40 protein-coding genes are annotated in these 54,542 nt (G+C 40.7%); 26 read left to right on the plus strand and 14 right to left on the minus strand.

Features of this window, described 5'->3' with window-relative positions:
• Positions 1-129: 129 nt before the first annotated feature.
• Positions 130-2,289: an exonuclease domain-containing protein gene (locus Q4567_RS20480; RefSeq protein ID WP_303502146.1), complete on the minus strand. Its 2,160-nt coding sequence runs from the start codon at positions 2,287-2,289 to the stop codon at positions 130-132.
• 143 nt (positions 2,290-2,432) lie between these two features.
• Here Q4567_RS20480 and Q4567_RS20485 point away from each other — a divergent pair, with 143 nt between their 5' ends.
• Positions 2,433-2,624, plus strand: coding sequence for a CPXCG motif-containing cysteine-rich protein (locus Q4567_RS20485; RefSeq protein ID WP_216046345.1), 192 nt, complete (start codon positions 2,433-2,435; stop codon positions 2,622-2,624).
• A 335-nt stretch (positions 2,625-2,959) separates the two neighbouring features.
• Entirely contained in the window at positions 2,960-5,203 is a 2,244-nt protein-coding gene (locus tag Q4567_RS20490) for a YgiQ family radical SAM protein (protein WP_303502084.1), read from the plus strand.
• Between the two features lie 222 nt (positions 5,204-5,425).
• Here Q4567_RS20490 and Q4567_RS20495 read toward each other — a convergent pair whose 3' ends face one another.
• The 3 genes from Q4567_RS20495 to Q4567_RS20505 form a co-directional block, all read right to left on the minus strand.
• On the minus strand, positions 5,426-6,967 hold the full coding sequence (locus Q4567_RS20495) for a cryptochrome/photolyase family protein (RefSeq protein WP_303502086.1): 1,542 nt from the start codon (positions 6,965-6,967) through the stop codon (positions 5,426-5,428).
• A 22-nt stretch (positions 6,968-6,989) separates the two neighbouring features.
• Positions 6,990-8,420 carry a deoxyribodipyrimidine photo-lyase gene (locus Q4567_RS20500; RefSeq protein ID WP_303502088.1) on the minus strand — a complete coding sequence of 477 codons (1,431 nt, stop codon included), beginning with the start codon at positions 8,418-8,420 and terminating at the stop codon, positions 6,990-6,992.
• Positions 8,421-8,620: 200 nt separating this feature from the next.
• A complete protein-coding gene (locus Q4567_RS20505; RefSeq protein WP_303502090.1) occupies positions 8,621-10,000 on the minus strand; it encodes an OmpA family protein in 1,380 nt (459 codons plus the stop codon).
• Positions 10,001-10,272: 272 nt separating this feature from the next.
• Here Q4567_RS20505 and Q4567_RS20510 point away from each other — a divergent pair, with 272 nt between their 5' ends.
• From Q4567_RS20510 to Q4567_RS20545, 8 genes are all read left to right on the plus strand, one after another.
• Positions 10,273-11,391 carry a succinylglutamate desuccinylase/aspartoacylase family protein gene (locus Q4567_RS20510; RefSeq protein WP_216046350.1) on the plus strand — a complete coding sequence of 373 codons (1,119 nt, stop codon included), beginning with the start codon at positions 10,273-10,275 and terminating at the stop codon, positions 11,389-11,391.
• Positions 11,392-11,498: 107 nt separating this feature from the next.
• Entirely contained in the window at positions 11,499-12,104 is a 606-nt protein-coding gene (locus Q4567_RS20515; RefSeq protein WP_216046351.1) for a hypothetical protein, read from the plus strand.
• Positions 12,105-12,122: 18 nt separating this feature from the next.
• Complete coding sequence (locus Q4567_RS20520; protein WP_216046352.1) at positions 12,123-12,803, plus strand: RDD family protein; 681 nt, start codon at positions 12,123-12,125, stop codon at positions 12,801-12,803.
• The gene (locus Q4567_RS20525) at positions 12,800-13,786 is read left to right on the plus strand and encodes a stage II sporulation protein M (protein WP_303502092.1); all 987 of its coding nucleotides are present in this window, start codon (positions 12,800-12,802) and stop codon (positions 13,784-13,786) included. The genes Q4567_RS20520 and Q4567_RS20525 overlap by 4 nt, the downstream gene beginning before the upstream one ends.
• Positions 13,783-15,345 carry a hypothetical protein gene (locus tag Q4567_RS20530; RefSeq protein ID WP_216046354.1) on the plus strand — a complete coding sequence of 521 codons (1,563 nt, stop codon included), beginning with the start codon at positions 13,783-13,785 and terminating at the stop codon, positions 15,343-15,345. Before Q4567_RS20525 ends, Q4567_RS20530 begins: the two co-directional genes overlap by 4 nt.
• Before the next feature lie 10 nt (positions 15,346-15,355).
• Positions 15,356-16,531 carry a DUF4350 domain-containing protein gene (locus Q4567_RS20535; RefSeq protein WP_303502093.1) on the plus strand — a complete coding sequence of 392 codons (1,176 nt, stop codon included), beginning with the start codon at positions 15,356-15,358 and terminating at the stop codon, positions 16,529-16,531.
• Positions 16,528-17,574, plus strand: coding sequence for a MoxR family ATPase (locus Q4567_RS20540; RefSeq protein WP_303502095.1), 1,047 nt, complete (start codon positions 16,528-16,530; stop codon positions 17,572-17,574). The genes Q4567_RS20535 and Q4567_RS20540 overlap by 4 nt, the downstream gene beginning before the upstream one ends.
• Positions 17,571-18,908, plus strand: a complete 1,338-nt coding sequence (locus Q4567_RS20545) for a DUF58 domain-containing protein (RefSeq protein WP_303502097.1) — start codon at positions 17,571-17,573, stop codon at positions 18,906-18,908. The genes Q4567_RS20540 and Q4567_RS20545 overlap by 4 nt, the downstream gene beginning before the upstream one ends.
• A 24-nt stretch (positions 18,909-18,932) precedes the next feature.
• Here Q4567_RS20545 and hemN read toward each other — a convergent pair whose 3' ends face one another.
• Entirely contained in the window at positions 18,933-20,300 is a 1,368-nt protein-coding gene (hemN, locus tag Q4567_RS20550) for an oxygen-independent coproporphyrinogen III oxidase (protein WP_216046358.1), read from the minus strand.
• Between the two features lie 174 nt (positions 20,301-20,474).
• Positions 20,475-21,890: a TonB-dependent receptor gene (locus tag Q4567_RS20555; RefSeq protein ID WP_216046359.1), complete on the minus strand. Its 1,416-nt coding sequence runs from the start codon at positions 21,888-21,890 to the stop codon at positions 20,475-20,477.
• Positions 21,891-22,081: 191 nt separating this feature from the next.
• On the opposite strand from Q4567_RS20555, the gene Q4567_RS20560 reads away from it, so the two are divergent.
• Both Q4567_RS20560 and Q4567_RS20565 read left to right on the plus strand, forming a co-directional pair.
• Positions 22,082-22,930, plus strand: a complete 849-nt coding sequence (locus tag Q4567_RS20560; protein WP_216046360.1) for an ABC transporter substrate-binding protein — start codon at positions 22,082-22,084, stop codon at positions 22,928-22,930.
• 122 nt (positions 22,931-23,052) lie between these two features.
• Positions 23,053-23,499, plus strand: a complete 447-nt coding sequence (locus Q4567_RS20565) for a DUF2721 domain-containing protein (RefSeq protein WP_216046361.1) — start codon at positions 23,053-23,055, stop codon at positions 23,497-23,499.
• Positions 23,500-23,556: 57 nt separating this feature from the next.
• Here Q4567_RS20565 and Q4567_RS20570 read toward each other — a convergent pair whose 3' ends face one another.
• Positions 23,557-24,672 (minus strand): c-type cytochrome, encoded by a 1,116-nt coding sequence (locus tag Q4567_RS20570; RefSeq protein ID WP_303502100.1) that lies wholly within the window; start codon positions 24,670-24,672, stop codon positions 23,557-23,559.
• Positions 24,673-25,005: 333 nt separating this feature from the next.
• Between Q4567_RS20570 and Q4567_RS20575 the strand changes: the two genes are divergently transcribed.
• Positions 25,006-25,794 carry a hypothetical protein gene (locus Q4567_RS20575; protein WP_216046363.1) on the plus strand — a complete coding sequence of 263 codons (789 nt, stop codon included), beginning with the start codon at positions 25,006-25,008 and terminating at the stop codon, positions 25,792-25,794.
• Between the two features lie 77 nt (positions 25,795-25,871).
• Here Q4567_RS20575 and Q4567_RS20580 read toward each other — a convergent pair whose 3' ends face one another.
• Entirely contained in the window at positions 25,872-27,263 is a 1,392-nt protein-coding gene (locus Q4567_RS20580; RefSeq protein ID WP_303502102.1) for a Xaa-Pro peptidase family protein, read from the minus strand.
• A 56-nt stretch (positions 27,264-27,319) separates the two neighbouring features.
• Positions 27,320-29,821 (minus strand): TonB-dependent receptor, encoded by a 2,502-nt coding sequence (locus Q4567_RS20585; RefSeq protein ID WP_303502104.1) that lies wholly within the window; start codon positions 29,819-29,821, stop codon positions 27,320-27,322.
• Positions 29,822-30,617: 796 nt separating this feature from the next.
• On the opposite strand from Q4567_RS20585, the gene Q4567_RS20590 reads away from it, so the two are divergent.
• From Q4567_RS20590 to Q4567_RS20630, 9 genes are all read left to right on the plus strand, one after another.
• Positions 30,618-31,517: a LytTR family DNA-binding domain-containing protein gene (locus Q4567_RS20590; RefSeq protein WP_303502106.1), complete on the plus strand. Its 900-nt coding sequence runs from the start codon at positions 30,618-30,620 to the stop codon at positions 31,515-31,517.
• Positions 31,518-31,574: 57 nt separating this feature from the next.
• Complete coding sequence (locus tag Q4567_RS20595) at positions 31,575-31,964, plus strand: VOC family protein (RefSeq protein ID WP_216046367.1); 390 nt, start codon at positions 31,575-31,577, stop codon at positions 31,962-31,964.
• A 186-nt stretch (positions 31,965-32,150) separates the two neighbouring features.
• Positions 32,151-34,025, plus strand: coding sequence for a sigma 54-interacting transcriptional regulator (locus Q4567_RS20600; RefSeq protein WP_252728674.1), 1,875 nt, complete (start codon positions 32,151-32,153; stop codon positions 34,023-34,025).
• Complete coding sequence (locus Q4567_RS20605) at positions 34,018-36,594, plus strand: TonB-dependent receptor (RefSeq protein WP_216046368.1); 2,577 nt, start codon at positions 34,018-34,020, stop codon at positions 36,592-36,594. The genes Q4567_RS20600 and Q4567_RS20605 overlap by 8 nt, the downstream gene beginning before the upstream one ends.
• Before the next feature lie 84 nt (positions 36,595-36,678).
• Positions 36,679-37,893, plus strand: coding sequence for a CaiB/BaiF CoA-transferase family protein (locus Q4567_RS20610; protein WP_216046369.1), 1,215 nt, complete (start codon positions 36,679-36,681; stop codon positions 37,891-37,893).
• Positions 37,886-38,785: a hydroxymethylglutaryl-CoA lyase gene (locus Q4567_RS20615; protein WP_216046370.1), complete on the plus strand. Its 900-nt coding sequence runs from the start codon at positions 37,886-37,888 to the stop codon at positions 38,783-38,785. Before Q4567_RS20610 ends, Q4567_RS20615 begins: the two co-directional genes overlap by 8 nt.
• Before the next feature lie 61 nt (positions 38,786-38,846).
• A complete protein-coding gene (locus Q4567_RS20620; RefSeq protein WP_216046371.1) occupies positions 38,847-40,919 on the plus strand; it encodes a hydantoinase/oxoprolinase family protein in 2,073 nt (690 codons plus the stop codon).
• Between the two features lie 12 nt (positions 40,920-40,931).
• Positions 40,932-42,782 carry a hydantoinase B/oxoprolinase family protein gene (locus Q4567_RS20625; RefSeq protein WP_216046372.1) on the plus strand — a complete coding sequence of 617 codons (1,851 nt, stop codon included), beginning with the start codon at positions 40,932-40,934 and terminating at the stop codon, positions 42,780-42,782.
• Between the two features lie 280 nt (positions 42,783-43,062).
• Positions 43,063-43,443: a glutathione S-transferase N-terminal domain-containing protein gene (locus Q4567_RS20630; RefSeq protein WP_303502111.1), complete on the plus strand. Its 381-nt coding sequence runs from the start codon at positions 43,063-43,065 to the stop codon at positions 43,441-43,443.
• A 39-nt stretch (positions 43,444-43,482) separates the two neighbouring features.
• Here Q4567_RS20630 and Q4567_RS20635 read toward each other — a convergent pair whose 3' ends face one another.
• Positions 43,483-44,589, minus strand: a complete 1,107-nt coding sequence (locus Q4567_RS20635; RefSeq protein WP_303502115.1) for a DUF2891 domain-containing protein — start codon at positions 44,587-44,589, stop codon at positions 43,483-43,485.
• A 275-nt stretch (positions 44,590-44,864) separates the two neighbouring features.
• Here Q4567_RS20635 and Q4567_RS20640 point away from each other — a divergent pair, with 275 nt between their 5' ends.
• The 3 genes from Q4567_RS20640 (at position 44,865) to Q4567_RS20650 (ending at position 47,527) form a co-directional block, all read left to right on the plus strand.
• The gene (locus Q4567_RS20640; protein WP_303502118.1) at positions 44,865-45,788 is read left to right on the plus strand and encodes a hypothetical protein; all 924 of its coding nucleotides are present in this window, start codon (positions 44,865-44,867) and stop codon (positions 45,786-45,788) included.
• Between the two features lie 195 nt (positions 45,789-45,983).
• Positions 45,984-46,622: an NAD(P)H-dependent oxidoreductase gene (locus Q4567_RS20645; protein ID WP_216046376.1), complete on the plus strand. Its 639-nt coding sequence runs from the start codon at positions 45,984-45,986 to the stop codon at positions 46,620-46,622.
• 299 nt (positions 46,623-46,921) lie between these two features.
• Positions 46,922-47,527, plus strand: coding sequence for a cytochrome b (locus Q4567_RS20650; protein ID WP_303502138.1), 606 nt, complete (start codon positions 46,922-46,924; stop codon positions 47,525-47,527).
• A 447-nt stretch (positions 47,528-47,974) separates the two neighbouring features.
• Here the strand turns inward: Q4567_RS20650 and Q4567_RS20655 are convergent, their stop codons facing one another.
• Positions 47,975-48,484, minus strand: a complete 510-nt coding sequence (locus Q4567_RS20655) for a prepilin-type N-terminal cleavage/methylation domain-containing protein (protein WP_216046378.1) — start codon at positions 48,482-48,484, stop codon at positions 47,975-47,977.
• Between the two features lie 195 nt (positions 48,485-48,679).
• Here Q4567_RS20655 and Q4567_RS20660 point away from each other — a divergent pair, with 195 nt between their 5' ends.
• Positions 48,680-49,579, plus strand: a complete 900-nt coding sequence (locus tag Q4567_RS20660) for a TIGR01777 family oxidoreductase (RefSeq protein WP_216046379.1) — start codon at positions 48,680-48,682, stop codon at positions 49,577-49,579.
• Positions 49,580-49,697: 118 nt separating this feature from the next.
• Here the strand turns inward: Q4567_RS20660 and Q4567_RS20665 are convergent, their stop codons facing one another.
• Genes Q4567_RS20665 through Q4567_RS20675 form a run of 3 tightly spaced genes read right to left on the minus strand, consistent with a single transcriptional unit; the run spans position 49,698 to position 54,165 of the window.
• Complete coding sequence (locus Q4567_RS20665; protein ID WP_303502141.1) at positions 49,698-50,783, minus strand: hypothetical protein; 1,086 nt, start codon at positions 50,781-50,783, stop codon at positions 49,698-49,700.
• Positions 50,780-52,468 carry a zinc ribbon domain-containing protein gene (locus Q4567_RS20670; protein ID WP_303502143.1) on the minus strand — a complete coding sequence of 563 codons (1,689 nt, stop codon included), beginning with the start codon at positions 52,466-52,468 and terminating at the stop codon, positions 50,780-50,782. Before Q4567_RS20670 ends, Q4567_RS20665 begins: the two co-directional genes overlap by 4 nt.
• A complete protein-coding gene (locus Q4567_RS20675) occupies positions 52,465-54,165 on the minus strand; it encodes a hypothetical protein (protein WP_303502145.1) in 1,701 nt (566 codons plus the stop codon). The genes Q4567_RS20670 and Q4567_RS20675 overlap by 4 nt, the downstream gene beginning before the upstream one ends.
• Positions 54,166-54,542: the final 377 nt, after the last annotated feature.

The following is a 54,542-nucleotide window of genomic DNA, read 5'->3' on the forward strand; positions in this document are numbered from 1 at the left end:
GAACATGCTCAAAGCATCCATCGAAGCCCTAGTGGAGGATGCAAAATGTTGATGCCGCTGTGGGGATCCCTCAGGCTAAAGCCCATGCTACAAGGGGAGAGGGGAACATATATCTTGTAGGCGGGTGCTTTAGCCCCGCAAACGACTCCCATTGGCTTTTTCATGACGCACTTCGTTGATAATAAATAACAACTCTGCGGCTGCTTGAGCATCTGATAAGGCTCTGTGATGTCGAGTCATATCAATACCAAAATGCCGGGTTAAGTTGGCTAATGAATAAGACGGAAGGCCTGGAATCGCTTTGCGCATTTCTCGTACCGTACATAACTTGGGCATGCGAAAACTTTGTTCAAGACGCTCAAATTCGGCGCGGATAAAGCCATAATCAAAATTGACATTGTGAGCGACAAAAACACAATCAGATAAGTAACTTCGTAAGTTTTCAGCGATTTCCACAAATAAGGGAGCATCACTCACCATTTCATCATCAATACCCGTTAATTGTGTGATTTTTTGCGGAATGTGCCGTTGAGGATTGATTAGCGTTTGCCACGTATCGATCACTTTCCCGTTTACAACCTTGGCGATACCTATTTCGGTTATACGATGTTGATTTGCACGACCGCCCGTGGTTTCGATATCGACGACTGCATAGGGTTGTAAGGGATCTAAAAACCATTCAACTTGAGTGACTGCGACCTTAAAGCCTGATTTTCTTAGTAGCTTTATGGTTAACAATTGGTTTTTACGCAATTGGTCTCCAGGGGCTTTTATTTCTTCAAATCTCAGTCCGGTGTTATCGACTACCATGATATCCGGATAACCGTCAGCGTAGTTTTTAAAGTCCTTTGCCATCATTCTCAAATGCTCTTTGAGACCTTCAATGTCAACATGATCAAAAAATACCGCTAAAACTTCGAGTAAGGATTTGTGCCAACGAAAAATTCCATTGGGGCGACCGTACTTTTCAAGCATAACTTTAGATACTTGTTTGAATGTGATTTGCGCACTGGTCATTCGGTATAGGCGAGTTTCAATATCTTGTTCGTACAGATTATAAAAGTTGTTTTGATTGATAGCCTGGGGTTTGTAATCGAATTCAGTGACTAACGCATTGCTATCCATTTCAAAAAGTTCATGCCAAAAAACTAAACCGAACAATGCTCGCCACAATCGGTTTTCAGTGCGAAAGGCCTGTTTTTTTTGTTTCTGATAAAACAATTTTACGCCATGTTCCACCGAATCCATGTACATTTCATCAATAAGTACTGTTGTTGATTGTTCTCGTAACATGTCGGTGAGCGTACTGGTGCGTTTTTGCTGAAATTTACGGGCCAAAAAGTCTTCGGCAAACGATAATAGTACTTCAGAATCTGGTTCCTCAATAATCATTTCTAAACGGTTTTTCACCCACTCTTTTTCACCTAACTTGTACTTTTCACGGATCACTTTTTCTTGTGCTAAAGGCTCCGAAGATGCGGCTAATAATTTTATGCCAAGAGACTGGTCGTGGGGGAGTATGGCTTTGCCTAATCTTAATAGAAAACGGTCACAATGTTCATTGGCTAAGGTACCTTGTGGAGTTGGAAATGATGGGAACTGTTGGGCAAGTGCAATTTGTTGCTCTGGTAATAAAGACATGACTTCACGCCGTTGATGAGCATAAAAAAACGCACTCTTAGCTTCGTCAATGAAATCGAATCGCGCATTGTCAGTACTGACCCCTCGTTGAGTTGGCATAATCCCCAGATCGCGCATTGAAAACTTGGATAAGTTACTGTTCAGATCACCAAAAAATAAGAATAAAAAATAGTTTATGTGCTGATCTTGCCCTCGGTGCAACACAACAGTGGGATCTAGAAAGGCGCAGAAGTCTTCAAATTGACAAAACTCATTCACTAATTGTAAATAATCAGCTTTACTTTGGGAGCTTTTAAAACTGACATTCGCATTACGCAGCACTTGGGCCAATTCTGGTTTGGTTAGATTATGAGTTAATTCAGCAAGATGCTCTTTTTTTACTTCAGTGTAAAAGCCTTCTGTTATAAGCCTCTCTAGATGCAATTGGTGATCGTTAATCTCATCATAAAACAATGAGTTACGTCTGATTATTGGAGATTTTCTATTTAATCCACGGACATACAAACATTGTGCATCTTCACAAAGAGTATGAAATTTACCGATAAAAGCACTATCTTCAATAGAGAGTAAATGTGCACAGGGTCCGGAAACAAACGCGAGAAATTCATGAAAATGAGTTAAATAGTATTTACTGGGGAGTTCTTTCATCAATAGATTAAAAATTTTGCTGGGACACAAAGCCAGTGTATTTTAAAAACTACTGTATATCCAGTCAGTATTGGTTTGTTTTTCAAACTTTTTCGACGCCTTTTACGTAAACAAATTAATCTTTTACAACTCAAGGAGTAGCCATGAGCCTCACAGTAGCAAGTAAATTTGAGTGTCCATATTGTATGACTTACAACGATCTGGAGATAGATGAAGCCAACGACATCAATCAGCAGCAAATAGTAGATTGCCAAATATGTTGCCAACCCATTGAATTACAAGTAATTGATAATGGTTTCGGCATTGAGGTGATTGCAAAGCGGGATGACGAGTAAAGAGCAAGCGGGATGACGAGTAAAGAGCAAGCGGGATGACGAGTAGAGAGCAAGCGGGATGACGAGTAGAGAGCAAGCGGAATGGCGAGTAAAGAGTAAACCCGAAGCGCAGGAGGCAAGAAAAAGAAGTCAGGATAATCAACGAGTAGCCTGAACAGCAGAGAACTTCCATGTCGAGCAATCTGCTGCCAACACACAAATGTACAAAGAGTGAGCAGATTACTTGACACTTAGCTGTAGAAGGATGCGTCCTTTATCGCGATATTATTCTTGTCCAAAGGCTTTTTCTGGTATACTCCGCGAAATTTTGAACCCTTAACTTCTTGGTACAATACATGACTGTTATGCGACAGCCTGTTCAGCGAATGAAAGCTGAAAGAGGGCTATTTTCCTATCCTAAATATTGGGCTGAATGTTTTGGCCCCGCTCCATTTTTGCCAATGTCTCGAAAGGAAATGGATCAGTTAGGCTGGGATAGCTGTGACATTATTATTGTGACCGGAGATGCTTACGTAGATCATCCTAGTTTTGGAATGGCTGTAATCGGTCGTGTACTCGAAGCTCAGGGCTTTAGAGTTGGAATTATTTCGCAACCAGACTGGACCAGCAAAAAAGATTTTATGCAGTTAGGTGAACCCAATTTATTTTTTGGGGTAACCGCTGGCAATATGGATTCTATGATCAACCGCTATACAGCGGATCGAAAATTACGCCACGATGACGCTTATACCCCCAATAATGAAGGTGGAAAGCGCCCTGACCGAGCCGTTACCGTTTATACTCAACGCTGTAAAGAAGCCTACAAAAAACCAGTCATCATTGGTGGTATTGAAGCCAGTTTAAGACGAATTGCCCACTACGATTATTGGTCAGACAAAGTAAAACGCTCTGTTTTATTTGACTCAAAAGCAGATATGTTGATGTTTGGTAACGCAGAACGTCCGTTACTGGAAATCGCCCATCGATTCGCCGCAGGTGAGACTATTGCTGACATGCAAGATGTCCGTGGTACTGCAGTAATTCGCAAAGAGCCATTACCTGAATGGCAAGGTGTGGATTCTACACACGTTGATGTAATTGGAAAAATTGATCCTATTCCCAGCCCCTATGAATACATTGAAGATAAGTGTGCGGTAGCTGAAGATGAACAAAACAAAGTTATCGATGACGCGCAAAAAGCGAAACCGGTCGTAGTTCAGCCATTTACTTCTAAATCTCAGCGCAGAAAGCCTTGGGAGAAGACGTACGTCATGCTACCTCCCTATGATGTGGTACGTGCAGAGAAAACACATTACGCCCATACATCACGGATCTTGCATCAAGAAACCAATCCAGGTTGTGCTCGTGCACTGGCCCAGCGCCACGGTGATCGCATTATTTGGATTAACCCGCCTGCTTTTCCATTGGAAACTGAAGAGATGGATGCGGTGTTTGATTTACCCTATGCTCGCGTACCTCATCCTAGTTATGGGAAAGCTAAAATTCCTGCTTACGATATGATTAAAACGTCGGTGAATATCATGCGGGGTTGTTTTGGTGGTTGCACTTTCTGTTCGATTACAGAGCATGAAGGCCGGGTTATTCAAAGTCGCTCAGAAGAGTCAATTATCCGTGAAATTGAACAAATTCGCGACAAAGTTCCCGGTTTTACCGGCGTGATCTCTGATCTAGGCGGTCCGACTGCGAATATGTATAAATTGCGATGTAAGAGCGCAAAGGCGGAACAAACATGTCGCCGTCTTTCATGCGTCTGGCCGGATATTTGTGGACATTTGGACACCGATCAAACACCTACCGTTGAGCTTTACAAAAAAGCTCGTAAAGTGGAAGGTGTTAAGAAGGTATTGATTGCTTCAGGGGTGCGATATGACTTGGCCATTGAAGATCCTAATTATGTTCGTGAATTAGTCACCCATCATGTGGGCGGCTACTTAAAAATAGCTCCAGAACATACTGAAAAAGCGCCATTGGATAAGATGATGAAGCCTGGTATGGGTACTTATGAGCGTTTTAAAGAAATGTTCGATAAATACACCAAAGAAGCAGGTAAAATTCAGTATCTTATTCCATATTTCATTTCTGCCCATCCTGGCACAGAAGATATGGATATGGTGAGTTTGGCCATGTGGTTAAAAGAGCACAATTTTAAATTGGATCAGGTGCAAAATTTCTATCCATCACCGATGGCCAACGCCACTACCATGTATCACACGGGTAAAAATCCGATTCATAAAGTCAATCACAAAAGTGAGCAAGTTACAGTGCCCAAAGGTGAGATACACCGCCGTTTGCATCGTGCTTTTTTGCGTTATCACGATCCAGCAAACTGGCCAGTGATCCGCAAAGCATTGAAAGAAATGGGTAAAGCGCATTTGATTGGCAACGGACCCAAGCATCTAGTGCCTCTAGAAAGCAAAGAGGAACTAAGTGGTAAGGCGCACAATGCATATGCAAAACGGTCTCGAAACAAGGCATATGCCAAAGGCAAAGGAAATGCTAAGGCTCAGCAAGGATTGACACGATTCAGTGATAACCAGCCCCACAACAAGGCGGCGGGCAAGTCCAACAAAAAACGTTAATTTAGTCCCCAACGCGGTGCTAAAGCACCCGCCTACAGGGTGTAGCACGGGATTTATCCCGTGGCTGTTTGATACATCGAGGCTAACGCGGGGCTAACTCATCCACCTACAAGATGTAGCACGGGATTTATCCCGTGGCTGTTTGATACATCGAAACTAACGCGGTGTTAACGCATCGCCAACAAGGTGTAGCACGGGATTTTTCCCGAGGCTAAGCCACAACTACACACGTTCATTGTTATCTAATGCCTTAAAAAATATATCGCTGTCTTGGCGAATATGTCTTATTTTGTCATCTTTCATCTTATTTAGCGTGGCGTATGGCATGCCTAACCTTGGGTTTGTGGCGAGCTTTTCTCGATTGCGATCTAAAAAGTCCCAATAAAGATAATTGAATGGACAGGCCTGGGCACCAGTTTTCAGTTTGACGTTGTAATGGCAATGTTGGCAGTAATTCGACATTTTATTGATATAACTTCCGCTTGCAGCATAGGGTTTACTCGCGAGTAGTCCACCATCAGCATATAAAATCATGCCGCTAACATTGGGCATTTCCACCCATTCATAGGCATCGGCATACACAATCAAATACCACTCATTGACATCATCAGGGTGCACCCCAGCCAATAACAAAAAGTTACCCAATACCATTAAACGTTGAATATGATGGGCATAGGCGTTGTCTCGTGTTTCGCTGATGCATTGCTGCAAACAATTCATATCGGTTTCTGCATTCCAGAAAAAATCTGGTAATTTTCGCTGTGCATGCAACGCATTTTGCTTTTTGTAATCGGGCATTTTTAGCCAATAAATACCTCTGACATATTCTCGCCAGCCAATAACCTGACGAATAAAACCTTCGACGGAATTAAGCGGGGCTTCGCCATTACGATATGCATTCTCAGCAAGCTCAACGACCTCTTTGGGCAGCAGTAATCCACAGTTCAAATAAAAGCTGATATGGGAATGAAAAAGCCAAGGTTTACCTTGCACCATGGCATCTTGATATTGGCCAAAGTTTAGTAACCTTTGGCTGACAAAATCTTTCAACACCACTAAGGCTTGCTGACGTGTGGTGGCAAAGTGAAAATTGTCCAAATTGCCAAAATGCTCAGCAAATTCAGACTCAACCAGTTTCAATACATCTTGAGTGATGTGATCGGGGTCAAACTGAGTGTGCGCAGGAACCTCGACATCTTTATCCATAGCATTGCGGTTAGCGCTGTCATAATTCCATTTACCCCCGCTGGGTTGATCAGCTTCCATCAAGGTCATACTTGACTGACGGATTTGTCGATAAAAAAACTCCATTCGCAGTTGTTTTTTATCTTTTGCCCAATCAGCAAAATCATCTATATGACTTAAAAAGCGGTCATCGTCCAAGATCTCCACGGGAATACCTAGCTTTTGTTGCCAACTTTGAAAATCTTTAAGTACACGGTACTCGCCGGGAAATGTCAGCGCGACTTTATCTATCTCTAGGTTTTGACAGGTCCGCTCCACTTCCTTAAAAAGGCTGCCTTGGTTATCAACATCTTCATATTTTATATAACGGACTTGATACCCTGAGTCCGTTAATTCTTTGGCAAAGTGACGCATGGCAGAAAATAAAAATGCGATTTTCTTTTTGTGATGTTTTACATAGCTGGCTTCTGTTTTTACTTCCGCCATCAAAATTAAATCACTGTTTTTGTCACAATCTCGCAGGCTTGCTACCGACATACTTAGCTGATCGGCGAGAATTAATCTTAAGGTGTTTGCCATGGCTTTCATTTCATCCTGTCATTTAGGCGTTTTTAACCGCTTCATAGGCATCTAAAGCTTGTTGGCGCGACTCTTTTAAATCCACCAATGGGTGAGGGTATTCATCACCAAGACGGATTCCTGCTGTTGCTAAGACTTCTTTAGGTGCGTCCCATGGTTTATGGATGTACTTGTTGGGAAGGTGTTTTAACTCAGGGCAGTAATGACGTACGTATTCACCTTCACTATCAAATTTTTCACCTTGCGTAACAGGATTGAAAATCCTAAAAAAGGGCGATGCATCGGCACCTGAGCCAGCTATCCATTGCCAGCTCGCACTATTGGCGGCCAAATCCGCATCCAATAAACAATCCCAAAACCAGCTCTCGCCATGATGCCAATGGGTCCGTAAATTTTTCACTAGGTAGGAGCCAACGATCATGCGCACACGGTTGTGCATGTAACCGGTCTGCCACAGTTCACGCATACCCGCATCAACAATGGGCACGCCTGTCTGACCTTGTTGCCACGCTTGCAAGTCATTATTGCGACCACGCCACTGATATTGATTGAATTTGGCATTGTAATTTTCACTGGGTAAGGTCGGAAAGTGATATAACAAGTAATAACTAAATTCACGCCAGCCAATTTCACTTAAAAAACAATCCATGTGCGGGTCTTCCATGCTGCCGTTAAATTTATGTAAGGTGGCATACCATATTTGGTTTGGAGATATCTCTCCAAAATGTAAATGCGGTGAAAGATGAGATGTGCCATTAAGGCTGGGTACGTCACGGGCTTGTTTGTAATCATTTATTGGCTCATTTAAAAACTCACTCAGTGAAACACCGGCTCCCTCTTCGCCAGGCTGCCACTGTTGTTGCATCTGTTTGTACCAGCTAATTTCCGGCAACAACTCAAGGCTATCTATTCCTTGATCCAGCTTATTTTGATAAATAAAATTAGCTTGTTTTGGGGCTGCCTCAACGGAACGAGGAGAAGGCGCTTTTAAACATCCTTTGCGGTAAAAAGGAGTGAACACTTTGTAAGGCGAACCACTCTGGTTCATGATTGTCCAAGGTTCCCATAATAAAGAGCCATTAAAACTATTTACCTGCACGCCATCTTCTTGCAACTGCTGTTTTACTGCTTTATCGCGATGTATCTGCCAGGGTTCATAGCAGCGATTCCAGACAACTTGAGTCGCCCCAGTTTGTTGAATAATCTTTTGTAATACATCAATGGGATTGCCGCTAGCGATATGCAGCTTACCGTCTAGTGATTTGTTCAAGCTGTGTAGCGAGTGATGCAGCCACCATTTACTGGCTGCGCCTGGTGTGAAACTTTCGGCATTGCAATTATCATAAATATAAACGGGGATAACATCGCCGTTGTTACAAGCCTCGAGCAGTGCAGGGTTATCCCGCAGGCGAAGGTCTTGCCGAAACCACATGATGCTAATGGGGGTGCTCAATGCCTTGATCCTTAATAATCAATTTAAACAATAATAGGTTAATACCCCATGTTAATGTATATGGATCTCACAGTTATGAAATTATGTTTTCTAAAGGCTGAATCTCAAAAAAACATTACTTCTAACTAGCTTTTGCTCAAAGCTCATTTGGTGATAGCAACTACTTTTGGGGCAGATGTTTTACATCCCCCCAACTTTAGTTAATTGATGATCAGGATTTCTACTCGTCTATTCTGAGCTCGACCTTCCGGTGTTTCATTGCTGGCGACAGGTTTTTCTTTACCAAATCCTTGGGATTCAATACGACTATCGTCAATATTGCCCACTTTAGTCATAAAGTCAGCCACGGTCTTTGCTCTGTTTTTAGATAAATCTAAGTTTAATTCAGCGCTGCCGGTAGCGTCGGTATGACCGGTTACCAAAATATTTGAGGCAGGGAAACGTCTCACCGCATCAATAATTTTGTTCAACAACGCAAAGTTAGATGATTCAATTTCACTACTTCCAGTCTTAAATGAAAACCCGTGAGCACGAATTAATACATTATCTAACTGACGATAAACCGTCGCTTCTTCCTGATTAAATAAAGATTGCACGCCTGCAAATCTTGCACTGTCTTCGCGTTTAGCTTGTTGCTCATTTTCCAACTGAAGTTGCGCGGATAAAAGAGCTTCGTCTTTGTCTCGGGTTATTTGTGATTCTCTATCTTTCGAAGATGTTTGCAAGGTCATTAACTGGGTATTAAGTTCTTCAATACGTTGGCTATTCATCTGGTTTTCGGCTAATTTTGAACTAACAGTTCGCTGTACATCAGCAATGACCTCTTTGTTGGTCTGATTGAATGCTAAATCACCTGAAATTGGAGACATTGCGGTTTGTAATTGATCTTGGTACCAAAGCACTTTTTGTTCTTCACTGAAATCCGCATTTTTAAAATATTGATTGATCTCGGCAACACCCTTGGCCCGCTCGACCAGCCAAATCGCTTTGTTAGAATGCACATTGGCTTTTTGAGTATTTGCTCTATCCGCTTCCAAAGTACTTAATGCTAGCTGATATTCATCTTTAGCTTGAGAGATAAGGATAGGCGTTACATCGTCCAAGTTCTGCTTTTCAGCATTCTCAATCGCGCGTTGAGCGACACTAAGCATATTGGTTTTAAGAGCTGCTAGTTCGGTCGCTAAATATTGATTCTTTAGTTCATTGATGTCTCGCTTTGCGCGGTCTTCTTCACCTACTTCAAACCACGTAAGCATTTTTTTAAATTGCTTTTCAGAACTATTGAAATTATCTGGCACCAATGTATCAGCGCTGACTCCAAGGGCTTTATTTCTGGCCACAAACACTTCTTCAAAAACGTATTTTGCTTTGCTCGAGTGTGTCTTCGCAGCGTTTATTCTATCAACGACTTCTTTGGCGGTCGCATTAGCGGTATTGTTTCCAGATTCAGCTTGTCTTAATGCACTGTCATAAGCTCGTTGAGCCTCTTTCATTTGTTCAGGAGAGTAAAACGCCAAATCATTTATATTGGCCTGCTCTAGCATCTCTGTGGCTTTTTCAAGCACTGGAAATTGTTGCATTATTTCCGTTTCAGATAAGTGAACTTTCGATGCACAGCCTGATAGCAGGGCAACACATATCGCCCCAGCAATTAATTTTCATTTCATGTTTATTCCCCTAATTGGAGTTAATTTTGTCTTTTTTGTGTGTACGAGTGGCTTTATTAAAAAAGTCACCAGTTGTAGGCTGGAATTGACCGGTTTCACTAACACGCAAACGTAAAAGTTTGTACAACGGTTAGCATTCAATTATCGTATTCTTTAATTGTAGTTAAGTTTTTAAGAGTCGTTAGATGAATCAGTTTTCCAAAGAATATCTCGTGGTTGCGCAAAACGCGTCTGGGCGGAATATGAACGTGCCTTTGTATCGTTTTAAAGGCAGTAAACCAGGTCCCAAGGTGTACCTACAAAGCTCGATTCATGGCGCTGAGGTGCAGGGGAATGTAGTAATTTATCATTTAATTCAGATGCTTAAAAATCTGGATATATGTGGTGAAATTACCCTAGTACCAAATTGTAATCCGGTGGGCACCAACATCAAAGCTGGTGAGTATACCTTGGGCCGATTTGATCCCATCAATGGTACAAATTGGAATCGGGGTTATTATTATGATCAAAACTTGGTGACTGAATTTGTCGATACGGTAGCCAATGATGAACCGCTGCAATCGATTAAATCCCGTTTTCGTCAGGCTATCAAACAGAAAATTGATGATAAGTTAACGGATACTTGGGGATTAGGGCTTGCGCAACAGCTTAACTTAAAATTACAACAATTAGCTTTTGATGCCGATATTGTGATTGATTTGCACAATGGGCCTGTCTCTACAAGGCATATCTATGTGCCTGAATATGCAAAAGCGTCAGCGTCTTTGTTTAATATTCCTCATGTTATTTTGATTCCCAATAAATTTGCTGGTGCTTTAGATGAAGCGACGTTTTGCCATTGGTGGAGTTTACAAGACTTATTAACTGAAAAAAGAGCTAATCCAATCCAGTTCGAAGTTGAAGCCTTTACCTTAGAGATGGGTTCTCAAGAAGTGATTAGTTTCGATGAAGGATTGTACGATGCACAAAGTATTCTGTCTTACTTGAATGCCAAAGGCTGTCTAGTGGATGCCCAATACACCCCAAAAGACATGCAGCGAGTGGCAGTCACACTAAACAATTACAAAATCCTTTATACCCACCAAGGTGGAATAGTCGATTATTTAGCAAAACCCGGTATGGAAATCAAAAAGGGTGAGCCCCTAGCTAAGGTACTTAATGTCGATGAACTAGAAAATGAACGGGGTACAGAAACGATTTGTGCACCATGTGACTTAATTCCGATTTTGCATTTTCCATCCGCTTCGGTGTTGAGCGGTACACAATTGTATAAATGTTTCACCAATTATTTCCAGTTAACCTAAGGTCTAATTAGACCCATTAAAATGCTGGATATCGAGTATGTTTATGGCATACTCAAACGAAGGCGAGTCTGTGCTCAGTTTGTTATGCCGTTAGTACAAGGAAGTTCATGTCGACAAATTATAATAATAATGAGAGTGTGTATAACGCTCCGGCTGCCGATTTGGGTAACTTAGAGCAGCATGATTTAATCGACAAAAACGCCTTTTTTGTGGTTTCCCGCACTAAATTAATTATCTTATCTTTTTGTACACTTAATCTTTATCTCATTTATTGGTTTTACCGTAATTGGAAATTGCAAAAAGACAATGCCGATTTTGATTGCACTCCTATTGTCAGGGCTATTTTTAACATATTCTTTACCCATTCGTTGTTTGCGCAAGTTAACGATGCCTTGCAGTCTAAAGGTATTGCGTGCAGGGCATCAGGCTTAATGGCAACTTTTTATGTAATCACCATTATAGTTTCTGCTTTAACTAATCGCTGGGAACCGAGCGTTGATCAACTCGCCTTATATGTAGTATTTTTTCTGGCAACGATCGCGCTGATATTGTTACCTATTTGGTACGTCCAAGATCGTATAAATCAGGTTTGTGATGATCCCCAAGGCGCACAGAACGCTGCACTGACGTTAACCAATTGGATATTTATCTTACTCGGCTTAATTTATTGGGGTTTTGTATTTATGGGTATATTTATATCTTTTATTGGGTAGTAAACAAGAGTTATACGGTTGAAAATAGATAATCAAATAAATTTAGAAACCCCAGAAGGCATTGATATCCAGCTCACGCCAGCAGGTATTGGCGTGCGCACTTTATCCTTTATTTATGATTTACTTATCCGTTTAGTCATTATGCTCGCAGCTGGTATAGCTTTGTCTTTTGCGGGTAATATGGGAATAGGGTTAATGCTCATAGCGGCTTTTTTGGTGGAATGGTTTTACCCAGTGATATTTGAAATAACAAAAGGTCAAACACCAGGTAAAAAATCCTTTGGCTTAACCGTCGTTTATGACAATGGTTTGCCAGTTACCCTTGCCGGTTCATTAATTCGAAACTTATTTAGAGCGGTTGATTTTTTGCCTTCGTTTTATCTGCTAGGGGGAATTTGCCTACTACTTTCTAAGCACAATAAACGGGTAGGGGATTATATTGGCGGCACTATGGTGGTGTATAACGAAGCACCACTTAGAATGAGTTATTTTAACTTTGAAAAGCAAAAAAATGTAGAGCTACAGCTAGATCCAGAAATGCAGAAATCGATTATAGCGTTTGCTGAGCGCAGTAAAACCTTAAGTGCTCAGCGGCAGCAAGAATTAGCCAATATTTTATCACCCATTCTCAATGTGCAAGGTCCTGAAGCCGTTAGCCAACTTAAGTCTATTGCGGCTAATTTGGTGGGTAAAGCATGAAGCAGCATGATTTTATTCAATCACGTCAAAAACAATGGTCAGATTTTGCTGAAGCGATAAAAGATCCCAATAAACTGCATGAATACGATATTGATCTTCCCCATGCATTTCGGCAGTTAACTCATGACTTGGCCGTGGCAAAAAGTCGCCTTTATAGCCCAGCGTTAATTTCCCGCTTAAACGATCTTTTGCTACAGGGGCAGCAGTGTTTGTACAAACCGAGTAACCGGGTTTGGGCACCATTTTGGCAATTTGTTAAGTACGATTTTCCCGCTCAGTTATTGCTTATTCGCCGCTATGTGATTTGGGCACATATATTATTTTATGGTTTAGCCCTAATTACCTTTTCGGTCACTATGATAGAACCAGAATTTGTGGGAAATGTAATGCCCAATTCGCAAGTTACCCAATTAGAACAAATGTACGATCCGGCATCCCGCATCGATGAAACCACCGGAAACTATCGAAACGAAAGAGATTCTGATAGCGATTTTCTAATGTTTGGATTCTATATAAAAAATAATATATCCATTGCATTTCAGTGTTTTGTGGGAGGTTTTTTATTGGGGTTTGGAACACTCTATTACTTACTGTTTAACGCTATATTTTTTGGTGCGGTGAGTGCTCATATCGTGAATGTCGGATTTTCTAGTACATTTTTTTCTTTTGTTATTACCCATGGTTCATTTGAATTAACGGCCATTGTGTTGTCTGCGGCTGCTGGGGGCGTAGTAGGAATGCATATTATTCGACCGGGGCAATTGTCACGCACGGCGGCTTTGAAACAGGCCGGTAAAATTACATTTCCGATTATTTTTGGCGCATTTTTAATGTTGGTGGTTGCTGCGTTCATTGAAGCTTTTTGGTCGAGTAGCACACTACTTCCCAATGCAGTGAAATATGCAGTGGGCAGCGCCTGTTGGCTGTGGATTTTGCTCTACATTTTTCCTAGAAACCCTCGTTCTGGCGAGAAATCGTCGTGAATATTGATAACCTAACGTTGGAAATTCGTCCTCGTAATAGTTGGCGGTCCTTTGATTTAGGTTGCCGCATGGCCTTGCGTTGGTATCGATCATTAATCAGTTTTTGGCTGGTGGTTACCTTACCCATATTTGTATTGGCCTGTGCCATTGATATTGTTTGGGGTGTAGTCGCTTTTTGGTGGTTGAAGCCTCTGTATGAAAGAGGTTTGCTGCATATCTTGAGTCGTCAGGTGTTTGGCGAGACGGTCACCGCTAAAGATGCGATTAGAGCTTGGCCTCGATTATTGAAAAAACAATGGTTTGCTAGTATTACCTGGCGTCGGTTATCACCTACTCGCGGGTTTGATTTAGCCATTCAACAATTAGAAGGTCTAGATGGTGTTGCTCGCAGCAAGCGTTTATCTATCTTGCATCGAACGATTGATGATAATACCGCTTGGTGGACATTTATCTGTCTCGGCTGGGAGCTGATCATTATCTTTGGTTTAGTGGCCCTTATTAGTTATGTGGTGCCGGCGGGAGTGGAGTTTGATTATTGGCTGGTGATCACGAGCGATAATTGGGGTACCGAACTGACATTTAACCTATTTACTTACCTCGCTTATTTACTTATTGCGCCTATTTATATTGCAGGTAGTTTCGCAGCCTATCTAAACCGGCGAGTTATCTTAGAAGCGTGGGACATAGAAATTGGCTTCAAACGAGCCATTAATAAAGTTACCAAACCAGCATTAGGGGCGGTGGCAAGTTGCATTTTAGCAGTGATGTTATGTTTTTCACCGGTATCTGAAAGTTGGGCAGAAGATAGCTCAGCAAAAATTGAATTACCGCAGTTTGAAGATAATCAATATTCAGAGCTTAAAGATACAGATCCCGCAAACCAACAAAATATTGAGTTTGAAAGTGAAGCAAAGATTCAAGCAATACTTGATGTGCCGCCTTTCAATGGTCAGCAAACTGAAACTGATTATCGCTGGGTGGGCTGGGGGTCAGACGACGAAGCTGAAAGTGACAGTGAGAAAACAAGCTCTGATTTACCGTCTTGGTTAGTCAATGGCTTGATGTTTTTTGCAAATTTTTCTGAAGTACTAATGTGGCTGGCGTTTGGCGTTACCTTGTTATTGTTGGTTTATCTGTCAAAAGACAATATTAAAGGTTTTTTTAATCAATCGCCTAAGCAACCCGCAACAGATGAATTAGAAATGCCTTTGTTTAGTCAGGCTTATCAAGGCGATGCCATGCCTGATGATGTCGTGTCAGAAATAGATTTACTGTTCGACGCTAAAGCCTATCGCAAATTGATGTCATTAATGTTGATAACCAGCTTACTGGAAATCAGTAAAGAGCAGGCTCTACCTTTGACCAAATCAATGACCGAACGGGAATGCCTTGAAGTGATTAAAACCTCGGTTGTCGGTGAACGAAGTGAGTTTATGCAACGCCTAGTCGACACTTGGGTGCACTTAGCCTGGGCACATAAATGGCCAGAAAAAACAACTATGCAACTGTTATGTGAACAGTGGAAAACCCTGTTTGCAGATGCAGAGGTTGGAAGATGAGAAACGCAACATGAGTACCTCAAATTTACAGCCTGTGGAAGCAAAGCAAACCTGGACAGTACGGGTATTAATGGCGCTGATAATATTGGTTGCTGGCGTGTTTTTGTATAATGGTTTTGAGTCTTATGAAAAAGTAACCGACATAGGTTTTAATGACGAAGCCCGCGAACAACCGTTTTTAGCGGCTAAATTGTTCCTTGAGGCGGAAGGTACTGAAGTACAATTACTGGAAGATTACCGTTTGTTGTATGCCAACAATGAATCTGCCATTTTTCCCACCACAGACGACACCATCGTTTTATCCGAAGGCGAAATTGCGTTATCTAAGGCTATAGCGAAGCAACTGATTGACTGGGTAAATTCTGGTGGTCACCTGATTATGGCCCTTAATGCTAGCCAAGACGCTGATGTTTTTCGCGCCAATGCACTTATTCAAGAATTAAACCTCGCTGTTAATTGGTTGCCAGAAGACACCGAGAACGTGTTTACTCCAACTGAAATAATCAACCCAGATGACCAGCCCCTAATGGTTAATTTAGAAAACCGTTATCGTTTAGTTTTACCTGCAGATCCAAGTGTTTTTTATACTGCAGGGGATTTATACGGGCCCACATTTGCGCAAATGGAGATGGGCGATGGATTGGTTACTATGTTAACCGATGTTTATATTTGGAATAATTATCAAATAGCTTACGAAGATAATGTGGAGCTATTAGATCAATTAGTGGGCAACTCATCGAAAGTGTACGTTTTTTCGACCCAGGAACTGCCTCATTGGTTTAGTTTATTGTACGATTTTGCGCCTTATTTTATCTGGTTCGGTAGCGTATTGCTTGCCCTGAGTATGTGGCACTGGGCGATGCGTTTTGGTCCTATTTTGCGTATCGATGAACATAATTACACGCCTTTTTCATTGCATATTAAAGCCGCTGGTGAGTTTTATTGGCGGCAAAAACAGCAGCGGGAATTAATCGACGAAATTCGTCATTCTATTATTGTCGCTTTACACAAAAAGCGCCCCGCCACTAAGAGTGCAGACAGACAACAAATGCTTGAACAATTGTCACAGATAAGTCATTGGCCAATCGAAACCATCAACACACTTATGTTTAGTCAAGCTCAAGTTAATGAAACCCAATTTACCCAAAGTATAGCGAGTCTCCAGACTCTCAGGAAAATGTTATGAATGACGCTGAATTAGATCCCAATCCAACGCCCGAGATACCTGTGCAAGAAGACAGTGTTGAAGGCCAAGTAGAATCGTTAATTGATGGTCAAACCCTTGAAAAAGCATGTGCGCAAATTAACGCTCTGAAAAGCAATGTTCAGCGCCTGTTAATTGGTCAAAATGATGTTGTAGAACAAGTGATTATTGCTTTCTTAGCTGGCGGCCATGTGTTACTTGAAGGGGTGCCAGGTTTAGGCAAAACCTTGTTAATACGCGCGTTGGCAAAGAGCATCGACTTAAATTATAAACGGGTGCAATTTACACCTGATTTGATGCCTGCCGATGTAACAGGTCACTCGATGTTAGACATGGCAACTGGTAAATTCGCGTTGCGCAAGGGGCCGGCTTTTACGCATTTATTACTGGCAGATGAGATTAACCGAGCGCCGGCAAAAACTCAGGCTGCGTTATTAGAAGTGATGCAGGAATATCAAATCACCATTGATGGGCAGAGTATGCCGCTAGAAACCCCATTTATGGTGTTGGCAACCCAAAACCCCATCGACAATGAAGGCACTTACCCGTTACCAGAGGCTGAACTCGACCGCTTTATGTTGAAGGTGCTCGTGAGTTACCCAGAGCATCAGGATGAAATCACCTTAACCAAACTGAATACTGAAAATCAAACAGGTATAGTCAATGCCTCGATTCAAAGTGTACTGAGCAAGCAAGATGCATTATCACTTAAAGCCTTGGTAAGTAAGGTGCTTATAGACGATAAGGTTGTGGACTATGCGGTAGGCTTAGTGCGTGCAACCCGTGAGTGGGATGGGATTGTGCATGGTGCAGGGATCCGCGCAAGTATAGCGCTAGTGCAAGCGGCGAAAGTGAAAGCCCTATGTGAAGGTCAAGGCTTTGTGACTCCTGACCACATTAAAGCCATGCTCTTACCTGTTTTGCGACATCGTATTATTTTGTCTGCAGAGCGGGAAATATCCGGTTCTTCGGCAGAGCAAGTGCTATCAGAAATAATTCAACAGGCGGCTTCTCCAAGGCAATGAAACGTATTAGGTTAGCTCCTTCAAAGCGATTACTTAAATGCTTTTCTGTGCTGTGCATAGTGGGTTTGGCATTGCCAATTGTTATTCATTTTAATGGCTTAACGCAATTGTCTGGTTTACCCATGGGACTGGCGCTAATTGCTATTGCATTGGCTGGGTACGATTTAATTATCAGTCGCCACCCACCGCAAGTGGCAGTTAAAAGAGAAGTGCCGAGCAATTTATCCGTGCATGTGGAACAAAAGGTTAGCATTGCTATGGCTAATCGTGGGTATTATACCTTGAGCCTCCAGTGCAGTGAGATAATCCCTGAGCACTGGCATTGTTCTAACAACTTTCACGGTTGTCGATTAGAACCCGGACAAATCGCAGAGTTTGACTATCAAGTTACGCCAAGTCGAAGGGGGCCTTCGCAAATTTCGGCTACTGAAATTAAAGTCGAATCGAAGTTTGGCTTTTGGGATTATGTGTATTGGATTGAACACGTTAGCGAACATAAAGTATTCCCTAATTTTACTGCCATTTCAGATTTAGCTGGTTTGCAAGGTAGCGTTAACTTAACCCAAGCAGGCTTAAAAAAGTTTAATAAACGTGGCAGTGGCATGGATTTTCTGCAGTTACGTGACTATCGTGAAGGCGAAAGTATTAAACAAATTGACTGGCGAGCAACTAGCCGGTTTAACAAACTCATTTCAAGAGAGTATCAGGAAGAAAAAAATCAGCATGTCATCATAATGTTAGACTCAGGCCGACGTATGCGTGTGCAGGACGACGATCTGAGCTATTTTGATCACGCACTTAACTCATTGATCATGCTGTCTTACACCGCTTTGAAAAATGGCGACAACCTTAGTTTGCAAAGCTTTGGAAGTGAGTCTCGCTGGTTAAGTCATGTTCGAGGGGCCCAAAATGTCAGTAAAGTCATGCAGCATTTTTATGATCTGTATCCGCAAAAAATAGCCAGTGATTATTTAAGTGCAGCCCAAGAGTTGTTGGTCAAGCAACCGAAACGAGCGTTAATTTTGCTAGTCACTTGTCTTCGTGATGAAGATTTTGAAGATTTGCTCAAAGCGGTACAATTACTTAAAGCTAAGCATTTGGTGGCCGTAATTAGTATCGAAGAGCCTATTTACAAGCGTATTGACGACGAGCCAGTAGAAACGTTCGAACAAGCAATTATGTATGCCTCAGCCCATAAAATTAAAAAATCCATAGATCGTAATGTACAACGCTTAAAACAAAAGGGCGTAATTTGCATCAATGCGCCAGCTTCTCACCTCACTCCAAATGTATTAAATACCTATTTGAGTATTAAAAAGGCTGGCTTACTGTAGCGTTCAAATGTGAGCCTAAGCTGTTTAAATGACGGTTGAGTATCTATGTATATGTTGATTTTTAATATACCCGTCAAAGCTCATACAAATATTTCTTATCAGCAATCTAGCTTTGTTTTTGACCTTAATTTGCAATGCATCCACTTCCACAAGATTGTCGTCTACAAAAGGTTGTAACGAACGCAGACTTTGCTGGAAATAGCTGTCGAAATGAATGTCGTATAGGTTTTCAACTTGGGATTTGTCGACTTGAAAATTACACATTAATTGGCTAATGACAAAGCCCCTTATTTGGTCATCGAGATTTAATTTAACCCCCTTGTGAACCGCGTTATCTGATTCATTTAAAGCTTGGTAATAGTCGGCTAACTGTTTGTAATTCTGACTATAACAGTCACCAATATTACTAATAGCCGATACGCCAAACCCTAATAAATCACAGTTTGCATGGGTGGTGTAACCTTGGAAGTTTCGGTGTAATTGGTGGCGCTTTTGAGCCAAGGCAAGTTCGTCATTAGGTTTGGCAAAATGATCCATACCGATCATCATGTAGCCTGCATCTAGGAATCGTTCAATTGCCAATTTCATCAATGCCAGTTTTTGCGCAGCATTGGGGAGCCATTCATCACGCAATTTGCGCTGCGCTGGAAAGCGTTCAGGTAAATGCGCATAGCTAAACAGCGATATCCGTTGCACACCCATTTGAATCACTTTGTCCAAAGTGCGTTCAAATCGTTCGGGTGTCTGATGGGGCAAACCATAGATAAGATCTAAATTAACGGATCTGAATCCAATCTTATTCGCTTGGTTAACGATTTGCTCGATCAATTCAGTGGACTGAACTCTATTTATCGCTTTTTGCACCTGCGGATCGATATCTTGAACGCCGATACTGAGTCGATTAAAACCGATGTTAGCAAGGTGATCGATATAGTCTAAAGTTAAGTTTCTGGGATCTATCTCTATGCCAATTTCAACATCTTGGCTGAGAACGAAATGGCTTTTTAACACGGCCATTAAATTCGAAAGTTGTTGTTTACTGAGAAAACTGGGCGTACCTCCGCCTAAGTGAATTTGCCGAACAACATGCTTTTTAAAGAGCTTTTGGCGCTGGGTAATTTCACCTATTAAATAGAACATATAGTCGTCCGATTTTTCAGGGTGACGAGTAACTATTTTGTTGCAGCCACAGTAATAACAAAGGCTATGACAGAACGGAATATGTATATAAAGAGACAGATCTGTATTAGGTGAGGTTTTTACTGCTTTGATCAAATCATCATTGTAGAAAGACTCGTTAAAGGATAATGCCGTAGGGTAGGAGGTATAACGTGGCCCATTAGTATTATACTTTTCAAGTAATTGAGGATCGAAAAAGCGTTTTGAGTTCATGTTGTTTTCGCAATAATCATTTAGTCATTGCAGTTTAATTGGTTAGCGAAATCCTTTATTGATCTTGCGCAATATTTTGCTGATTTTAGAAATGTATTAATAAAAGCTGAATTGGAAGTAAAAAAAATGGCAGATAATCTGCCATTTTTTAGGTGTGAATACGTACTGCCGTCGTTAGCGTTCTCGATAACCAAAAAACTTATTTGCTATGATTTCTTCAGCAACACTTTGTGGAACCGCATTTTCCCATTCTCCGCGACCTGAGGAGAGTTGTTTCAATAAGTCTCGGGAGTAAATCGAAAATAATTCGTTATCACTGCACTCAATACCAGCAAGGTAGCCATTTTCCAATAAATGTCGATATAAGAAGCGTAGATGTTCTGGCACTTTAACTAGGGTGAAATCGTTAAGTTGGCCATTCTCGTCTATCTCAGGGTAAATATACATTCGGGTATTGTCTGGAAATAGTTTACCAAAACCTTCCATTATTCCGCCTTCAACCCCTTTATAGCTGTCTTCATCAAAAATCTGTTTGATGTTAACCATGCCCACTACAATGCCAATTTGCATTTTTGTGTATTGGCGGAAGTAAGCCCGCAACGAGAAATAACGGGTATAGTCTGAAACCATTACGTTATAACCCAACGAATTAAGCAATTGCACTCGCGCTACTATGTCTTTTTCGGGCATTTGCGCGTCATTCCCTTTCATATCATTTAATGATATTTCAGCAATAACCGCGGTATTCGATTTACTCACATCTTTTAGTTCATAAAACGAGGTTTGCCCTTGTTCTATCATATCTACATTGAGTTTAGTGACTGGTCTGAACGAGCCGCGAATGGTTAGGATATTCTTTTTGTACAACAATTCAGCCGGGATCGCCACGCTGCCATCGGGTTTGAACATAACTGCACGGGTCTTCCAACTGCGGATTAAGTGCAGATTCTTCGCGCGATTGTCTACATCAAGGAAGTAAGGACCTTTGAAGTCGATAAAATCAATTTCAACACGGTTAGGTTTTATATTATCGGTTAATGAATCGATAATCATTTTAGGATCTTCAAAATAGAAATAAGCAGCGTATATTAAGTTCACACCAATTACGCCTAATGCTTGCTGCTGAGCTTCAGCATTGTCGTCAAACATGCGCACATGTACTTTGATATCAGAAGGCTCTGCACCAGGGTACATTTGAATACGAATACCAATCCAAGCGTGACATTCGTTTTTGCGGCCAAAGCTCTTAGCAGCTACTGTTGCGGCATAGGCAAAATAACGAGAACTTTTAGAGCGAATATTGCCAACTCGATCTACGACTAAATCGAATTCTTGTTCCATCATTGCTTGAACGCGAGCTTGGCTCACATAACGTCCGTCTTGTTGCACGCCATAGATTGCATCTGAAAAAACCATGTCATAGGCAGACATTGTTTTAGCTATGGTTCCGGCTGCCGCGCCGGCTATGAAAAATTGTCTGGCAACCTCTTGTCCTGCGCCTATTTCAACAATAGTCCCGTATTTTTTTTCGTCGAGATTGATTCGTAATGCTTTTTGACTTGTTGATCTAGAACTGACTTGTTTATCCATTAATTTCCCCAACTGATGTGCCACGGTGGAATAGTAGAATATCCTAAAAAAGAGTTACAGAGAAAATTTGTATTAAATAACTGAAACTTACGTGACTACATCAGATGGAATGCTGTTAAAGCTAGTTTAAAAATAGCAAATTTAGAATTCTGACTTAAACTTAGGGTGGTTTATTTATGGAGGCCACCATTATGAAAATGCTTAAAATGCTATTAGTAATGAGTTTGTCTTTTGCCTTAATTGCATGCAGTCCACAACAGGCAACGTTGTCAAGTCAAACATCTGAAGAACAGCCCTTGAAAGACTCTCAACTGTCAACTGATAACGAAGTTGAATCCCCTCCTTGCTCATATAGTTTAGGTTTTGATATCTGGGAACCTTACCAATACATCAACGTTGATGGTGAGGTGAGTGGCGTCGATATTCAAATTATCACTGGTGTTATTAATGAAATGGGATGCACGGTTTCTTATGTGCAAGGTACCTGGGTTTCGCTTTTAGAAGACTTACGCTTAGGTAACGTCGATATGCTCATTGGCGCATCAAAAACCCCAGCGCGAGAAGAGTTCGCGTATTTTAGTGCACCTTACCGCACTGAGCAGTTTTCATTGTACATACGCAATGATGATAAAAAGCGTGCCGCCTATAATGATATAGATGAGTTTATCGCTAATGGTAGCAAAATAGGCGTCGTAGGTGACTACTATTACGGGCCTCAAATTACCATTTTGCAAGATAGCAAAGCGTCCTCTAGTAACTTTGTGAGTGGTATTATGGGGGAATTAAATATTGCCCGATTATTAGATATGGATATTGACGGTTTTTTAGAAGATAGCTTTGTGGGAGCGTCAATACTGCGCAGAAAAGGATTAGATAACTACATTGTTGAACATGGCTTTACAGTTACTACTGGAGATATTTACGTCATGTTCAGCCAGTCAAGTGTAGCTGAAGCGGATGTTCAAAAATTTAATTCGGCGTTAGATGACTACATGCAAATGGATAGCTACAAACATACGCTGCAAAAATACAGTAGATAATGTCAAAGATGTTTGCATTGACTAAGCGTTGCGCGGTTTTTTAGGTGTCATTGTCAAGAGTTCTGTACATTTCCACTATTCATTTGGTATAAGAGCATCACAAATCAAATGATGGGGAAGTAATGGAACTTAATTTAAATGAATCTGCTGTTGAACTGATTCAATTGTCACTGGCACCGGTGTTTTTAATTGTTGGTATGGGTCAAATGATGAACGTCATGACCGGCCGTTTAGCGAGGATCATTGATCGGGCTCGTTACTTTGAACGAATTGGTGATGTTGACCCATCTAAGATTACCGAAAAAGCTAAAAATGAATTAAAAGCCCTACGCCGCAGAATGCGCTTTGCCAACTGGGCTGTTACGTTTTTAACAGCAGCAGCTGTGACCGTGTGTCTGGATGTTATTTTATTGCTGATGAATGGATTGACTGTGGTGAATTTGGATACGACTATTATTTCGATGTTTATTCTGGGAATGGTGCTTATCACCGGTGGATTGATTTCGTTTTTCTTAGAAGTCAGTGTTGCTAACGCTTCCCTTAAAATTCCATCATATAAAGACTATTAAAAAAGCCATGTTAACATCAGTTAACATGGACAATGAGCTAAAAACAGATATATTAGGTTAATGTCCTTGTGGCGTTTCCTCAAAAGATTCTAGCCCCTCTGCACGTACCACCGGATAGCCTAAATTCATCCAGCCAAAAATCCCTTCATACAACACAGCCGTATTGGCATAACCTGCTTGGTTAAATTTATCCATTACGTACTCTGCCGCTGCCCGTGGGCAAGAGCAATAACCGACGATCAATACATCCTTGGGCATTTCTCCCACTCGACTTTGGATATCAGAATAGTAAGGAAAAGGCACTGAACCGGCTAAATGGGCCCGTTGCCATACTGACGTCACTCGGGTATCTATCAGTACCATACGTTTTTTCGCTTGCATGGCGGCATGTAAGTCTTTAGAGGATACATATTTGCCCTGGTCCAATTTAAAATTAGGATCTTCCCCTTGTGGATTAATGACGTATTGATCCGGTGTGGGCAGCGCTTTTAGCGGAACCTTGCTAATTTTAGCATCACTGGCTTTACTGCGAATAAAGGCAGTGAGATTATCAATATCAGTTTCTGATAATTTGTCGGAAAAGCCTCGCATAGGCGTATCTTCGCGACCTTTTTCGATGGCGTAACGAATAAATTCATCTTTATTGTGAGCTAAAAAAGAGGGGTTAAAAAGCGCCGGAGCGGTAACACCTTCGCCGTTTTCACCGTGGCAAGTGGTACAATTTTGCTGATAAATAGTCTCTCCTTTGACTATATCGCCATTCACAGGGTTTTCACTTAGTTTTACTCTCTGCGCCCCAGACTGCCAGAATAACCAATACGTTAGATCCCAAGTTTCATCCAACGTCATGGGGCCGCCCACTTCATCTAAGTAACCCCCCATGGCAGTGCCGTGGCGACCATAAGACATAGGACGTAATATTGAGTGTGGAACGCCCGATTCAAATAAACTTTTGCTACGTAACGAAGGTGCGTGGTCGTTTTTATGACCTTCGCGATCATCACCATGACACAATGAACAGTACTTCTTATAATTACTGGCGGCCAATGTTGCTTGCTCGGCCGTCAGCTCACGGGGAGGTTCTTGCTTTTCATAAACACGTTCAGCGTTTGCCGAAAAAGAAATACTAAAGCTAACTAACAATATCCATATTAATCCAGTCACTCTTTTCACGACAACGTCTCTATGTTTAGGTTTGAAAGATTATTTAACGCTTAAATTGGCTTTTTATCAATCAAATATCTGCCTTGAACACAATCAATACTTTCTAGATAAGAGGCAATAGCATCCTAGGCCATTAATTTAGGTTGTCATGCTTGTTCTAACGCTGCCATCAGTCGTGATTGTCTATTTTCCTTTTATTTTGATTGTGGTTTGGTTTTTTTACCCAATTCGTTGTTATCGTGTTGTTAATTAAGTAACTGATTGACTTAATCTTTATCGATAAGAGACAATCAGGTTTAAGACATTCTAAAAACGATAAATATAGGTCACTAGGGAAAAATGATGTGGGAATTCACTAAAACGCTTGTTGTACTAATCTGTCTAACATTATGTGCTTGTTCGTCACCTTATACTGTCATCACCACCGAGCAGGTCATTGATAAAGACGACGAGGTTATGCTTTTGAAGGGGTATAAAACAGCCTACTTAATAGCATCAGCCGAAAATGCACTTAATGATTTTTCCGGCACTAATAGTCGGTACATAGATAATAGTACCACCCTTGAAATCGTTAAGAATGAAGGCGTAACTATCTTTGATGCTCCACTAAACATTACGGAAGTTCGTGATTGTTATAAAATCGACTATGCTCCATCAAGCAACTCAAATCAGAACTCTGGTAAAGATGAAACCTATTTTATTAAAATTAGCAAAAGCAGTGTAGCCAACTTATACATATTGAACCTGCTTGAATCTTGCACTTTAAATGATATGCAGATGGACAAATTTACTTATATGCCGGTGATTTTAGAAAATAACATTGCCACGTTTTTTACCTTTTCCGATAAAGAGCTAAAGAAGTTAACTTGGGATTGGTATAATGACTTAAATTTTGTGAAACGTTATTGGTTAGGTGTCAGTGAAAACGATTCAAATGATGAAGACGAAAAAAAGAGTATGCCTATCATATTTGAAAATGCCCGTGGACTCGTCGCCGTAATGGAATATGTTTATTATCATAAGCATTCAAGCACGCCGGTGCGGGTGCAATTAGGTGAAAGCACTGATGAGCAAAGAGCATTGTTTAACCAATATTCTCGTGCCACGGCAAGGAAGGCGGCAAATCAATAATTTAAGTTAAAATACCGATAACAAAAAAATGCCTCAAGAGAGGCATTTTTTATGCTGATTTGGATTGCTTAATTGCATCAAATAATGATCGTTTGATCACCTACATTATTGATCGCTTCACTACCATCAGCCGTTATTAAGGTTAGATCTTCTAAGTGCGCAGACCCACCAATTCCAGCCTCTAGTAATGGACAATCGACACTAAGAATCATGCCTTTTTCTAACACAAGATTCTCATACTTTGCGCCTGGCATTTTACCCACATGATCTGTGTGATAAAGACCAACACTGTGCGGTGAAAATGACACTCTGTAATCGCCACCTAACTTTTTCAACGTAGATTGGCCTAAGGCAGTGATATCTGAGAATTTCATCCCAGGTTTCATTGAATGCCTTACTTCGTCCCACGCCATGCCAATCGTCTTAGTGATTTTGGCCAGTTCTTTATTCGGTTCACCAATAAATACAGTGCGTCCATAATCACCATGATAACCATCTGCATGACTAACCGCGTCAATTAAGAACGACTGACCATCTCTAAACGGTGCGTCAAATAAATCTGCACTCACACGGTCTATCACCATAAACTCGCCGGTGTTGCCGCGTTTAGCAGCCTCAGCATAGTAAATGCGCCTGAGGTCACGATAAGTAGCACCAGCTCGTATTGATTTAACCGCCGCAATAGCTGCTTCAGCGTTAGCTGGCGCTGCACGACGCATCAATTCAATTTCTACATCTGATTTATAGGGACGAATACGTCGCAATGCGTCATCTGCATCAACAATCGAAACATTGGGTAAAGCTGTTGATATTAATTCCCAAGATGCAGCGTTATCTGTCGCTATTCTCGCATTGGTTAGACCTAAATCGCTAAATGCCTTTTTAAATGCAGCTCGAGAACCAACAAAAGCGCCATACTCTTTGGCTGTCTCCCGGGTACGATTCTCACGACTACTTTCAATCTCATCTAAACTGGTTAAATGCCGATCTGGGAATATCATCAAATTGGCAGTTTGATTTGCAGATGGATCATTCTTATCTGTGCCTCGATGCCCACTATACATATAAGTCGAGAAGTCATCTGGAGCAATTACATCTGCTAACTGGTAGTAGTATGTAAACGACGGCATAACTAAACCATTTGGCATATTGTCTTGACGGGTAATAATCGAAAATGAATTAGGACCATGTCCCATCGTTAAGGTAATTGGTCGATGCCCAGTTGAATAGTAAAAATTGACGCCTTGTCCGAGTACTAGGGCGTCAATATTCAACATATCCATGACTTTATAAGCTCTGGCTAAGTTGATTCGCGGGCCTGATAACGGTGGAGCAACAATAAAGTCATCAGTAAATGAACTGCTTTTTGCGCTGTCTGCGCTGCTAGCAGAGCTAGCAGCACATCCAACTAATGGTAGAGCGGTAGCCATACCGACACCGGCCATAAACTCACGTCTATTTAACTTCATTTTTCCCTCTGATTTAGAGTTTTTGAACATTCTTTAGCCTCATTCAAAGTTAATGTTTAAAACGCTAGTGATAACCTAACGCCTAGCTCTCTTGGCTGCATAGCTGTAACGTGCACAGCTCGGAGCGTATTTAATGTTGAAATTTTAACAGGTACTTCACCGAAGAATGCTAAACCTGCGCCTGTTACCCAACCATCTTCGTCTAGTAAATTATCGGCATATAGCTCAATTGAAAGATCATCACGTGTGAAACCAACTTTTAAGTTCACTTTTTGGTATGCGTCTACCCACGTTAGGTTATATGAATCAGTATAAGTTTTACCGTTATATAAAATATCTACACGTGTATACCAATCCCAGTCTGTTGCTAACTCTAAAGTATTGGTATAAGTACCAGATAGGCTACCACTCCATTTTGGGAAACGAGGAAGGGTATTACCATCCACTTTAAATCCATCTGCTGTGGTTAAATTAAATAAAGGTGTAAGACCGGTTAATGAATAGTCTTCATATTTTGCATCGGTATAATTCGCGGTTAGCGAGATATCAAAGTTGTTGCTGACTACATAGCCACCTTCAAACTCTACCCCTTTAATTTTTGATTCTCCAGATACAAAACCACTTTGAAAGCCAGTAGCGCCAGGCGGTAAAAAGGATATGCTTGATTTCATATTTTCCCAAATCATCGAATACAAAGCGGTTGAATAGCTTAGTTTGCCTTCCATTAATGATTGTTTAACCCCAATTTCGTAACTATCTAGATATTCAGGCGGTACCTCATCTTGTAAACCAGGATTCTCTGCTTGCACTATGGCTTTATCTTCAGGATCTAAGGCAACAAAGGAACTGTTGAACTGACCCGGTAAGGTTCCTTTTGAATAACTTGCATACGTCATCATATTGTCAGTTGGGTTCCATTTGAAAATCGCACGAGGTAGGAACTCTGTTGATTCAAGCTCTCCGGTTGCAATTGGTTCGCCAAATGTGCCACCGAATCGTGTCACTGAATCGTTCTGCCAACGACCTTCAAGGGTTAATCCTAAATTTTCTGTAAAGTAGTAATCTACGGAACCAAATATTCCGATGGTATTGATTTCATCATCATTTGGAGTTGAGTTTTGTGCACCAACTATTCGCACCTCAAATGGCGTTTCAGCAGTATCGAACAAAATTGAATTGGTCGCTTCTACACCATTAGAAAATGCAGCATGGATTTTTTGTTTATAGTAATTGACACCCATTAAAGCTCTAAACTTTCCGCCAGCATCGTAGCTTAAGCGTATTTCACTTGAAAAGTCTTCAAAGAATGATGGCGTACCAACATACACAGATTCTCCGTCAGAATTATCACCGTCACGAATACCCATCAAATCTTGGTCGTTATAGGAAATGTTACCATCCAAATCAAACTCGTCATTTATGACATATTCGAAACTAGCGGCAAGTCTAATCATTTGGCGACGTAATCCAAAATGGTCAAGGTAAGGGGCATCTTCGATATCCTGAACACCACGACTATTTCCTACCATTAAGTCTCGAACGTCTACCTCTGGCAAAAAGGCTCCACCATCTTCGAATATCGGAAAGGTGGTGTTACGAGAAACAACTACACCGTCAGAAATCTCAGGTAAAGCTCCACACCACAAGTTTCCACCCAAAGTTGTTTCAGTGGCAACACCATCTCCGTTAAGAACAGTTACAGGAGTACCGGCTTCACAGTTACTAAATTCACTAAATTGAATCGCTGTGGCGGCAGGGGCGGTATCTTCATCTTCAACATAGGATGCTCGAAATTTAATTTTTAAATCTTCTGTTGGAGTATATAAAAGAGATAAATGCGCAGCGTTAGTGGTTTGTTCCCCTAAAGTTCCGCCGTCATTTGCTGTGTAAGCGGATCCATTTTTAAAACCTGACCCGGTCAGACTTGCCGCTAATACATCTTCTATTATCGAACCGTTTATAGAAAATGAGATATTACTAGTACCGAAGTTCGGGCTATATGCCGCATTAAACTTACCACCAAATTCGCCTGACGGGTCTTTGGTAATATAGTTAATTGCACCACCAAATGTTGAACGACCAAAATATGCTGATTGTGGGCCACGAATAACCTCCACTCGCTCAATATCTTCAAAGCCTATGGATTGTGCGCCACCTAGTACATATACACCGTCGATAAAGAGTGAACCAACTTGATTAGATGGTAATGTGCTTTCAGAGGTAAGGCCTCGAAAGCGTATTGCCGGTAATAATCGTCCAGCAAATTGTCCGCCTTGATCTTTGAAATCTAATCCTGGCGCGAACAAGGTTAAATCTTCTAAGTTACCAATACCGGCCTTTTCAATATCTTCTGCAGAAAAAGATTGGACAGCTAATGGTACGTCGAGGATCCACTCATCGCGTTTTCGAGAAGATACGACGTCGATCCGTTCTATATCTGCATTCTCGTTTGCATCAGTTTTGTCTTGGGCATAGGCAGCAGAAAAAAAGTTATTATCTGATATGCTTGTCCCGCTCATATTCATCAAAACAAAGACACTTAATAGTTTTTTGTTCATGGTTATCCTTTGATGTAATTAGTCTATTGATTGGCTGTGATGTTTCCACAAACAATATGTAGGATAAGCTGAATTTAGGTCTACTATGTTTTCGTAAAAGGTGGCTTTATTTCGTGAATACCATTCGCGCTTCGCGAATTGCAGACCAACTTTTTGTGTTAGTTGTGTGAAAAATGCAAACAATAATGTTATAAAGATATGATGATGGGTTTTATGTTGCAAGGCTATTGTGCGTGATTGAGAAATCTGTGGTATTGCATCAAGGGATAAAATAGTTTCAGTAATAGGTAGTTATCAGTTAATCAAACTCGCATGAAACTAGGGAATTTACACTAGGGAATTAACAACATATTATTTTTCAAAGTGAACATAAATTGTTCACTATGAAATATTGAGACTGAGCGGATATCGAATATTATTATTAACTTTTTGATTTTTAATTGATTTAAATAATTTTGGATTTTGGCATGAACAGTGCTTTGTTTGTTGTAGTAAATAAATTTACGAGATATTTGCGACAACTTACCTTCCTCTTGAAAAATGTAAATAGGGAAATTTTAGGCAATTGATCTTTAAACACGGATGTCCATATTGTCGATATTTTTCAGTTAGATAATAGTTTTACATTGAAAACAAAATGAGAAAAAGTGGCATTAGATTGTGCCAATTAATCAGCACTTATTCCGTGAGTGCTATTCGCGCAGCGCAAGTTGTTGCATTCAATTGTTTGTTTTATACATATTATAAAACGATGAATCTAGCTGTTTTATAATGATAAGGGCGCTGGGTACTAATGATGTTTAAAAAAGTATGGCAATCTATTTCCTTGGCAATACAAGATCGAACAATTCTTTCGTTTTATATTGGTATTCCTTTGGGGTTAGGTTTGTTTTTTGCACTATCTCAATCTGGTACTGAACCCCTTGTTGGCATTGAAGGCCACTTAGTTTACTGGCTAGTTTCAACCCTTTTGTCATGGCAGTTTTTAGCGATAGGTAGCAAATTGGTGGCTTTATTTTTAAAACCATTAGGAGCTCCCTTCTTAGCTGTTCTCATACTTGGATTTGCCATTGGTATTGCTCTTTGGATTCCAGCTAGTCATTTTAGAGATTTTCTAGTGGGCGATTTTGTTCAAGAAGGACATGTTCTAAAAAGCACTTCTCGATATTTGGATATAGTCGTCACGATCTCCAATTGGTTACTTGGAGTTAGCTTATGGGTTGCTGCTAATTATTTTTATTTATTTGTACTGGGTGTCAGCAGATTTAATTATTCCGCGGACAGCTCGAAGGTAAAACGCTTTCGAAATTGGCTACTGAACACTGTTAATGATGAGCAAACTGATTTCATTATGGTCGATCAATTGCCCCGACTGCAAAGTCGACTGCCAGCCCCCCATCAGCAAAGAATTTTAGCCTTGATAGCAGAGGATCACTACACACGGGTGGTTCTGGGTTCAAAAGAAGAGCTAATTTACATTCGTTTTAAAGACGCAATTGGCGAAATGTTTGGGCAAGACGGATTTCAAACTCATCGCTCGTATTGGATTAGTTCTGACGCAGCAAGTAGCTATCGAGAACAAGGGCACAGCGCTTCGATAAAACTGTCTAACGGCAGAGTTATACCCGTTAGTCGATCATTCAGACATGCAGTTAAAGCAAGATTTGATACATCAGGGCACGCGCAATTTATTTGATAGACAATATTTTACTCAACGCTGCTTGCTTATAGCCGCTAATCAGGAGAGTACATTTTGATCACTCATATTCATCATATAAATTTTGTTGTCGCAGATTTAGACAAATCGGTTAGCTACTTCCAAACATTGTTAACTCAATCAGCGACGATTGAAGAATTACCTCAAAGGCTGGTTAAAACAGCTCGCTTTAAGGTCGGTGAAAGCCTGTTGGTTTTGGTACAGCCTTTGAGCAACGAAGGGGTAGTGGCGGATATATTGGCAAACAAAGGTGAAGGTATTTTTTTGCTTTCATTTGCCACAGAATCAATTGATGAGTCACTACAAAAACTCGAATTGAACAATCTGGAAAAAAGAACGGGTCTGCAACAATGGTCAATCTGCGATCTTGCAGATCATGATAAATTCGGGGCTATTTTACAATTGACTGAAACACCGAAAAGTTGAATTTCAAAATGAATGATTTTATTTCAAAGTGATATTTTTTATTTCAATTTGAAATTTTCAACCTGAAAGTGAAATTGGGTTTTAAATTAAAGTGTTGATATTTAAGGTTTTTTAAATTTCATTGTTTTTGGCATGAACCGTGCTATGTTAATTTGCTAACAATTTTTACTTTCAGGTTGCAACAAATTGATAAAGCAAAGTCAAAAAATTCGCATTCTAATCTTTGGCCATAAAGAATTTAGCCAGTTGGTTAGTAGTGTATTAGAAGAGTTTGAAGAGCATGCCGAATGCAAAGTCGTAGATGCGATTATTGGCACTATTCATGAAGCTAACACTCATATTCATGTTTTCAAACCTGACTTAGTTATAAGTGCAGGCAGCAATTCGGCTTACTTAAAAACAACCTTAGATGTACCTGTCTTGTCTATCCCCGTGACAGAGTCAGATATCGTTAGTGCTGTTTTAAAAGCATCAAAGGTGAGTAAAGATATCCATCTTATTACCTACGATGACTACAGCAGTTTAGTTAGCCTGTTAAACACAAGCACTTCAATAAACATCACTCGTCATCAATACGAAACAGCTGAAGATGCTAAACAAATGTATCAATTGGCACATTTAACCTCCGATAATGTGGTGGTGGGTGCCAGTTTGGTATGTGGTTTGGCGTTATTAGACAACATTAAGTCATTCTTAATTTATTCTAAAGAATCCTGTCGTGCAGTCTTGAAAGAGGCGGTTATCCTTGGCCGCAAGCAACGGGATTCAATGCATGCAAAAGTTATTTATAAATGGTTAAGTGAAGACTCCAAAACCCCGATTTTAGTGGTGGATAACTATACTGATGTTTTGACGTCCAATGCCATTGCAAAAACAGAATTTGCAATTGACTCGAATAACAAACAAGAGATTTCAGATTTGTTGCATAGCAGTCAATTTGCTGATGTGTCGGACGGTAAGTGTCGGTTAAATGAAACTGATTGGTGGTTTCATAAAGACACCATCATGATGACCAATAGTCAGTTTGATATCTACCAATTTTATGCCCAAACACCGCAAATACTGTCACCTAAGAAAAACCAATCCCTTGAGCAACCGCTGATTTACAAATCCAAAGTGATGACGGATTTGATTGAACGAACTGACCTGTATGCGAATTCTCCCAGTCATGTGTTGATTATTGGAGAGTCCGGTACTGGTAAGGAAATGATAGCTAAGCGTATTCACCAGAAAAGTCAGTTTGCCGATGGACGTTTTGTCGCAATTAACTGCGCAGCAATGCCCAGTGAGTTGTTTGAAGGTGAGCTTTTTGGCTACGTGGAAGGCGCATTTACCGGTTCTAAGCGCGGCGGCAAACACGGTTTGCTATATGAAGCGGAAAATGGCGTGTTATTTTTAGATGAGGTGGGTGAGTTAACCTTACCTCAACAAGCCAAATTACTGCGCGTTATTCAAGAAAAAACCTATCGGCCCATTGGCTCTCAAAAAGAATTTAAAGTTAACCTCAAAGTCATTGCTGCCACCAACCGACCTTTGGCCACACAAGTGAAACAAGGCTTATTCAGAGACGATTTATATTATCGCCTAAATGTTTTAAGCATCAATGTTCCCTCTTTAAAAGAACGTCGGGATGATATTGAAAATATCACCAAAAATAAACTGACAACTCTTAATTTTGGTAGCTTGAGCGATGATGTTATTCAGCGCTTAACCCAGCAATTAACGCCCATCTTTACCACTTATGATTGGCCAGGAAATATCCGAGAACTGGAAAATATTGTTGAGCGCTTATTAGTTTATTGCTCAGCATTTCAAGATGTGACCAGTAAGCGAGTGTCGCAATTATTGATTGAGCTAGCTCCCGAGCTATTTGAGCTAAGTGGGACCGAACAAACTGGCGCAATCGCAAAAAATGAGCAGGAATTGCTAAACCAGGCAATGATGAAATTTAACGGGAATAAGGAACTGGTTGCTCAGTACTTAGGAATTAGCCAAACCACCTTGTGGCGAAGATTGAAACGCAATAATAAAAATAACCAAGAGGGAACACAACATGCTTAGATTTACCCGAAATAAGTTAGGTAATGCTATAGCGATATCAATGTTAGCAAGTTCAACTACTTTTGCCGGTGGTGCCCTTGCGCAAGATAGCCAAGCTGAAGAAGAGACTATTGAGTTAATCAGTATCTCGCGAAAACGTCCAGAGAGCTTACAACAAGTACCTATCGCTGTGAGTGCATTATCCGCCAGAGATATCGAAACTGCGGGGATCGAGCGTCCCGGTGATTTTATCTCGCTTGTGCCCAACGTGAATATTGTCGACACGGCAAACGTAGGTGACACACAGGTTAATATCCGCGGTATTGTCTCCACTCGAGATGCTGAATCAACCTTTGCTTACGTGGTAGATGGGGTGTTGATGACCAATCCAAACGGCTTTAACGGAGAGCTGCTTGATATTGCCCAAATCGAAATTTTGAAAGGCCCACAAGGGGCATTGTATGGACGTAATGCGGTTGCTGGTGCGATTCTAGTCACCACCACTTTGCCTAGCGATGAGCTTGAAGGTAGCGTTAAAGTGGCGGTTGGTAATGCTGGCGCCCAGCGTATAAATGGTATTATTAGCGGTGGTCTAAGTGAAACAGTCAGAGGACGAATTACCGCCAGTTATAATACCATTGATGGCCATTACGAGAACATCTTCACCGGTGAAGACTCGGTAGATTTTCTAGAAGATACCACCCTTAAAGGGCGCTTAATGTGGGATGTGAGTGAAGATCTTACGCTTGATATGAGAGCCGGCGTTTCTAGTGTTAAAGGTGGTGCTATTAACTTTAATGCTGTGTTCGCTTTACCTTCATTTGTTGAGGCATTTAATCAGCCCGCCTACAATGCCGACGTTAATGATCATGACTTCATTTTTGCCTTCAACGTACCAGGTGAAAACGAGCAAGACAGCACTGAACTTTCGATTAAAGCTGATTGGGATTTAGACGGTTACGATGTTACCGGTGTGTTGTCGTATAACGATCTTGAAGAAACATTATTATCAGATGGCACCAGCGCTTCCTTTTATGGCTATGAGTTAACACCTCAGTGTCAAACTGATCGTGCCACCCTGAATAACACGCCAACTGCGTTAGGTGGTGCTGATAGAACCGATTTGTTTGGTGAATTTTTCGCACCCTTCGGCATCTTTCCTCCCGGCGTGGAATTCACTGGCGTGTATGGACCATACACACCTAGTTCGTGTGATGGATACCAATATCAAGAACGCAGTCAATCCGATTTCAGTGGTGAGTTAAGAGTTACCTCTGATGACGACAGTGCTGATTTACGCTGGATTGCCGGTCTGTATTTCGCTGAAATTGACCGTGATGTAGTGGTCGCCTATGGTGCTGATCAAGGCCAAGGGTTCTTGCGTCAATCCTATGTGCCTGCATCTGGGCCTAATCCGACCGATTTATTGTTCGATGATACTTATGACACATCGGTCTTGTCTGCGTTTGGTCAAGTGGAATATGATGTTTCCGAAAAACTAGAAGTATCTGTTGCCTTGCGTTACGACCATGAAGACAGAACAGTATCTAACAACGTGCCATATGTGACCGCGTCTGGCCTTAACATTAATACTATTGTTGATGGCGAAGTTGGACTAATTAACCCTGGACTTGCTGGTAACCCAGATGGTATTCCAGACCGCAGTCGCTCATTTGCCCAATTCCAACCCAAAGTTACTTTAAGTTATGAATTATCCGATAACGTTAATTCGTATGCCAGTTACGGGGTCGGCTTCAGAAGTGGTGGTTTTAATTCACTGGGTACCCAAGCCACTTTAGATTTTTGGTTCAACAGCTCAGGTACTGGTAATCCTGGTGATGCAGTGGATGCACAATTATTGGTAACGGATGATTACGATAAAGAAGTTACCACTAATATAGAGTTGGGCATCAAATCTAAATTGCTGGATAACAAGGTTCGCTTGAATGCAGCGGTGTTCAAAACCAACGTTGAAGACAATCAGTTTTTCGAGTTTTTCGCCGGACCTTTTGGTTTGTTGCGTGCTGTGAGTACTATTGATGAGCTTGAAATTCAAGGTTTTGAACTTGATGTAACCGCGGATATTACCGAGAGCTTTAAAGTGTTTGCAGGGCTTGGTTTACTTGATTCAGAAATCAAAGAAAACCGCAGTCGTCCAATCACTGTTGGCAACAAAGCGCCGCAGTCACCTGATACAACCTACACATTAGGCTTTAGCTATGAGAAGCCTATCAACGATGAGTTTTGGGTAACCACTCGAGTGGATTATCAATACACGGGTGAAACTTATTTCCACACCTTACAAGGTGAAGAAACGCCTACAATTTGGGACTTTTTCGGCACCTTAGGTGGCGGTGTTCCACCGGGCCCTCATTCACAAAACTTCAATAATGCTAAACGTGATTCATTTTTCACTGTAAATGCGCGCATTGCTCTAGAAGCGGATAACTGGACACTAGCGATTTACGGCAAAAACATCACCGACGAAGAATATTTACAAGAAGTCATTCCAGCACCTGAATTTGGCGGATCTTTTATCCACCCTTCAGCGCTTGCTGAGTATGGCGTTGAATTCGCTTATAACTTTTAAGCACATTTCAAGTGACGGGTGATGGCACCCTACAGTGCCGTGACTCGTCTACTTTCAGGACACAAAAATAAATTGGAGAAAAGAATGAACAAGCCGCTTTCTGGTATACGTGTAATCGATCTAACACATATGTTATCAGGGCCGTATTGCGCTATGTTATTGGCTGATTTAGGTGCAGAAACGATTAAGGTCGAACCTCTACAAGGGGAAGGAACTCGCAAGCTATTAGCCAGCGATCCGAAAAATTCGTTAGATGGAATGGGGGCTTACTACATTACATTAAATCGCAATAAACAAAGTATTTGTATCGATTTGAAAAGTGAAGAAGGCAAACAAGTCTTTTATGAATTAGTGAAAGAGTCAGATGTTGTGGTGAACAACTTTGGCGCTGGCGTTCCTGACCGCCTGGGAATTGATTACAACACACTAAGTAAAATTAATCCTCGCATTATCACTTGTAGCATTACTGGCTTTGGTAGCAGCGGCCCTAAATTTAAACGTCCTGCTTTTGACCAAGTTGCTCAAGCTATGGGTGGCGGTATGTCAATCACTGGCACCGATCAGACAAACCCGGTAAGAGCTGGTATACCCATTGGCGACTTAGGCGGTGGCATGTTTGCGGTAATGGGAATTCAATCAGCCATTATTGAACGGGCAACTAGCGGCAAAGGGCAAGATGTGGATATTTCCATGCTGGATTGCCAAATTTCAATGCTTAATTACATGGCCACCATGCACTTTTTATCTGGTGAGAACCCATACCCAATTGGAAATTCGCATTTTGTTCATGTTCCTTACAATACCTTTCAAACCTCTGATGGTTTCGTGGTTATTGCAGTGATCACTGACAATTTCTGGAAAAACCTAAATGAAGTGGTTAAGTGCCCTGAGTTTGACGACAGCAAATATGACGGACAGCCAGGTCGATGGGCAGACAGAGACTTCATCAATGCAAAATTAAACGAGATTTTAAGTCAAAATACCTCGGCTTATTGGATTGAACAGTTGGAAGCCAAGCGTATTCCTTGTGCGCCAGTGAATAACTTGTCGCAAGCATTAAGCGATGAGCAAGTATTGCATCGCAACATGGTCGTTGAGTTAAAACATCCTGATGGAAAAAGTACTAAAGGGCCGGGTAACCCTATCAAATTCTCACGTACTGATGAGGAGTCTTTTTCGCCTGCCCCTGTTCTTGGTCAAGATACCCAGTCGGTTTTGACAGAGTTGCTGCATATGTCTCAAGAACGCATCGATTCACTTGTTCAAAGTGGTGCAATTAAAGGGGCTGGTAATGAGTAATCGAGTCTACATTAACGATGTTGGCCCTCGTGATGGCATTCAAAACCAAGCCAAGGTGCTAACTCCGCAACAACGCTTGCAACTTATACAGGTTCTTACAGATGCGCGCCTAGATGGTGTTGAAGTGGGGGCGTTTGTATCGCCAAAAGCCGTACCAGCTATGGCTGGAACCGATGAAATCTGTCAACAACTGCCAAAAGCAGATTGTCACTTTTCTGCGCTAATTCCCAATATGAAAGGGTTTGAGCTGGCGCAAAAAAATCAGATCAAATTGGCGTCCTTAGTAATGGCTGCTTCGAACACCATGAACGAAAAAAATATTCGTATGGATAACCAGCAAACTCTGAGCATGATTGAGCAAGTTATCGAAGCAGGTAAAGGCACTGATGTTGAATTACAGGTTTATTTAGCAACTGCTTGGGAATGTCCTTTTGAAGGCATTATTCCTGTTGAGCAAGTTATCGACTTAGCTGAAAAGTTAATCAATATGGGCGCGTCGCGCTTGGTTATTGCTGACACTATAGGTGCAGCGGATCCTCAAGGCGTTGTTGAATTGATGCTGCCACTTATTGAAAAGTTTGGTGAGGACAAAATAGCTTGCCATTTTCATGATACTCGCGCGATGGGCTTAGCTAATGTATACGCCGCTTTAACCGCAGGCGTAAGAAGATTTGACGCTTCAATTGCTGGTTTAGGTGGTTGTCCATTCGCCCCCGGCGCCAGTGGTAATGTGGCAACAGAAGATGTGGTAATGATGTGTGAGCAAATGGGCTATGAGACAGGTATTGATATGCCAACCTTATTAGCTGCTTCAGATCTAGCCGTAGAGTTAACGGAAACCGCCAAAGGCGGTAATGCAAAGACGTGGTTGCGTAAAAAGCATCCTGCATAAAAATAATAATAAAACCTTAAATAAAAATATTTAAAACAAGAATTTGAAAAAGGAAAACGTTATGAGTTATCGATTAGGTGTTGATGTAGGAGGTACTTTTACAGACCTTTTGCTAATCAACGAAAGCAACGGTGAAACTCACACTGCGAAAGTTCCCTCTACACCACATGATTCATCAGTTGGCGTATTAAACGGTATCGCTCGAATTTGTGAAGAATCCGGTATTGATCCTAAACAAATAAACCGTGTTATGCACGGTACTACGGTTGCAACCAATGCCGTTCTTACCGGTAAAGGTGCCAAAGTAGGTCTAGTCACAACCCGCGGATACAAGCAGGTATTGCAAGTTGCTCGATCTTTTTGTCCTGGCGGATTAGGTGGTTGGGTAAGCTTTGTTAAAAAACCATTATTAGCACCGTTAGAGCTGACTATTGAAGCAAATGAACGGATGGATGCTGATGGTTCAACTTCTGTTGAGTTGGATGAAAATGCATTACTTGAAGATTTACGTAAACTAAAAGCTACTGGTGAAGTTGAAGCGCTTACCATTTGTTTTATTAACGCATACGTAAATGGTGACCACGAAAAACGCGCTAAAGAAATAGCCGCTACCGTGTTTACTGATGTTCCTATTAGTATTTCCAGTGATATCGTGCCAGAAATGCAAGAATATGAGCGTACAGAAACCACGGTCGTGAATTCTTACGTTAGACCTGAAGTGGCTCGATATGTTGATAATTTGCAAGCTTCATTGCATAAAACCATGGGTGAAGATCTGCATTTATCGATTCTTCGTTCAGATGGTGGATTGGCCTCGGCTAATGCTGCTGCGGATAACCCAGTAAATCTATTGATGAGTGGCCCCGCTGGTGGTGTTTCAGGTGCTATTCACTTTGCCTCTGCAGCAGGTTACGACAACATTCTGACCTTTGATATGGGCGGAACTTCAACGGATGTCGCGCTAATTCAAAACTCCAAAGCTCGAATTAGACGGGAAACACGAGTAGGTGATGTGGTTGTAAGAGCTCCTTCGGTTGATGTGCGTACGGTTGGTGCTGGGGGCGGCTCTTTAGCCTTTGTTCCTGAATTAACCAAAGCATTACGTGTAGGTCCAGAGTCTGCCGGTGCTAAACCAGGCCCTGCTGCTTATATGAAAGGCGGTGTGGAGCCAACAGTGTGTGATGCCAACGTAGTGCTGGGGTATTTGCCTTCTGACGTGCAACTTGGTGGAAAAATGGCAATTGATAAGTCCGCGGCTGTTGCAGCGGTTAAAAAAGTGGCTGATGCAATGGAGATATCTGTTGAAGAAGCCGCTGAAGGTATCATCCGCATTGCCAACGAAGCCATGTTCGGTGCGTTACGTTTAGTTTCGGTCGAGCAAGGTTTTGATCCAAGAGATTTCGCGCTAGTTGGCTTTGGTGGTGCCGGTCCCCTTCATGCTAACGCACTGGGCATTCTAACCGATTCTTGGCCAACCATTATTCCTCCTGGTCCAGGCGTATTATGTGCTTACGGTGATGCCACTACAGTGGTAAAAGATGAAGCGTCAAAAACCTTTGTTACGCTTATTAAAGATACCGATAAGGCGTCATTAACAAAACTATTTGAAGAGTTAACCGATAAAGCCGCATCAACTCTGATTGCTGATGGTATTAGTAAAGACGAGTTAGACGTTACGTTGCAGGCTGATGTGCGCTATACCGGTCAAGCTTTCCAATTATCTATTGAATGTTCAAAAGCTGATTTCGAAGCTCAGGGTTTGAATCTATTAATCGACCGCTTTGACGAAGAACATACTCAATTGTTTACCTTTGCTCTTGATGATGGCCATGAAATTGTAATGGTAAGAGCTATAGTCTCGGCTTCTTCTACGGCGTTGCCTGAAAGTAAGCAGATTACAGGTACTACAGCATTGGTGGATTGCAAAATTGCAGACACTAAGATTTATCATGATGGTCAATATCATGATGCGGCCATTTATGAACGTGCAAAGATGGGCGTAGGCCTAAAAGTGCCAGGACCTTGCATTGTAGGTGAAATGGATTCGACAACCGTGATTTTGCCTGGTTACGTTGCCACAGTAGATTCAGTTGGTAACTTGTTAATTAACCCTGTTAACACCAAGAATAAGTAGTAGGAGTTTATCATGAATAAAATTATTGAAACCAATAGCGCTCCTCTTAAACGTGTTGAAGCAGATACGGTTACCGTTGATATTATTGAAAATGCATTGAAAAATGCCCGCGAAGAAATGGATGCAGTTTTATTTAGAACGGCAATGAGTCCAGGGATCCGCGAGCAAGGTGATTGCTTCCCTATGATCGCTAATAGAGATGGCAAGATGGTAGTAGGTCAGTTTGGCTCATTTATCCATGGATTTATGGAAGCCTTCACCGGTCAAATGGAAGAAGGAGATGTGTTACTCACCAATGATCCTTACATGTGTAACGCTGCCGTATCTCACTTACCTGATTGGTTAGTACTTGTGCCTATTTTCCGTGAAGGACGCCACATAGCATGGTCTGCCATGTTTGGGCATATGTCCGATAACGGCGGTATGGTACCGGGTTCAATTCCAATTAAAGCCGAATCCATCTTCCAAGAAGGGATACGTATACCACCTACAAAACTGTATAAAAAAGGTGTGTTGCAAACCGATATACTTGAACTTATTTTGCATAATGTGCGTACCCCGCAATGGAACCGATTTGATTTAAACGCGTTAGTAGCTGCCTGTAACACGGCATCAAAACGAGTGATTGAAATTGCCGACCGTTTTGGCGATGACGTGTTTTATTCCACTATGGAAGTGATGTTAGAGCGTAACCATACTGCTATGTCTGCCATCATTAATATGTTGGTACCTGAAGAACCTCGTGTGTTTGAAGATTATTTATGTGATGACGGCGTGGGTAAAGGACCATATAAAATTCGTTGTAAAATGTGGCGTGAAGGTGACAAGGCTATATTTGATTTTGACGGTACTGATCCGCAAGCAAAAAGTTCGATTAACTTCTATCTCAATGAAGATATGTTCAAAATGTTTTTCGGCTCATTCACCATTAACTTAGTGGATCCGCAAATATTGTTCAACGATGGTTTCTACGATCTTGTGGATGTGCGTATTCCTCAAGGTAGCTTGTTGAAACCTAATTATCCGGCAGCATTGTCGGGCAGAACCCATGCATTGGGCAGAATTTTTGATGTCATGGGCGGCTTGTTAGGACAGGGTGCACCTGAAGCGATGAATGCGGCGGGCTTTTCAGATTCTCCCCATTTATTTTATTCTGGTTACGATGATAAAGGCGAGTGGTTCCAACTGTTTCAAATTGGTTTTGGTGGTATTCCTGGACGCCCTGCCGGTGATGGCCCTGACGGTCATTCTTTATGGCCAGGCTTTACCAACGTGCCGAATGAGTTCATTGAAGCGTATTTCCCATTGCGGGTAGAAGCATACGAAACCATACCTGATTCAGGTGGTGTAGGTCTGCATCGCGGTGGTAATGGATTATCAGTGGGTTATCGTTTCCTAAATGATGGCCAAATTGCAATTCATGATGATCGTTGGTTAACCTACCCTTGGGGTGTAAATGGCGGAGCGCCAGGTTTGCGCTCGACTAAGTTACTAAAACGCGCTGATGGTACAGAAGAAACCTTGCCAGCAAAATGTGAAGGTATTGAAGTGAAAAAAGGCGATATCCTTTACTTTAATACATGGGGCGGCGGCGGTTGGGGAGACCCACTTCTTCGTGAACCACAGTTAGTGTTAGATGACATTAAGCGTTCACTGGCAACAGTACAAGGTGCTCTGGCTTATGGTGTTGTAATTAGTGATGATCTGACCATTGATGTTCAGGCTACAGCTGATTTACGCGCTAAAATGGCCGCAGAGCGTGGCGATGTGAATCTGTTTGATTTCGGTGGCGATATTGCCGATATCAAAGCTCGTAGTATGCAAGAAACCAACTTGCCTGCACCACAAACCCCTGAGTTTTAAGCAGACTCAAACTAACCCATAACAGCGAGTTATGGGTTCTCTGAAATTGCCTAAATGTGGTCGGAATACTAACCGACCACATTTATTTTTTTAGATTCCAACTGACGTGAAATTTAACTTTGTATTGTTAACAAAGCTAACAAGCATAACCGCTTTTAACCTTCATTTATCGTCCAAAAATCACAGCATAGCTAATATTAAAATGTTCGTAATTCACAGCGGAATTTATGTTGTTATGGGTTTATAATACGGCCTCATTTTTAAGGGTAGTAAATATATTATGTCTTTTTTAGTCAATTTCGTTCGCAATTTTCTGGGCTGTATCATTGCCCTAGTTGACATCATCACTCGACCACGAAAACAAAAGCGCAGCGCGCAAGCTCAGCAACAAGTAGAACAAGAAATTCAGTCTATGGCTTTGTACCAGTTTTTTGCTTGTCCTTTTTGCATTAAAACCCGCCGAGCATTGCATCGCTTGAATTTGCCCATGGAAACGCGCAATGCCAGCAAAGGGAGTGAATTTCGAACTGAACTTGAACAACAAGGTGGTAAAACCAAAGTGCCATGTTTGCGTATTTCACAAGACGGCAAAGATACTTGGATGTATGAAAGCAACGATATTATTGGTTACTTAGAGCAACGCTTTGGTGCGGTTAGTTAACCTTAACGATTAAGGCTTTCACAAATTGAAAGCCTTGTTCTAACGTATTCCTCGTTCGGTTTCTAAGTAAGTCGCGAAACTCCCTAGCCAGTGACTCCCCATGTAATGCATGTCGTGTATGACTGAGTCGATACCTGATTTTTTATGGGCTTTTGCTGCATTTAGAATAGACGCTCTGCGAGGATCATCAACATTTAAAGCAGATGCTATACCTTCTAACATCCATGCTCTGCTTAAATTCAAACCATCTAGGTGAGCGAGTTTGCCATCACTTTTATCCACCACTGTGGCTACATCTAACCATTTCGCATTGCCATTGTTGGGGATGATGGGCAAAAACGCCGATAACCATTTTGCATATTGCTCAGTGGGTAACACCCGTCGCATTAAGTCTGCCTCAGCAATGCATGGGGAGAGAAAATCTTGTCCTGATGGTTCATACGCTAGGGGACAATTGACATCATTGATGTATAAACGGGTAATGTTCGCCTTCAATAACTCACTAAACTCATTATTTTTGGCCGTCGCGCTCCAGTCCAACATGAGCCCGAACGCAAATGCAGTTTGGCTATGCTCGCCAACACGGATAGGAAATGAGAGCTTAGGCAACCAATCGCTTACGTTGGCCACTATTTTGTTTTCTAGAGGAGTTAATATATTTAACCAGTGTTTGGCTTTTGGATTATCCCATTCACGCAATTCGGTGGTTAGCTGCAAAAACCAAGCAAGTCCATAGGGGCGCTCAAAACTGGTGCCCGTATCCGCACGATTGAAATACGCCAACTCTGCTGCTAAATTTTGTTGGGTGAAACTTTGATTCAGGCTTGCCATTATACTTTGGTAATGAGTTGAGTCTGGGTATTGGCTAGCAATACGGGTCAGTAACCAGTGCCCATGTACAGAGGAATGCCAATCAAAACAACCATAAAATGCCGGATAAAGTCGCTTGGGTGTCTTTACATCTTCATCACTGGTCATCATATGTTTGATGATATTAGGATATTCTTTATGTACACACTCGAGGGCAAGTTCGGCAAACCGGTCAATAACTTCGGCTTTGCTTGGCTCGATGGTATTTGTACTCGGTGCGCTTACCGCAGCACTGCAATAAATGCCAAACAAAAAATATATCGCTTTGATTTTCATAGGTAATTTTCATTAATTGAAATGGTAGCAGGAAGCTTGAGTCTAACTGCTATGAGTATTCTCTGCAACGGGATAGCGTTGTATTGTTTTTTTGACCTTATTTGCGGAAGTTGCGCCGTCCAACTCTATTTATTCCCTATCTTAGACTACACTTAATGCTGCAAGAAATTGCAAACGCAACTTTAGTCAATGCTGATGTCGGCTTACTTCAAACCAAGGAGGTTTTTTCATTTTCGTAAGTGCGTACTACTTTTTATTCATGGAGCAGAAAAGTTATGATTACAGATGACGTAAATAAATTAGTATCCAACAATATTTTCAATCAAACCGCAATTAAATTAAAACCTAAGCAGTGCAATAAACACAGGATTGTGAATCTGTCAGTCACATCAGATAGTGTTGTCGGCAGAGCCGTTATCGTAACTGATCGGCAAACTCATCATATAGAAGTTGAATGGGGTGATGGACAGACAAGTCGTCTTAACGTAGGTTACGCTAGCCATTTCGAAATCTCTGCATTTGATGGAGATAATGGCTTGCAAGCAGGAACTTACGAGTTTTTTCATAGATATGATGTTACCTATGTGGAACATATGTACGCTGAGGGGCTCTTGGTGCCAGCGCCCACGGACTATGTAGTGGTTGTTAAAACCATTGATTTCAACGGTCTGCTCGATTCCACAGCGGCAGATATAAGAATTGAACCGAGTTATCGACTCAATTATTACCAACTCACTGTAGGTCTTAAAAATAAATGCGACGGCGGTGGGTTTAATGAATTTACCATCAGCCAGTTCGAAGGTGGTGAGCTTTTAAAAGAGTGGGAATGGCATCCGTCCGATGATTTCATCTTCGCGATACCAACCTATCGAGTACCCGATAGTCAAATAAGCCAAGTGTTTACCGTAACTGAACCTGAAAACCCGCATAGAACAACGACTCCGCAAATTCGCTTTTATTTTGTTGAGTTCGACCGATGGTACAATGATAGAGGAAGTTTGGGTTATCGGAATGGTCTCTCATACTATTTAAGTGGTGAACAGGAAAAAGCTTCAGGTACGTTGGAGGGGGAGATTATTATCGAAGATGAAAATCCACTATGGGACAGCAGTTGTGATTTGATGTTTAAGGTTGATTGGGAAATAAATTTGTTAGTTCCAATGCCGGATAGTCAGCCATTATCATTTTCGCCCAACTGATTATAAAGACTCTGTTCAAAAATGACTTTCATGCCAACTTAATTAGGTTGGCTTTTTACTTGTTTATAGCATCTAATCGAAAGAAAATAATAACCTCAACCTTTACTCTTCTATAATTCCTCTTCTGATAGATTGAAATTACCGAAAACGGCCTCACTTTTAGGACTCGCAAGTAGAATAATTATGGAGTAACCGATGTCGAATTTGGTAGAAAAGTTAAATTGGCGCTATGCAACAAAAAAGATGGACGCAAGCAAAGCGGTCGCCGAAGATAAAGTAGAACGGATTCTTGAAGCTATACGTTTAACGGCTACCTCAAGTGGTCTGCAACCCTATGAAGTCATTGTCGTAAAAAATCAAGATTTGCGTGATCAAATTGTACCCCACGCGTTTAATCAGACACAAATCTCTGACTGTTCTCACCTTTTAGTATTTGCGGCCTGGGACAATTATACCGAAGAGCGCATTAATCATATGTTCGATTTAGTCAATGAAGAACGTGGCATTATCAATGAAGGCTGGGAAAACTACCGTAAAATGATTTTGGCTACTTATCCGCCAAGAGATCCAGAGATCAATTTTCAACACGCAGCTCGCCAAGCATATATCGGTCTTGGTACAGCTTTAGTTGCTGCCGCTGAAGAGGGAGTTGATAGTACTCCTATGGAAGGTTTTGTACCTGAAAAAGTGGATGAAATTTTAGGTTTGACTGAACGCGGATTGCGCTCGGTAGTATTATTGCCTTTGGGTTATCGTGCAGAAGAGGGCGACTGGCTTAAAAACCTGAAGAAAATTCGTCGGCCTAAGCAGGATTTCGTCACTGAAATTGACTAATTACCTTAAACTTTTTTAAGTGCTACAAAGTGCAGAGTTATTTAATAGATAATTCTGCATTTTTTTTTGATTATCTGAAAGTCGTTCGCGTAGCGCGAATCGTTTTCACGAAAAAGATAACTGTTGGCGAAAATACGATAGATTTTTTCTCTCTTAAAAGATGATATAACCTCGGGTAAGTTGTTATATCAAGTGCAATTTAAGTTGCACGTCAAACCAATGAAGCCCTTTTAATACTTCACGTAATGAGCAACAAATCAATAATTGCGAATTTCATTTTATTTTTATAGAGGCTTAACATGTTACAAAATACAATAACGTCATGGGGGAGCGTTTCAAAATCATTACATTGGGTAGTGTTGCTGCTAATCATTGTTGAAGTTGCTTCAGGTTTTTTGATGTCAGCAACTTATGGGTTTGCTTTGAAATACCCAGACGTGAATTCTTTTCATGACGTCATCGCACAAATTCATCATACCAATGGTTTTGTTTTATTGTTATTGGTCTTTTTTAGATTAGCTTGGCGGTTGATGGGGGTTGTTCCACAGCTTCCTTCCGGTTTTAGTCGTTTCAAACAGTGCTCAGCAAAACTAACACACGCACTACTTTATGCGCTTTTGTTATTATTGCCGCTATCTGGATGGGCAGCGCTATCAGTATTAGCGGATTCTGCTGAATACGGTGTAACACATATATGGTTCTTTACAACGGATGGGGTAATTCCTCCTATTCTTCCTATCCAAGACATAAACAGTATGTTCGGTTACTCCTTTTTTGGAAAAACCCACCGTTATTTGCTTGTTGCAGGCGGCGTGATTCTGGTCATTCATGTCTTTGCGAGCCTATGGCACCACTTGGTTGAAAAGGATCAAATCTTACTTCGAATGTGGCCGGGTGGCCGCTGAAATGAAAAGAGTTAGAGTCACTTAATTTTATCGCTTTTAATAGAATAATTGATTCTGGCTGTTTATTGCTTTTTGAGTAAAATAGTGTCTAAGTCTATTGTCAAAAGCCAAGTTCAAATTCTCGCTGAGTTTCAGCCAGAAACCGTCTCGCCTCTTTACATTTAACCGAGTAACGATTCCACCTTATCTCACATGTTTGGCCTGCATTACTGCTACCTGTAGCCACTTTAGATAGGTGCGTATCTCTTAACTTGTCTAACTGTTTACTAAAAAATAAGTGTAAATCTTGGGTAGAACCGACGATAAGTTAAATATCTTCTTTACTGCCTTGAAAGCTTTTTTTTTAAATCCTAAATTTTAAACAAGGATTAGACGATCTTGCTGGAAGATTGAAGGCTTTTAAGTAACAGCTTTAATGTTCCAGCATCTAATTCATTATTGAGTTTATTAACATCCAGATGTAACAAAATCATAAGTTGGGAGTTCGTTTGCGCCCGCTGGTGGAATATAGGTGAGGTAACAATTCGGGCTTCTAAGGGGGATGTTATTATTAGTAATCCCACTGAACCCAACAATTCTTGAAGGGGAAACGAAGAATTGTCCACCGCCAAAGGTGTCACCATAAGCCCATTCATCATTTAACTGAAGTGCGTTAGCAATGCCGGTTGTTCGGTTTGCACTTGGAAATCCATAAACTGTAGAAATATCGTCCACGCCGTCACCGTCAAGATCAACATTGCCCTCGGCGTCGTTAACAACACCTTGGATTATTGCTTTAGCATAAACCAAGTTTACCGCTCCGCTTGCTGTTCCTGCCATACCTTCTAAAACAGCTTTGTTCGCATCCGAACTCAAATTGATAAATTTGGGAGCTGCAACCACTGACAAAATTCCAAGAATTACTATTACAATAATCAACTCTATTAGGGTAAACCCCTTAGCTTTTTCTAATTTCACTACAACTTAACCTTTCCAGTACAACAATGGGGGGTATTTTAACCCACCAAATATTGACCATCTATTATACTTTGGATTATTCACTTTTGTTTTAACTGTGTGCCGTTGCTACTTGGATCAAGTAGGTTGCTAGCATGGTGAGAAGAATTGATCCGTTTCCAATGGACTTGCTTACAAACGAATAAAGGAAAATAGATGAATTTGCTAATTACAGGTGGCAGCGGACTGATAGGTTCAAAGCTCGTAAAACATATCAAGGCTGAAAATCAGCTTACGATATTAACAAGAAATCCCAAGATTGCTGAAGAAAAACTTGGAAGTGGGCTAACGTATATTTCGAGTTTAGAGCACTTGTCTAATTTGAACGACTTCGATGGCGTGATTAACTTAGCTGGCGAACCTATTGTAAATAAACGTTGGAGCTGCGAACAAAAAACGATTTTAGAAAACAGTCGCTGGGAAATGACTAAAAAGTTAGGGTCATTGTGTGTGGCAAGTCAATCTCCTCCTAAATTCTTTATTAGTGGATCAGCCATTGGTTTTTATGGTCGTCAAGACGTACAAATTATTGACGAAAATTTTGATAAACCCAATAAGGAATATAGTCATAGTTTGTGTGCTACTTGGGAGAAACTTGCCTTAGACATTGAAACTGAAGAAACTCGGGTATGTGTGCTGCGAACAGGTATTGTTTTGGCTAGAGATGGCGGCGCTTTAGAAAAAATGCAGCTACCATTCAAATTAGGTTTAGGTGGACCAATAGGGGCAGGGGACCATTACATGTCATGGATTCATATCGACGATATGGTAAGGGGCATAGTGCACCTAATTGATAATGCCGGCTGCACAGGAATTTACAATTTTACTGCCCCTGAGCCCGTTACCAACAAACACTTCTCAAAGGCATTCGCCAGTGCATTGCATCGCCCTTGCATATTATTTACTCCAAAGCTTGCACTTAAACTCGCAATGGGCGAAATGGCTGATTTGTTAATCTACGGGCAACGAGTTGTCCCAATGAGGTTGTTGGAAAGTGATTTTCAATTTAACTTTCCTAATATTGAACAAGCGTTTTCAGATTTGTATGGAGGTTAACTGATACATAATCAGTTTATTGGCTTTTGCAGATAGTTCTTACTAACGCGCAATGCAGCTTTAAATACTAAACGTCTCTGTTGTGACAAGTGATATTTTCGAGCCCATATACCACTTTCTAGCTTAGGGAGATTTCTAGTTTAAATGGCAAGGCTTCACTAATTACGCTGCTGTTTTTTAAAAATACATTACCGTTTGCAGAAACCTCAGCTTCGATAATAGACAAATTATTCCCATGATACATTGTGGCTTCGCAGGTGAAGGCGTCAGCTTTTGATTCAATTATTTTTAATGGTTTGAATTTTGAAAGAAGACCAAGCTGTTTATTATCATGGATGTAATTTTTAGCCCACATGAAATCGGGAAGTGAAGGGGCGTTTTTGCTAGCAATAATGTAAAAAGAATGGCCTTCTGATTGAATGAAAAAACAAAAAAAACACAAATACTCTAATACATTATCTTGAGTTAAATGAATGGAATGTAGGCCGTTACAGTCATGGATAGGCGCGCTTAAGCCGTTCAAAGTATAATAATAGGTATTGCCATTCTCGAGATTAGCCTCTAGAAAATATAGCCACTTATGCGGGTTTTCAAAGTGTGATGAATGGAAGGCAATCAACCTAGCTTTAGGGTAAAAACTTAACGGAGCGCTTAAAAAGCGAATTTCATCTTCAGATTTTTTTTCACCTAGAAAATGTCGAAATGTATTGATTAGTTTAGTGGATTCTATGTTGGTTATGGGGTGCCAACTTAAACCTGGGAGCGAAAAAAAAGGCCGCGTGCATTTTAAATCGCTAACGAAAGGTGGACTAAGCATATTAATATTAGCAATTTCAAAATTAATAAATGCATCAATACTCTCTTTTTTATTCGACTTGAGTGAATAACTCTCTTTAAAGTGCGCTAGCGAGATGTGAAATTCGTACACGCGCCAATCAGGTTGTAAAAACACAAATCCCTTGTAGACCTCGGCACTTATTTTACTGGTAAATTTGGCTACACTAGGGAGTTGCTCAATAGCTTTGGTAAACCTTGCATCAACTTGTGCGTCAAATAACTCAGTAATATTAAAATCAAATTGCTTAATTTCGCAGTTGACCTGGTGTTTATTGAGACATGACTGGCAAAGATGGGGACCGCAATTACGACCTGATACTTTCTCAATCAAGATGTTTTTGTGGCAACTCTCACAATTGACTTTCATTCTGCTTTACTGCTATCTATATCACTATTTGTGCTATTGACTAATGTTTGCATTTTAACCAGATAGGATTTGTAGATCTCGTCTAAAGTAATTTGATTTCGTGTTGTTTTGAGGGAGGTTTGCATTCCATTTATATTCTCTCGTAATAGCTCTGAAGCTTGCTTAAGGTTGTATTTATTTTGTTTAATTTGCTCACTCAACTGTTCAACCTGTCTATTTAATAAAAAATGACAATCGAAATCCAATTTGTTTCTAGCACCGAACAGGCTTCCACCGCAGAGCTGACAAAAATTGTAAATACTTTTATTGGGTTGCTGACATTGGTGACATATTTCATATTGAGCATTTATTTGCCGCATAGATTGAGATATTAAGTCGATTACAATGGGAATGACAGTTAGCAATATTATGGCCGGTGTAAACAAGGAATTTTCACTGCTATCAAAGAATTCTAGCGAGACATATTGGTTGTATGCCACTATGCAAGCGAATGACGTCAAAGTTACGATTTGTGCGATAGCGCGCTTGAACTTTTTAGTTTTTATAGCGGCTAAAAAATACACTATTTGAATTAGCAAAATAAAAGCATAAAATACTCCCTCTAACTGAGCATACAAAATATCTTTAGTGATTGGATTGTTGAAAGCTAGCAAAAAATTGGGTATCAAATTGTTACTGGCAAAGGAAGAATCCCAATACCATTGCGTGATGACACAATATAAGTAGAAAGATAATTGCAAAAATACGGCCCAAATAACTAAAGACCAGAATAAGAAGTGAAATGTTACTGTGAGTATTAAGAAGTATTTGGTACTCGCTAACTGTGACACATAGCGACTACACTTTAGACATATTGGAAAAAACGACGCTACTAGCCATATCACTGTAATTCGTCTAATGTCCACATGAGCGGAAAGCGCAAAGTAGAGTGGTGCAATAAGCACTGCAATATAAACACGCTGATTAAGCATGTATAAAAAGTAAAGTTTTAAATCATATAATGCGTTTTTTTCAGCATTGGAACCGTTTTTTATTAATGTATATTCATAGGAAAAGCGTCTGAATAATAACCATATTTTATTAAAAGCAAAACCTGCAGAGTCACTTAAATACACGATAAAAAGAAAGGTGCATAGGCCGAATAAAACGATTAGTAAAAATTGAGGAAAACTTCTGTCGGAATTAGCAAAGCTCATTTCTATGTTGTGGATAATAAACAAAAACAGTAGTAATACTAAAATGCATACGATTAGCGACGATAATGAGTTTAGCTTTGATGATACAAATTTGTTTATTATTCTTACCAACAGCAAAGCAATCGAAAGCCCGAACAGCATTGATATGCCTTGTTGCCATATCCCTTTAGCGTTTAAATAAAGTACAAAATACACTCCGGACAGCATCAGCATTATGTTAAAACTAACACGCCAAAATTGACTGCTTTGGGTTATCGTTGCATGATTAAAGGTACTTTCTTTTAAGTTTTGGTGAGTTGTAAACGTCTTTTCAGTGGTTGTTAAATAATATATATATGCCAATAAACCTGGGATAATTAACAATAAAATCGAATATTCGGTACTGATATTTAGGTGCTTTGCAATAACTGCATAATAGATAACACCTAGCATCAAATAACCAGTGCTCAACATCCAAATGCAAAGGTATTTAATAGCCCCTTTGTTCACTTTTTTGGTCCTCTTGCTTTCATATCTTGTGCGACCGCTGCCTTTCGAACCTGCTTCAACAAGCCTAGGCACTCTATGATTTGTCTGAGACCCGCATGTCGATACCTAATATGCTCTAACTTTTTTTCATCCCCTTCAGTTTCAGTCGACTCTAATGATAAAGGTGATTGGTGAAATGCTTTGACTAAACCTAAAACCATGGTTTTAGAAATATGTAAATAGCTACCGCAACTAGGGCAGTATTTGGCAAGTTTTGGAGCTTTATAACTGCATGCATGGCACTTGCTGTTAACGCGGTAAGGGCCAGCCAAAACATTGATAATAAAATGCACTAAAAATGGTAGAGCAGAGAAGATGAATACTTTCGGTGGTAAAGTCCAAGGAACTAAAGCCGCCACTTTGCTTTGACCTACATAATTATCGTAATACACAGTCAAACTAAAAATACTAACGGTTAGCAAAAACCATAAAAAGCGATATTGCTCTTTGCGTATGAAAATTGCGTACAGCCATACAATAATAGTGGAAGATACTATTGCGTAAATTATACCTTCAATGTAAGCCAGCAAAAAGTCCAACTGAATAGGTTGTCGAACAAAATAAAACCAGTAGTTTGGAAACACACCGTCTTGTAAATTCCAACCGAGGGAATTGAGTAAATTTCCCAATTCAAAGTAGGCTATATAGGCTAATAAGTAGATAACATGAGAAGCAAACGTCACAATGAGCAAGGTTGAGATGACACTTTTAAATAATACAAAGAAAAACTCTTTCGAAAGGGGTTCTAATAACCTAGCTGTTTTAATCAAAAATGGTAAATTTAACGCGATGATAAGAATTACTAGAGTTGATTGGGTATTGAAGGTTAGTAGGCAGTAGAAGTATAGGGGGATAAACAAAAAGTGAATGTTAAACGTAGAGTTACTGAACATAAGCAACAAGAAGTGTTGTCCTTTAACAATTTTTTCGTTGCGTTTGTTGCTTCGTAAAATATGCAACACATCGCTATTGTGTTTGATAAAACGGTTAACAAAATACCAAATTCCCGAAAAGCCGATGGTTATGCCTGAAGCTATTAAAAGCAAGCACAAAAAAACGGAGAATATGCCAATTAAAAATTGCCGCGGCTGAATTTGCGATGAGATAGCAAATACAAATTCAAGTATTTCAAGAGATACAAAATAAGCGATTACAACCGCGACTAGGGCCGTCCAAGTAAGCCATTTGTAATTCGCAGAAAGGGATTTGATCAAGGTAATTAAACCGAATGTATACAGACTAAATAACAGCAACGAACAGAGGAAAAACAGTGAACCCTGTAAAAATGAAATCTCAGCTCGGATTGTGATGAATAGAATATAGGTCAGAATAAATGCCTGTATTGCAATTGTGCCAAGGTGATAGCCAATAAGATGAAACATCCCATTATAGGCACCTTTGTTCAACAGCTGTCCTTGATTGATGATGTCATTAACAGTTGAAATATTTCGTATTGAATCGGTTAAATCAATAAAGATGTTGTATATGCAAAATAGTGCGATGCATAAGGCAAAATATGCACTGTGAGTGATGGGGTAAATATATTCAAAAACTAATGGGTAGCTATAAAAACACGTGAGTACATAGGTCAGTGCGACGCAAGTATGAAAGACTAGCGCTATATTCGTGTTTTTGTTGTGTTCATTACTCGATGGCATTTTGCGCAAGTCCGTTTACATTTGAATATAACATGCAATAAAGTTTTTAGAGATTATCTAAAAATTAACATGTTTATAACTGTGCGACAAACATTCAACACAAAGTCAACTTTTTACAATTGGACAGGAGTCAACTTTTTACAATTGGACAGGCATAATTTTTCAAAAGGACTTCAAATAAAGGAAAAAGCGGACAGGAAAATAAATACGAAAAAAATAGACAAAAAAATAAATACGAAAAAAATAGACAAAAAAATAAATAAACAGTCATCAACAAAAAAATTAAATAAATAGACAGTCAAAAAATAAATAGACAGTCATTACTAGTCATCTACCGATTTGACGAGATTAATTAACGCTTAGGAGCAATTTAATGG

It is taken from the genome of Aliiglaciecola sp. 2_MG-2023 (assembly GCF_030548145.1).
Lineage (GTDB): Bacteria > Pseudomonadota > Gammaproteobacteria > Enterobacterales > Alteromonadaceae > Aliiglaciecola > Aliiglaciecola lipolytica_A.

Coding starts and splice junctions, on each gene's coding strand:
- Q4567_RS20480 (WP_303502146.1), bottom strand. CDS start 2,289: ATGAAAGAACTCCCCAGTAAATACTATTTAACTCATTTTCATGAATTT.
- Q4567_RS20485 (WP_216046345.1), top strand. CDS start 2,433: ATGAGCCTCACAGTAGCAAGTAAATTTGAGTGTCCATATTGTATGACT.
- Q4567_RS20490 (WP_303502084.1), top strand. CDS start 2,960: ATGACTGTTATGCGACAGCCTGTTCAGCGAATGAAAGCTGAAAGAGGG.
- Q4567_RS20495 (WP_303502086.1), bottom strand. CDS start 6,967: ATGGCAAACACCTTAAGATTAATTCTCGCCGATCAGCTAAGTATGTCG.
- Q4567_RS20505 (WP_303502090.1), bottom strand. CDS start 10,000: ATGCAACAATTTCCAGTGCTTGAAAAAGCCACAGAGATGCTAGAGCAG.
- Q4567_RS20510 (WP_216046350.1), top strand. CDS start 10,273: ATGAATCAGTTTTCCAAAGAATATCTCGTGGTTGCGCAAAACGCGTCT.
- Q4567_RS20515 (WP_216046351.1), top strand. CDS start 11,499: ATGTCGACAAATTATAATAATAATGAGAGTGTGTATAACGCTCCGGCT.
- Q4567_RS20525 (WP_303502092.1), top strand. CDS start 12,800: ATGAAGCAGCATGATTTTATTCAATCACGTCAAAAACAATGGTCAGAT.
- Q4567_RS20535 (WP_303502093.1), top strand. CDS start 15,356: ATGAGTACCTCAAATTTACAGCCTGTGGAAGCAAAGCAAACCTGGACA.
- Q4567_RS20540 (WP_303502095.1), top strand. CDS start 16,528: ATGAATGACGCTGAATTAGATCCCAATCCAACGCCCGAGATACCTGTG.
- Q4567_RS20545 (WP_303502097.1), top strand. CDS start 17,571: ATGAAACGTATTAGGTTAGCTCCTTCAAAGCGATTACTTAAATGCTTT.
- hemN (WP_216046358.1), bottom strand. CDS start 20,300: ATGAACTCAAAACGCTTTTTCGATCCTCAATTACTTGAAAAGTATAAT.
- Q4567_RS20555 (WP_216046359.1), bottom strand. CDS start 21,890: ATGGATAAACAAGTCAGTTCTAGATCAACAAGTCAAAAAGCATTACGA.
- Q4567_RS20560 (WP_216046360.1), top strand. CDS start 22,082: ATGAAAATGCTTAAAATGCTATTAGTAATGAGTTTGTCTTTTGCCTTA.
- Q4567_RS20565 (WP_216046361.1), top strand. CDS start 23,053: ATGGAACTTAATTTAAATGAATCTGCTGTTGAACTGATTCAATTGTCA.
- Q4567_RS20575 (WP_216046363.1), top strand. CDS start 25,006: ATGTGGGAATTCACTAAAACGCTTGTTGTACTAATCTGTCTAACATTA.
- Q4567_RS20580 (WP_303502102.1), bottom strand. CDS start 27,263: ATGAAGTTAAATAGACGTGAGTTTATGGCCGGTGTCGGTATGGCTACC.
- Q4567_RS20585 (WP_303502104.1), bottom strand. CDS start 29,821: ATGAACAAAAAACTATTAAGTGTCTTTGTTTTGATGAATATGAGCGGG.
- Q4567_RS20590 (WP_303502106.1), top strand. CDS start 30,618: ATGTTTAAAAAAGTATGGCAATCTATTTCCTTGGCAATACAAGATCGA.
- Q4567_RS20605 (WP_216046368.1), top strand. CDS start 34,018: ATGCTTAGATTTACCCGAAATAAGTTAGGTAATGCTATAGCGATATCA.
- Q4567_RS20610 (WP_216046369.1), top strand. CDS start 36,679: ATGAACAAGCCGCTTTCTGGTATACGTGTAATCGATCTAACACATATG.
- Q4567_RS20615 (WP_216046370.1), top strand. CDS start 37,886: ATGAGTAATCGAGTCTACATTAACGATGTTGGCCCTCGTGATGGCATT.
- Q4567_RS20620 (WP_216046371.1), top strand. CDS start 38,847: ATGAGTTATCGATTAGGTGTTGATGTAGGAGGTACTTTTACAGACCTT.
- Q4567_RS20625 (WP_216046372.1), top strand. CDS start 40,932: ATGAATAAAATTATTGAAACCAATAGCGCTCCTCTTAAACGTGTTGAA.
- Q4567_RS20630 (WP_303502111.1), top strand. CDS start 43,063: ATGTCTTTTTTAGTCAATTTCGTTCGCAATTTTCTGGGCTGTATCATT.
- Q4567_RS20635 (WP_303502115.1), bottom strand. CDS start 44,589: ATGAAAATCAAAGCGATATATTTTTTGTTTGGCATTTATTGCAGTGCT.
- Q4567_RS20640 (WP_303502118.1), top strand. CDS start 44,865: ATGATTACAGATGACGTAAATAAATTAGTATCCAACAATATTTTCAAT.
- Q4567_RS20645 (WP_216046376.1), top strand. CDS start 45,984: ATGTCGAATTTGGTAGAAAAGTTAAATTGGCGCTATGCAACAAAAAAG.
- Q4567_RS20650 (WP_303502138.1), top strand. CDS start 46,922: ATGTTACAAAATACAATAACGTCATGGGGGAGCGTTTCAAAATCATTA.
- Q4567_RS20660 (WP_216046379.1), top strand. CDS start 48,680: ATGAATTTGCTAATTACAGGTGGCAGCGGACTGATAGGTTCAAAGCTC.
- Q4567_RS20665 (WP_303502141.1), bottom strand. CDS start 50,783: ATGAAAGTCAATTGTGAGAGTTGCCACAAAAACATCTTGATTGAGAAA.
- Q4567_RS20675 (WP_303502145.1), bottom strand. CDS start 54,165: ATGCCATCGAGTAATGAACACAACAAAAACACGAATATAGCGCTAGTC.